We start from the raw sequence: 56027 nt of genomic DNA on the forward strand, positions 1-56027 counted from the left end.
CCCTGCCCTGTTTCCGTCCGCAAGGAATGCCCGAGGATGACGTTCGTTCCACCCGTTGCGGTACGATGGCCCCTTGGAGGCGGACGCAAAGCACTCTATCTGAACGGCGACGCGTTTTTTGAACGAGGATCCCTGTGCGCTCGCTCTACATGCTGGCCGGCCTGCTGATGACGGCGCTCGGCATTATCGGCGCTTTCCTGCCCCTGCTCCCGACGACACCCTTCCTGCTCGTCGCCGTCTGGTGTTTTTCGCGCTCCTCGCCGCGCCTCGAACAATGGCTGCTGAACCACCGCACGCTCGGGCCGCCGCTCCAGAACTGGCGGCGCGAGGGCGCCATCTCCGCGCGCGCCAAAATCGTCTCCGTCTGCCTTATCGTCGCGAGCTACGGCTTCTTCTACTACCGCACGCAGCCCTCGCTGCTTCTCGCCGGAACGGTCGCGCTCATCCTGTCGGGAAGCGTGCTGTTCATCCTGACCCGTCCCCTGCCGAAAAGGAGCTGAAGAGATGGCTGCGAGCGAAAATCCGGTCATCGTCTGGTTCCGCAAGGACCTGCGCGTCGACGACAACGCCGCACTCGCCGCCGCCGTGGAGACGGGACGCCCCATCGTTACGCTCTACATCCGCGAGCCGGAGAAAGCCGGAACAGGCCCGCTCGGGGGGGCGCAGCAGTGGTGGCTGCATCATTCACTGGCGTCGCTCTGCAAGACGCTTCAGAAGCTCGGCTCACCGCTGGTGCTGCGCAGCGGTGCGGCGGATGCGGTGCTTGCCGCTCTGATCGAGGAGACCGGCGCCGACACCGTGCACTGGAACCGCCGGCACGATCCCGCGGGCATCGCGATCGACACGGAGATCAAGGCGGGGCTGAAGGGGCGCGGCATTGCCGCCAAGAGTTTCGCCGGACAGTTGCTGCACGACCCGACGCGCCTGATGACCGGGGAGAAAAGGCCGTACCGCGTCTATACGCCGTTCTGGAAGGCGCTGGAGCGGGAGGGCGAGCCGCATGAGCCGATCGACGCGCCGGAGAAACTGACTTCTCTCCGCAAGAAGCCGGCATCCGAGACGCTCGATGACTGGGACTTGCTGCCAAAGAAGCCGAATTGGGCGGCCGCTTTCCCCGAGGTCTGGACGCCCGGGGAAGAGGCGGCGCGCGAACGGCTGGAAAGCTTCGTCGACGGCGCGATCGGCGGCTACAAGGAGGACCGCGACCACCCCGCGATCGAAGCAACCTCGATGCTGTCGCCGCATCTGGCGCTGGGCGAAATCTCGCCCGCCCGGATCTGGCATGCCACGCGCGGCCTGAAGGCGCCGGCGGAGGACGTCGTGCATTTCCGCAAGGAGCTCGCCTGGCGGGAATTCTGCTACCACCTGCATTTCCATTTCCCGCAGCTTGCGGAAAAAAACTGGAACGACCGTTTCGACGCCTTTCCCTGGGAAGCGGCCGGCAAGAACTTCAAGCTCTGGACCCGTGGCCAGACGGGCTACCCCATCGTCGACGCCGGCATGCGGCAGCTCTGGAAACATGGCTGGATGCACAACCGCGTGCGCATGATCACCGCTTCCTTCCTGATCAAACACCTGATGATCGACTGGCGGCGCGGGGAAGAATGGTTTCGCGACACGCTGGTGGATGCCGATGCGGCCTCGAATGCGGCGAACTGGCAATGGGTGGCGGGCTCGGGCGCGGATGCCTCGCCCTTCTTCCGCATCTTCAACCCGATCCTGCAGGGCGAGAAATTCGATGCGGACGGCACCTATGTCCGCACCTTCGTGCCGGAACTGGAGAAGCTCGATGCGGCCTGGATCCACAAGCCCTTCGACGCGCCGGAAAGCGCCCTGAAGAAGGCCGGCGTCGAGCTTGGGAAAACCTATCCGAAGCCGATCGTCGATCACGGCAAGGCGCGCGAACGCGCGCTTGCCGCCTACAAAGCACTGAAGGGCGACTGAATCAGTCTTCGCGCGCGAGTGCGGAGGCGAGCAGCGAGACGAAGGCCTCGCCCGCCTCTTCCAGTGCGCCGCTATTGTCGATGACGACGGTATCGGCGGCGACGACGATTTCCGGCACGGCACGATCGAGGCGCTTGGCGATGCCCTCCGCACTTTCCCGGCCACGCGCGGCAAGGCGGGCGGCGAGAATGTCGGGCCGCGCGGTGATGACCACCACCTTCAGCTGCGAATACGCATCTGCGAAGGCGGGCAAGGCCGAACGGCTGCCATTGGCGACGAGCGTGACACCGGTCACCAGCGCGTCCAGCGTTTCGCGCGGGATGCCGTAGGACAGGCCGTGCGCCTCCCAGGAGACGGCGAAGCCGCCTTCGGCCGCGCGTGTGCGAAACCCTTCCGCATCGATCGCCTCATGCGCCTCCCCGCCGGCATCGGCCGGGCGGGTGATGACGCGGCGAACGAAGCGCACACGGGCTTCCTGGGCAAAATGCCGCGCGGCATAGGACATCACGCTGTCCTTGCCGGCACCGCTCGGGCCGACGACGACGACCATTGTGCCGGCCGCAACGGCTAACGGCTGGCGGACGGCGGCTTCGGCGTCGAGGCTCATGCCACGCGCCTGCCCTGGCGCCAGACGGAGCGCACGACCGGAACGCCGGAGGGGCGGCGCACGCGCACGAGATCGGCGCGCAGGCCCTTGGCAATGGCGCCGCGATCGTCGAGGCCGACGGTGCGGGCGGGGGTCGTAGAGACCATGTTGATGGCCTTCGGCAGGTCCATGCCCTCATCGGCGAGGATGAAGGGCGCGTGCATCAGGCTGAAGGGCACGTAGTCGGAGGACAGCACGTCGAGCACGCCGATGTTCGCGAGGTCGCGGGCGGCAATGTTGCCGGAATGCGACTTGCCGCGCACGATGTTCGGCGCGCCCATCAGCACGCTCATGCCGGCGCCATGCGAGGCCTTCGCGGCTTCGACGCTGGTCGGGAATTCGGCAAGCCGGATGCCGTAGCCGATCGCTTCCTCGACATGTTCCAGCGTCGCATCGTCGTGGCTCGCGACCGAGATGTTGCGGGCAGCGCAGGACGCGGCGATCGCATCGCGATGCGGCTTGGCATAGCGGGCGGAGAGGTCCTGCTGGCGCTTGCAGAAGGCGTCGAACTCGTCGTCCGTCAGGCCGCGCTTCTTCTTGTAGTAGAGGATATATTGCTCCAGCGTCTGGAACTGGCGCTGGCCGGGCGCATGGTCCATCAGCGAGACGAGGCGGACGAGCGGGTCATCCTCGAATTCCTCGTAGTGCTCCAGCACGTTGTCGGTCGAGACCTCGCAGCGCAGGTGAATGAGGTGTTCCGCCCGCAGGCGGTCCTCGTTCTGCGCCTCGGCGATGGCGTTGGCCATGGCGCGCATCTCGCCCTTCTCGAAGCCGCCGTCCTCGTCCGAGCCCATGCGCAGGCAGTCGAAGACGGTGGTGATACCGGAGGTAACGACCTGGGCGTCGTGCGACTGGATGGCGGCCGTCAGGCCCCAGCGCACGCCGGGGCGCGGCGAATAGTGGGCTTCCAGGTGGTCGGTGTGCAGTTCGACGAGGCCGGGGATGAGGAAGTCGCCTTCCATGTCCTCGCCCTCAGTGGAGGAGCCTTCGGAGATGTCGGCGATCAGGCCATCGCGCAACACCAGCGTGCCGTCGAGGATCTTGTCCTCAAGCACGATACGGGCATTGGAGAGAACGGTTTCGCGGGTCATGTCAGGCGGTCTTTCTGTTGGCTGCGGCTGCGAGCGGGAAGAGCGAATGGACGGTGAAATCGGCGCCGCGCGACGGCTCCCGGAAGAGCGCAAGGCCGGCAATCGTCAGCGGGCGGCCGTGGAAATCGGCGAACTGATCGAGAAGCACGCCTTCGACGGCATCGCGGCGCTCCGCCGGAACACGCCCCGTCAGCGTCATGTGGAAGCGGAACTCGTCGAACACGTAGGGATATCCCCACTGCACGAGGTTCTGGCGTTCGGCGGCCGTGAGTTCGTCGGGCTTGCGGCGCGATATATCCGCCGAGGTCAGCGGCGCGCGAAAACGCTCGAAACGGCGCACGACCTCGCCGGCAAAGCTCTGCAATTCGTCGCATTGGTCGCCCGGCACGAGCGCGAAGAACGAGCCGAGCCGGCCGACGACGAGTTCCGGAATGTCGAACGGTTCCGTCTCGGAGACGAACCGGCCGATTTCTGCCACGAGCTCGGCCTCGCTGCGGCCTTCCGCAAGCGCAAAGGGCGCCTTCATCGTGGCGTGGAAACCATAGCGGCGCGGGTCTGCCGTGAGGCCCGAAAGCGTCGCCGCGTCGAACCCGCCCACGGCCGGCTGCTCCAGGGCTGCACCCGTAAACGCATTGCGCCCCAGCCAGCGCTGGGCGGAAAGGGTCAGCGGATCGCTTGCAGGCGGGGTGAAATAGAGGGCGTAGCGCAAGGGCTCATTCCTATAAAATTCAAGTCATGCCGCCGGATCGGCGGCATCGGATCTTGTAGGGATTCGTGTGGCAGCATCATGCCGCCACGCCGATCAATGCGAGGGCTTGCCCATCAGGCGGGAACGCAGCGCATTCGATATGCCGTCGAAGACAAAAACCACCATGAGGATCAGCAGTACCATGTAGGCGACGTTCTCCCAGTCGGAATTCGTGCGCATCGCCTCCCAGAGCTTCAGGCCGATGCCGCCGGCGCCGACCGCGCCGATGATCGTGGCGGAACGGGTGTTCGATTCCCAGAAGTAGAGCGCCTGCGAGGCGAAGAGCGGCATGACCTGCGGCAGCACGCCGAAGCGCTGCACGGCGACCGGTGCCGCGCCCACAGACTTCACGCCTTCGCGCTGCTTGTCGTCGATGTTCTCCAGCGCCTCGGAATAGAGTTTGCCGAGCGTGCCGGTGTCGGTGAAGAAGATCGCCGACATGCCGGCGAGCGGCCCGGGACCGAAGGCGCGGGTGAAGAACAGCGCCCAGATCAGCATGTCCACGGAGCGCAGGAAGTCGAACAGGCGCTTGGTGATCTGGTTGGAAAACCAGTTGCGCGTGATGTTGCGCGCCGCCAGGAAGGCCAGCGGAAAGGCCAGCAGCATGGCGAACAGCGTGCCGACGAAGGCCATGACGATGGTTTGGAGCAGCTTGGTCCAGACGTCGAGATGCTGCCATTCGGAATTGTAGAGGATGTTGTCCCAAGCAAGCGACAGGTTCGACTGTTTCGGATCGATGCGCTCGTCCGAGGTGATCAGCGACGCCACCTCCGATGTCGATTTTCCGTGGAAGGGCGAGTTGGTGTCGAACAGGAAGTTCGCCCAGCCGAGGAAGCGCTTGCGGATCGAGATATCGTCCGCCTCGATCTCGCCCCAGCCGGCAAAGCCGAAGGCCAATGTGATCTTCTGGCCGGGCGTCTTCTGCGTCGCCCAGGCCGGCAGCGTGCCTTCGGGCTTTACCTCGGAACCGTCCACGTCCACCACCAGTGTCTCGCCGGCATGCTGGACGGTCACGCGCTCCGGCACGACCTCGACGCTCGTCGATGAATTGAGCGTGATCTTGGCGCGCTTGACCACCTCTTCCTCGCGCGTCGTCGCCGTTGCAAGGCCCTCGGCCGCGGCAGCCGAGCCGCCGATGACGGCGCCTTCGCCCATGAAGCCTATGGAGGCTGGCTTCTTTTCCGTCGTGGTCATGGCACCGGCAGCCGGCATCGTGCGGGTCATCGTGCCAAGTTCGATTTCCACCCAGTCGGGCTTGGCATTCGGGCCGAGCGGCGAGAAGCGCGGATAGGTGAGCTTCATCGCGCCATCGGGCTCGATCGCCACTTCCGGGCGCACCTCGTAGGACACCCAGTCGGCGAGATAGGTGCCGGCGATGTTCCAGTTCGCGGTGCCGAGCACATGGCCGATCGCGAAGAACCACCAGCAATAGAGCGCATAGAGCACGAAGCCGCCGGTGATGATGGCAATACGAAAACGCTGCCAGAACGAGCGGTGAAAGACGGCCGGGTGGCGTGCCGCGATCTCATCCATCTGTGAGGAATTGAGGGTCGTCATGGCGCACTCCTATTGAGCCAGCCGGAAGGCATGATCGCCGACCAGCTTGCGGCGCAGCCAGGCGGAAAACTGGTCGACGGCGATGATGGTGATGAGGAGAAGCAGCACGATGGCGAGCGTCTTCGCCTGGTGGTTCTGGCCGATCGACAGGCGCAGCAACTCGCCGATGCCGCCGCCGCCGACGGCGCCGATGATCGTCGAGGCGCGCACATTGATCTCCAAGCGCAGCAGGAAATAGCTCATGAAGTTCGGCAGCACCTGCGGCACGATGCCGAACCAGACGCGCTCCACCCAGCTGGCACCCACGGCGCGAAGCCCCTCCTCGGCCTTCATGTCGGCATTCTCGACGACCTCGAAGAACAGCTTTCCGAGTGCACCCACCGTGTGGATCGACACGGCGATGACGGCGGGCAGCGGCCCGAGCGACAGGATGGCGAGGAAGAAGCCGGCGAGCACGACTTCCGGGAAGGCGCGCAGGATTTCCATGAAGCGGCGCACGAAACCGCGCAGCAGGCGGTTGGCGACGAGATTCTTGGCGGCGAGGAAACAGAGCAGGAAGCCGAAGAACATGCCGATGATGGTGGAGAACAGTGCGATGTTCAGTGTTTCCAGCATCTTGTGGAAATATTCCGGCACGTAGAGGCTCTCGGTGATGTAGAGCCGGCCTTCCGGATAATTGTACTTGAAGCTGCCGTCGTCATAGGGCGACGGCAGGTCGAACAGTGCGCGGAAGACCTCAAAGCCATCGCGTGGAACCATGTCGCCGACGAAGTCGAAGAGATAGGGCAGCCGGTCGAAGAACTTGCCGGCATTCGTCTCGTTGGCGAACCACAGCGAGCCGGAGAGTGCGACCGCGAGGATGGCGAGGCCCAGCCAGGTATAGAGGCGCCGGCGCGCGTTCAGCTCCTGCCAGTGCCGCTCGATCAGAGCGCCCTTCTCGCTGAAGCCGTCGTGGAGCGTGTTCGTGGCCATGGTCTATCCCGGCTTGTTCAAAAAACAGAGGCGCCGGCCGGGGTGCGGCCGGCGCCGATGTCAGTATGGCGATCAGCCGCCGATCGTTGCCTTGCGGGCGTCGATGATCGGCTTGTAGAAGTCGACATTGACTTCCGTGAACGAGGTGAAGTCACCGCCCATGACGGCGGAGAAGCAGGCTGCGTCCTTCTTCGGCAGGTCGAGCATGAACTGCTTGAACTTCGCCTTGGTCTCGTCAGCCATAGAGGTGCGAACGACGATCGGGCCGTTCGGGATCAGCGGCGACTTCCAGAGTTCGACGAGGTCGTTCATGTCGAGAATGCCCTTCTCGACCATCTTGTGCAGGTTGCCGGAGGTGTAGCCGTCCTTGAATTCGCCTACGCCCGAACCGAAGGTCGTGCCGGCATCGAAGGTGCCCTTCAGCACTTCGAGAACGAGGTTTTCGTGACCGCCGCCGAAGCCGGTTTCAGCGAAATATTCCTTGACCGGGCCGCCGATGGCTTCCGGCAGCGTGACGAGCGGAACGAGGTAGCCGGAGGTCGAGTCCGGATCGGCGAAGCCGAGCTTCTTGCCCTTCAGGTCTTCGAGCTTGGTGATGCCGGAATCCTTGCGGGCGACCATGATCGAGTGGTAGCCGGTCGAGCCGTCGGTCTGGACGGTCGTCAGGATCGGCTCGACGGCGTCAGCCTTGGCGAGGTAGATCTTGGCAAAGCCGGAAGCGCCGAGTTCGGCGTAGTCGAGCGTGCCGCCGAGCAGACCCTGGATAACGCCGTCATAGTCGGCAGCCGGGAAGAACGAGACCTTCTCGAAGCCGAGGTCGGCCTTCAGGTGATCGCCGAGGCACTGGTAGTTGCGCAGGCGATCCGCTTCGTTTTCGCCGCCGATGATGCCGACGCGGAATTCCTTGAGGTCTTCAGCCTGTACGTGGCCGGCGAGCGCGATGAGCGCGACGGCGCCGAGAAGAACTTTCTTCAGCATGGTCTCTCTCCTGTTTGACCGGCTTTGCCGGCTGGAAGTTTATGACCCTTCACGCGGGTCCTTCGATCCTGGCGGGGGCGTTTAAAGCCCGGCCAGTGCCAGCGGTGTCGGGCTGGCGGATTCCTTGATATTGTCCTGTTTGGCGGGGTTGCGGATCGCCGTGGAGGTCATGCTCTCGTCGATCTCTGCGCCATCGGCGCCCGTGCCGTAGATCGTGCGCACCGCTTCACTGTCGAGCTCGCGTGCCGAGCCGTCGAAGACGACGCGGCCATGCGCCATGCCGATGATGCGCTCGCAATAGGCGCGCGCCGTATCCAGCGTGTGCAGGTTGGTGATGACCGTGATGCCCTCGCGCTCGTTGATGTCGCGCAGCGCGTCCATGACGATCTTGGCGTTCAGCGGATCGAGCGAGGCGATCGGCTCGTCGGCAAGCAGCATCTTCGGGTTCTGCATCAGCGCACGGGCAATCGCCACGCGTTGCTGCTGGCCGCCGGAAAGCGTGCCGGCCGGCTGAAGCGCGGTCTGCTCGATGCCGAGGCGCTCAAGGGCCGCAATCGCCATGATGCGCTCTTCGCGGGTGAAGAGGTTGAGGATGCTGAGCGTGGTCGAGCGGTGGTTGAGGCGGCCGAGCAGCACATTGGTCAGCACGTCGAGGCGCGGCACCAGGTTGAACTGCTGGAAGATCATCGCGCAGTCGCGCTGCCAGTTGCGCAGGCCGGAGCCGCGCAGCGACGAGACCTCGATATCGTTGAAATGGATCGAACCTTCGCTCGGATCGGCGAGCCGGTTGATCATGCGCAGCATGGTGGACTTGCCGGCGCCCGAGCGGCCGATGACGCCGACCATCTGGCCCTGCGGGATGTCGAAGGTCACATCGTCGACCGCAACGCGCTCGCCAAAACGGCGGGTGACATTCTTCAGTCGGAACATGGCGGATCCCTCTTTTTTCAGGCTGAGCCCAAAGTCGGGCAGTGTCGTTTTCGGGACTGGCTGTAAACGCTGTTGATGAAGCGGCAATGTCAGTTTCATGTCGGAAAGATTACAGTCCACAGGGCTGAAATTCCGGCTTCTCGCGCGCCCTCTTACCCGTCGTGACGGGCAAGAAAGGCTTCTGCGTCAAGTTTGCGAAAATCGTCCAAAGCGGTGCGCAACCGGGCATGATCCCAGTCCCACCAGGCGAGTTTTTCCATGCGCTCGGCGATGTTTCGGGGGAAACGTTCGCGGATGACTTTCGCCGCCACGCCGCCGACGATCGTGTAGGGTTCGACGTCTTTTGTGACAACCGCGCCCGATCCTATGACAGCGCCGTTGCCGATTGTGACACCGGGCAGAACCGTCGATCCGTGGCCGATCCAGACGTCATGGCCGATGGTGACGCGGTGTTCGCGCCGCCAGGCGAAGAAGTCCGGTTCGGGCTCGGCATCGGGCCAGTAGTCGTTGGCCCGATAGGTGAAGTGGTGCAGCGTCGCGCGCCACATCGGATGGTTGGTGGCGTTGATGCGGACCGCCGAAGCGATGTTGGCGAACTTGCCGATCGTCGCGCACCAGACCGAGCCATCCTCCATGATGTAGGAATAGTCGCCGATCTCGGCCTCGCTGATGCGGCAGCGCTCGGCGATCTCGGTATAGCGGCCGAGCGTGCTATCGGCGACAGTCGCCGTCGGATGGATCAGCGGCGTTTCGGACAGTTTTGTCATGCGGCGGCCTTTCGCGGCGAAAAGGCGGACACATCCACGATACGGTCGGCGACCTTTTCGCGCACGTCCTCGTCGTGGAAGATGCCGAGCAGCGCCACGCCGGCCGCCTTCTTCTCCTCGATCATGCTGACGACGACGGCGCGGTTCTTCGCGTCGAGCGAGGCGGTCGGTTCGTCGAGCAGCAGGATGCGGTGATCGGTGATGAAACCGCGCGCGATGTTGACGCGCTGCTGCTCGCCGCCGGAGAAGGTGGCGGGCGGAAGCTGCCAGAGTTCGCGCGGCAGGTTGAGGCGGGCGAGCATCGCTTCCGCGATCTCCCTCGCCTCGGCCGCAGCGGTCCCGCGGCCGAGCAGCGGCTCGGCGACGACATCGACGGCCGCGACGCGCGGCACGGTGCGCAGGAACTGGCTGACATAACCGAGTGTAGCGCGGCGCACCGACAGGATCGTGCGCGGATCGGCGGTCGCGAGATCGAGCAGGCGACCGCCATGTTCGATCAGGATCTGACCGCTATCGACGGCATAGTTGCCATAGACCATTTTCAAGAGCGAGCTCTTGCCGATGCCGGAGGGACCGCCCAGCACGACGCATTCGCCTGCCTTAACCGAGAAGGCGACATTCGACATCACCGGCAGGCGGATGCCGTCACGAAGATGCATGGTAAAGCTCTTCGCCACTTCTGAGACAACAAGGGGTGTGGGCATGTCATTTTTCCTTTTGACGCATGGTCTTGTCCGAAAACCGGGGTCCACTTTTCGGGACCATGCTTTCACACCTGAAGGATCGAGGAGACGAGGAGCTGGGTATAGGCTTCGCGCGGATCGTCGAGCACGCGGTCGGTCAGCCCCTGCTCGATGACGACGCCGTCCTTCATCACCATCATGCGGTGCGAAAGCAGGCGCGCCACGGCGAGGTCGTGCGTGACGATGATCGCCGACAAGCCTAGGTCCTGAACGAGGCCACGCAGCAGGTCGAGCAGGCGTGCCTGCACGGAGACGTCGAGGCCGCCGGTCGGCTCGTCCATGAAGATGAGGCGCGGCGAGGTCACGAGGTTGCGGGCGATCTGCAACCGCTGGCGCATGCCGCCGGAAAAGGCGCGTGGCTGGTCGTCGATGCGGTCGACGCTGATCTCGACGCGGCCAAGCCAGTTGCCCGCCGTCTCGCGGATATTGCCATAGTGCCGTTCGCCGACCGCCATCAGCCGCTCGCCGACATTGGCGCCGGCCGACACGGCCATGCGAAGGCCATCGGCCGGGTTTTGGTGCACGAAGCCCCAGTCGGTGCGCATCAGGAAGCGGCGCTCCGCCTCGCTCATGCGGGAGAGTTCGCGCATTTCCCCATCGCGCATGCGGTATTCGACGGCGCCGGAGCTCGGCATCAGGCGGGTCGCAAGGCAATTGAGCAGCGTCGTCTTGCCGGAGCCGGATTCGCCGACCACCGCCAGCACTTCGCCGGGCCAGAGATCGAAGGAGACATTCTTGCAGCCGATGCGCGCACCGTAGAACTTCGAGATGTCACGGACTTTGAGCAGAGGGGCGTCAGTCATTCGGCGGCCTCCTTGTTATAGGCGAGATGACCGCGGTGGCCATTGGCGCAACGTTCCTCGCAATGGTCGGTGTCGGAGCAGACGAACATCCGCCCGCCCTTGTCGTCGAGCACAACTTCGTCGAGATAGACATTCTCGGCACCGCACAGAGCGCAGGGCTTGTCGAAGGTCTGGATCTCGAAGGGATGGTCCTCGAAATCGAGGCTGACGACTTCGGTATAGGGCGGCACGGCGTAGATGCGTTTTTCACGACCTGCGCCGAAAAGCTGGAGCGCCTCCGAGCGGTGCATCTTCGGATTGTCGAATTTCGGCGTCGGCGACGGGTCCATCACGTAGCGCCCCTCGACCTTCACCGGATAGGCATAGGTCGTGGCGATATGGCCGTTCTTGGCGATGTCCTCATAGAGCTTCACATGCATCAGGCCGTATTCTTCCAGCGCATGCATCTTGCGCGTCTCGGTCTCGCGCGGTTCCAGGAAACGCAAGGGCTCCGGGATCGGCACCTGGTAGACGAGCGTCTGGCCGGCCGTGAGCTTCTCTTCCGGAATGCGGTGGCGCGTCTGGATGATCGTCGCCTCGCGGGTCTTCGTCGTCACCGCGACATTCGCCACCTTCTGGAAGAAGGCACGGATGGAGACGGCGTTGGTCGTGTCGTCGGCGCCCTGGTCGATGACTTTCAGCACATCCTTCGGTCCAAGGATCGCTGCCGTCACTTGCACGCCGCCGGTGCCCCAGCCATAGGGCATCGGCATTTCGCGGCTTGCGAAGGGCACCTGGTAGCCGGGAATGGCGATCGCTTTGAGGATCGCACGACGGATCATGCGTTTCGTCTGTTCGTCGAGATAGGCGAAGTTATAGGTCGCGAGCCCGGCGCTCGTCGGAACATCAGGAGTCATGGGTCGTTTCCTGCTGGGAAAGGAGGAGGACATGGAACTGACCACCTTCATCGTGATCATGATCGCGATACTGGTCGCTATCGGCGTTTTTTCTCGACGGCGAAGGAAGGATTGAGCTCATTCGGCGGCATCCCTCATGACGGCGTCCGCCCTCTCCTCGTATTCCCGCCGCATGCGGCGCACGAGATCGAGTTCGGCCTGGAAATCCACGTAATGCGGCAGCTTCAGGTGCTCGACAAAACCGGTCGCCTGCACGTTGTCAGAATGGGAAATGACGAATTCCTCATCCTGCGCCGGCGCCACGATGTCCTCGCCGAACTCTTCGGCGCGAAGAGCGCGATCGACCAGCGACATGGCCATGGCCTTGCGCTCGCTCTGGCCGAAAACGAGGCCGTAGCCACGGGTGAATTGCGGCGGGTTCTTTGCCGAGCCCTTGAACTGGTTGACCATCTGGCATTCGGTGACCTGGATGCGGCCGAGCGAGACAGAAAAGCCAAGCTCCGGCATGTCCAGCTCCACCTCGACCTCGCCGATGCGCACTTCCCCCACGAAGGGGTGGGTGCGGGCATAACCGCGCTGGGTAGAGTAACCGAGCGCCAGCAGAAAACCCTCGTCGCCACGAGCAAGCGCCTGCAAGCGCAGGTCCCGCGCCATCGGGAATTCCAGCGGCTCGCGCGTGAGATCCCCCGCGACGTGGCCCTCCGGCAGGTTGCCATCGTCCTCGACGAGGCCTTCGCCGGCCAGAATGTCGGAGACGCGCATCACCGGCTCACCAGGCTCGTCGCGTTCAAGGGCCGTGTCGACCGGTTCGTCGCCAAGCAGCGACGGGTCGAGCAGGCGATGCGTATAGTCGAAGGTCGGCCCGAGAAGCTGGCCGCCCGGCAGGTCCTTGTAGGTCGCCGAAACGCGGCGTTCGACGAGCATGACGCCCGTCTCGACCGGCTTGGAATAGCCGAAGCGCGGCAGCGTCGTGCGGTAGGCGCGCAGGATGAAGATCGCCTCGATCATGTCGCCACGGGCCTGCCGGACGGCAAGGGCCGCTAGCGCCCGGTCGTAGAGCGAGGCTTCCGCCATCACGCGGTCGACGGCAAGCCCAAGCTGGGCGACGATCTGCTCGATGCCGATCGCCGGCAGCGAACGGTCACCGCGGCGGCGGTCGGCGAGAAGGCGGTGGGCGTTGGAGATAGCGGCTTCGCCACCCTTGACGGCAACATACATGGCTCAGGCCTCCTTCACGCGAAGAACGGTGGTGCGCGGCAGGCAGAGGATCCGGTCGCCGGCAACGAGGATCAGGTCCACGCCGCGCGGAAAATTCTGCCGGTTCTCCGACCAGAAATGCGGAAACATGTCCGGCAGGCCGAGCGGTGCGATCTCTTCTTCCGTGCGAATGCCCGGACCGGTCAGCACCAGCGGGCGGCCACCTTCGAAAGCTTCGATCTCGACGACGAGCGTCGTGGAACGATCCGGATATTCCTGCGTGCCCTGCGCGAAGAGGCAGAGATTGGGCAGCATCGCGCCCTTTTCCACGAAGGCGAAGCGGGCGTTCTGGCGCTCTTCCGTCAGCGTCGCGCCGGCATTGAAGGCGAGCCAGCCGGGCAGCGCCGAGGCGCCGAGTTTCGGCGTCAGCCAGACGGTGGTGTCGTGGTCGCACAGGGTGAGCGCGACGGCGCCGGCGGCGGCATTGAGCGGGGCCGGCGGCGTGACGGTTGCGGCAATCTGGCCGATCGTTCCTGGGCGGGCCATGCAGTCCATCAGCGTGCGGAAGACGGCCTGTGCCTCGAACACCGGCTGTGCAAAACCGCCGGCAAAGGCGAGCGTATCGAGTGACATCAGTCCTCTCCCCGAACCATGGTGAAGAAATCGACGCGGGTGGCGGCCGTCTGGCGCGCCTTTTCGGCGTCCTCGTCGGCAATGCGCGCCGCGATGGCATCAAGCAGCGTCTCGACGTCCGCCTTGCGGGCCGGCTGCTGGAAGAGCGCATCGAAAGTCGCGGCAAGCCGCGCCTTGACGGGATCCGTGCCGAGCGACTGGCCGTGGCCGACCGTGCCGTCTTCCAGCCGGATGCTGGCGCGGGTCACCGTCGCCTCGCCGAGATTGAACGGCGCGCCGCCGCCGCCGATGCGGCCGCGCACCATGACGAGGCCGGTTTCCGGTCCGCGCACGGGCTGGGCCGCCGGTTTGTCGCCAATCGTGTCCCAGGCCGCCTGCAATTCCGCCCGGCTCGCCTTCGCCAGCAGGCCCATCGCCCTCTGCCGCTCGCCGGCAGCACCTTTAGCAGCGCTCTCGGCAGATTTCTGTGTTGATGTCATTGTCATCTCTCCAAATGTCTATTAATCTAGACAACCGAACATCTAAGTCTTGTCTTATTGGTCGGGAATGACAAGGGTGTGACAGAGGGTATTCGCGGGGGCGAAAATGGTGGAACGACAATCAGGCGTGGCGCTTTGGCGCCAGATCGCGGACCGCATGCGGCTGGCGATCAACAATGGCGATTTTGACGAGACCGGCATGATGCCGCCGGAAGTGGTGCTGGCCGGCCGCTTCGGCGTGAACCGGCATACGGTGCGCAGTGCCATGGCGGCGCTTACGGAAGAAGGCATCGTGCGGCCGATCCAAGGCATCGGCACCCGCATCGAGCGGCGGGATCGCTTGCGCTTCCCGATTTCCCGGCGCACGCGCTTTTCGCAAGGCCTCGGCAACCAGGCGCGTGATCTCGAAGGCAAGTTGCTGGACGCCGCGACGGAAGCGGCACCGGCCATCGTTACGGAAGCTTTGGGGCTCGCGGCGGGTTCACGCTGCGTGCGGCTGGAAATCGTCAGCAGCGCGGACAAGCGACCGATCTCGCGCTCCACGAGCTATTTCCCGGCCGATCGCTTTGCCGGGATGGCGGAGGCATACGAGAAGACCCGGTCGATCACCGCGTCCTTCCGCGAACTCGGCCTTCCCGACTATGTGCGCCGCTCCACCGAAATATCGGCTATCCATGCCGAGGGCGACGACATGCGGCAGCTAAAACTGTCGCCCGGCGCCATCATCCTCGTGGCGGTGGCCACCAATACGGACCTCGACGGCACGCCGATCCAGTTTTCCCGCACGCGTTTTGCCGCCGACCGCGTCAAGCTGACGGTGGAGCCGGAGCCCGAGGTTATTTCCGGCAGCAGAGGATGAAGCGGCGGTAAAGCAGCGTGCGCAGCTTGTTGCGCAGATCCGCGGTGCGGCGTTGCGCGGCCGCGATCGGGGCATGCGAGCCGATCGTCATGTCACGAAAACCCGCCGCTTCCAGCAGCGGCAGCACGCGCTCGACGCTGAGGCCGTCTCCAAACGGAAGCCGTTCCATGATGCTGGCATGCCGCTCACTCATCGCGCCGTCATAGTGGGGATCGGCGCCGGCAAACCTGTCGATGACCGCGATGGCGCGGCTTGCCAGCCGGCCGAGCCGGGTGGGCGCCGCCCAGTCGCCATCGAAGAACAGCAGCGTGCCGCCGGGCTTCAGCATGCGGTGCCATTCGGCAAAGGCCTGTTGCGGCGTCGTCAGCGTCCAGACCAAGTGCCGACAGACGATCGCGTCATAGCTCTCGTCCGGCTCCATCGGGTTTTCCGCATCGGCGAGCAGGAAACGCAGCCCCTTCGCGCCAGCATGTTTTCGCTGCGCGACCTCCAGCATCGCTTCGGAAAAATCGAGCGCCGTCACTTCGTGGCCGAGCGACAGCAGCAGGCGCGTCACCTCCCCCGTGCCGCAGGCAAGCTCCAGCACGCGGCGCGGCTCCGGCCCGAGCCGTTCGCGGATCGCCGCCGCCCAAGCGTCGAATTCCGGGCCTTCAGGAATGCGATGGCCAAAGGCGAGGTCGAAGGTTTCCGAGCGTCGCGACCAGTAGTCGCGAATGTCTTCCTTGAGGTGGTTGTTGGGGAGGGCTCGGTGCATCAATTCCCCTCGCCTGCCACGAGTTTCAGGCGCGGCGGCCGCGGATCGGGCCGGCGATAGCGGATGAAGCAGCCGCCGGCGCCGTCGCGTTCGACATCGACGGTCACGCCGAAGACGTCATGTAGCCGCTGCGGCTCCAGCACCTTGGCGGGCGTGCCGAGGGCGACGATCCGGCCGCCTTGCATGACGGCGATGCGGTCGCAGAACATGGCGGCGTGGTTGAGGTCGTGCAGGGCCGCGACCACGGTGAGGTCCTGTTCGCGTACGAGCTGGAGCAGGCCGATCTGGTGGCCGATGTCGAGATGGTTGGTCGGCTCGTCGAGCAGCAGGATCGGCGATTGCTGGGCGAGTGCGCGGGCGATGTGCAGCCGCTGCCGCTCGCCGCCGGAAAGCGTGTGCCAGAGCCGATCGGCGAAATGCGCCATGTCGACCTCCTCCAGCGCCCGGTCGACGATCGCATCGTCCGCCTTCGACCACGGCGTCAGCGCCCCGAGATGCGGCGTGCGCCCGAGCTCGACGGCTTGGCGCGCGGTGATGCGCTCGGTCGTCTCCGCCTGCTGCTCGACGAAGGCGATGCGCTGGGCGATCTCGCGCCGGCCATGCGCCTGCAAGGGCTTGCCGCCGAGCAGGACGTCGCCGCGCTGCGGCCTGCGGATGCCGGCGATCAGCGCCATCAGGCTGGTCTTGCCGGAGCCGTTCGGGCCGATAATGCCTAGAAATTCGCCGGGGCGGACATCCAGCGACACATCCGACAGGATGGTCGTGCCGCCGGCCGACCAGAAGAGACCATTTGCCGAGAGCGTCATAGCGCCGATCTCCGCTGGCTGAGGATGAGGGCGAAGGCCGGTGCGCCGAACAGCGCCGTGATGACGCCGATGGGCAGCACCTGGCCCGGAATGATGACGCGCGACAGCACGTCTGCCGCGATCATGAAGATGGCGCCGATCAGCGCCGAGGCCGGCAGCAGCAGGCCGTGGCGCACGCCGACGACCATGCGCGCGGCATGCGGAATGACGAGGCCGACGAAGCCGATCGAGCCGACGATCGACACCATGGTCGCCGTCATCAGCGCGGAGATGGCGATCAGCACGATATAGACACGGCGCACCGGAATGCCGAGCGAGGCGGCCGATTCCGTGCCGAAGGTGAAGGCGTCGAGCGCTCGGGCATGCCACAGGCAGACGAGGAGGCCGAGGATCGCCACCGGCAGTGCCAGCCAGACATCCGGCCAGCGCACACCGGAGAGGTTGCCGAGCAGCCAGAACATGATGCCGCGCGCCTGTTCGGCGCTCGCGGCCTTGGTGACGATGAAGGAGGTGAGCGCATTGAACAGCTGCGAGCCGGCGATGCCGGCAAGGATGATCGCGCCGGTGCCTCGCCCTGCCCGCACGGCAAGCGCGCTGACAAGGCCGAAGGCGACGAGTGCGCCGAGGAATGCGCCGGCCGGCAGCGTCAAGGCGCCGGCCCCGATGCCGAGGATAGCGACGGAGACCGCGCCGGTGGACGCCCCGGCCGAAATGCCGAGGATATAGGGATCGGCGAGCGCATTGCGCAGCAGCGATTGCAGGATGACGCCGCAGAGCGCCAGCGCCGAGCCGCAGCAGGCGGCGACGACCGCCCGGCTCAGCCGGTAGTTCCAGATGATGCCCTCGTCGATCGGCTCGATCGCATGCCCCGCCTGCCAGAGGCGGTTCGCCACCGTCTTGGCGACGATATCGAGCGGTATCGCCGTCTCGCCGACGGCGGCGCCGACGCCGAGCGCGACGACCAGCAGAACGAGCGCCGCGAATGCGGCGCCCGTGCGGAACAAGAGGGGGCGTTCCGCTATCACTTCGCCAGACCAGCCTTTTCAATGGCATCGGCAAGCTGCTCGATGCCCTCGATCGTGCGGATCGTGGGGTTCATCGCCTGTGCGTCCATATCGAAGACATGGTTGTTCTTCACTGCCGGCATCAGGCTTGCCACCGGGTCCGTCTTCAGGAAGTCGAGCTTTGCCTCGAGGCTGTCGAGCGGATAGCGGCGGCGTTCCATCGAGCCGGCCACGATGATCGTCGGACCCGACTTGGCGATCGTTTCCCAGCCCACCATCGGCCATTCGTCATCGGTCTTGATGATGTTGTCGATGCCCAATGCCGACATGATGTAGCCGGGCGCACCGTTCTTGCCCGCGACATAGGGATCGGAATCAGCCGCGCTGGAGAACCAGAACACGGCCGACAACTTGCCATCCGCAGCCGCGACTTTTGCGCGGGCGGCCGCCTCGCGCGCCTTCAGTTCGGCAACGACCTCTTCGCCCTTGTCCTGCACGTTGTAGATCTGCGCCAGTTCGCGCACTTCCTGATAGACGAGGTCCATCGTGAAGACCTGATGGCGCACGCCGTCGCTTGCTGCGCTGTTCTCCTTGCCGACGCAGTCGGAAGGGGACGTGTAGACCGGAATGCCGAGCTCCTCGAACTGTTCCGGCTTGGCGACCACGCCTTCCGGGCCGATCTGCCATTGGAACTGGACCGTGACGATATCCGGCTTCTTGCCGAGCACGCTCTCGAAGCTCGGGTCATTGTCCGCAAGGCGGTCGATCTTGGCGTTGACCTCTTCATAGCCCTTCAGAACGGGGCCGACCCAGAGCGCAGTGCCGACCACGCGGTCGGCAAGACCCAGCATGTAGAGGATTTCGGTCGAGCTCTGGCCGACCGAGACGGTTTGCGTCGGCGCTTTCTGGAACGTGACCGGACGGCCGCAATTCTGCAGCGTCAGCGGATACTGCGTCTCGGCAGCCGCAGCGGTGTAGGCTGAAAGCAGAAGCGCCGTAGAGCCGGCGACGAGCGAGAGCAGCGATGCGGACCGCGCGGCCGCAGAAAACAGGGTCATGTATTTCTCCCGGATGAATGAAAGCGTGCGGCCTCAGCCGACGCGCCGAAGGGGGCGGATCGATCGCGGGCGGGAGAAAACGAGGGAAGGTCTGCCGGGTGCGGCAGTCAGATTCGTCATAACGTCTCCGTTCCGGGCATCCCCGCCCGTGACTTGGATTGTTGCTATGACGGCAGGTCTCCTGGCTCACGGATATCTGCTGCCCGTCTGCCTTCCCGCGGAAAACCGCAGTGGCATGACGCGAAAACGCGTCCCAAGGACAGGCGGCAATCCGCCTACAGTTGCGGGGGCAGCCACGGAATGGGTCCCTGTTGGGTCGTCCGTACCGTGTTCCCTATTAATCCCCTGGGAGTCATCCTTCAGGGAACCGTCATCCCATCCTTAGTCCCCGGCAGTCGGCAGCGTCAAGGCGCTCAGCTCTCGAAATCCCCGAAGACGTCCTGAAGGCGGGTCAGCGTATCGACGCGCTCGCTCACCGCCTCGCCCATCACGACGATGATGTTGGAGAGCATCAGGTCCATGACGGCGGTCATGGTGGCCGCGCCATCCCACAGCGGCCCGTGCGAGCCCGGAACGATGAGGCAGATGTCGGAAACCTCCGGCCCCCAGGGGCAGAACTCGTCTGTCAGGAGCACGACCTTAACGCCCGCGCGACGTGCCTCCAGCGCCAGAGGTCGCGCCTTGGCGGCAAAGCGGCGCACGTCATGCAGGAACAACAGCCGTCCTTCGACGGAGCCGTCCAGCAGTTCGGAATAGGTGCCGTTCAGCCCGTCGACGAACTGCACGCGCGGCCGCGTATAGGACAACTGGCTTGCAAAATACTGCGCGATGCCGCGCACGTTCTGGTAGGCGGCGACATAGATTTCTGTCGCGCCGACCAGCGCGTCGATCGTCTGCTGCCATTCCGGCGCATTGGTGATCTCGTAGATCTGGCCGAGATTGTCGATCTGCTGCTGGATGAGGCCGGCGAGAAGTTTGCCTTCCTTGCGGTCCTGCTCCAGCCGGTCGACCTGGCCTTTGACCTGCCAGGCGGGGTTTGAACTGCCGCGGCGCAACTCCCCCTTCAGCTCGTCGAGACCGTCGAAACCCATGCGGCGCAGATACCGTCCGACGGTCATCGGCGAAAGCTCCAGCCGCTGCGCGATGGAGCGCGCCGTCTCGAAGGGTAGATCGGCGATATTGCGCTCGATATAGTTGGCGATCAGCTTGTCGGATTTGGACCGCCTGAGGTCATCGGACTGAACGAGCTTCAGAATGCGTTTCGACACGTCGCCCTCCCCCAAAGAGACCGCCCGTCCGGAGACGGGCGGGATAGTCACGCCTTTACTGCGCCGTCTTCACCCGCGTCCAGACACGGTCTAGCTGGCGAAGCGCCGGGCCGAGATCCTCGAAGATCTGGAGACGCGCCATGGTCTCGGCCGGCGGATTGATCTCCTTGCTATTCTTGATCTTTTCCGGGGTCAATTCCCGCGCCGGCACGTTGGCCGTGCCGTTGGTCTGCTGCGAGACGTTGAGCGCCGCGATCTCCGGCCGCGTGTAGAACTGGAGGAATTTGACGGCGTTCTCCTTGTTCGGCGCGCTCTTCAGCACGCAGACATCCTCCTGGTACATGGTGCCGCCTTCTTCCGGGATCACGTAGCCGAGGTCCTTCTCGTCGGCGAAGACGTCGACCATGGCGCCGACGAAGAAATGGCCGGCCGCGACGTCGCCGGATTGCACCATCGGCCGCGTGTCATAGGTGAAGGCCGCGACATAGGGTTTCATCGCAATGATCGTCTCCGCCGCCTGCTGCAATTCGGCCGGATCGGTGGAGTTGATCTTGTGGCCGTTCAGCATGAGGCCGACGGCGAGCACCTCACGCATGTCGTCGAGCAGGGTGAATTTCAGCCCCTTGGCCTTCACCGTCTCGATCAGGTCCTTCCAGCCGGTGATATCCTTGCCGAGGATCGTGCGGTCATAGAAGATGCCGACCGAGCCCCAGGCATAAGGCAGGCAATATTCGCCCTTCGGGTCGCTTTTCGCGCGCAGGAAGGCAGGGTCGATGTTCTTGAAACCCTCATAGGTGTTGATGTCGGTCTTTTCGAGCAGGTCCAGCTTGGCCATGATGTCGTGCATGTGCACGGACGGGAAGACGATGTCGTAACCCGTCGCACCACCCTGGATTTTTGCCAGCATCTCCTCGTTGGAGGAGTAGGTCGAGAGGTTGACCTTGATCTGGGTCTCCTCCTCGAACTTCTTCAAAACCTCCGGATTGATGTATTCGCCCCAGTTGTAGATGTTGAGCTCGGCGGCACTTGCTACGCCCGCCATGGCCACGAGGGCGGCAAGCGAGAGAGCGGTCTGGCGCGTCCATGCGCGAAGGCCGGATGCGCCGGCGTTGGAAATTTTGATCATCGATAGTCTCCTCTGGTGGTTGGCCCGTCGTGGCCGCGGCGCTTTCCTTTGCGCCGCCTGTTCCTGTCCCGGCTTCTTTCGGCCGTTGACTTGGATGAACAAATGGTATCCAGATATCTAAATCGCACAAGCGTTATTTTTATAACATAATGGGGAACGACGATGCGAGATTCCATAGTCCGCCTGGAAAAGGCGGCGAAGGCCTTTGCCACGCCCGAAGGCCAGACCGTGACGGCGCTCGATGCGATCGACCTCGATGTCAGCCGCAACGAATTCCTGACGCTGCTCGGCCCTTCCGGCTGCGGCAAGACCACGCTGCTCCAGGCGATCAGCGGTTTCGTCGAGCTCGATGCCGGGCGCATCCTGATCGACGACGAGGACATCACCGACCGGCCGCCCTATCGCCGCCCGGTCAATACGGTCTTCCAGAACTACGCGCTCTTCCCGCACATGACGGTCGGCGAAAACACCGCCTACGCGCTGGAGGTGGCCGGTGTCGCCAGGCCCGAGCGGGCAAACCGGGTCGCCGACGCATTGCGAATGGTCGGCCTCGAAGGCATGGAGGGCCGCAAGCCGCGCCAGCTTTCCGGCGGCCAGCAGCAGCGCGTGGCGCTCGCCCGCGCGATTATCGCCCGCCCGAAGCTGCTGCTGCTCGACGAACCGCTCTCTGCGCTGGACAAGAACCTGCGCCAGGCCATGCAGATCGAGCTGAAGACGCTCCAGCACGAACTCGGCATCTCCTTCATCTTCGTGACGCACGACCAGCAGGAGGCGCTGACCATGTCGGACCGGGTGGCTGTGCTGTCCGGCGGCCGCATCCAGCAGCTCGATACGCCGCGCGCCATCTACGACCAGCCGAAGAACAGTTTTGTTGCCACCTTCGTCGGTGCCAGCAATCTCTTCGAGGGCGAGGCGGTCGGCGGACAGTTGCTGACGACGGACGGCCTCTCCATTTCGCATGCCAAGGCGCAAACCACAGGCACGGCGACCGCCCTCATCCGCCCCGAACAGTTCTTCCTCGCTGAGCAAGGCGACAGCGCGCCGAGCCTCGACGTCGATCTCGAACAGATCGTCTTCGTCGGCTCCACCTTCGAATTGTTCGGCCGCACCGCGACCGGCCGGCGGGTGATCGCCGAAATCCCGGCGACACGCCGCAACCTCGTCGGCGAAATCGAGCAGTCACGCCGCGCGCGCCTCTCCTATGATCCGGCCGCCGTCCACCTCATCCCGGCGGAGGCCGCCTGACATGTCGTCGATCGCCTTTCGCCGCCGCGCCCAACTCGGCCTGCTTCTCGGGCCGGTCTCGCTGTTCCTTGCCGTCTTCTTCCTCGGTCCGCTCGCCATCATGATCGTGACGAGCTTTCTGGCGCCCGGCCTCTACGGCGGGGTGGAATGGACCTGGTATCGGCACAATTACGGCCGCATCCTCGGTTTCGCCGACCCGATGTTCGAGGATTTCGATCCGGTCTATATCGCGATCTTCCTGCGCTCGCTGAAGATCTCGGCACTCACCGTCGTCGCCACGCTTATCGTCTGCTACCCGGCCGCCTTCTGCATCAGCCGGCTTTCCGAGCGCTGGAAGAATTTCTGCCTGTTCCTCATCACCCTGCCCTTCTTCACCAGCCTGATCGTGCGGCTGTTCATCTGGGTGCTGATCCTGCGCCAGACCGGCCTCGTCAACGCGGTGCTGCTCAACACCGGCGTCATCGCCCGGCCGCTGGAGCTGATCTATACGGACGGCGCGATCATTCTCGGCATGGTCTATATCTTCATCCCGTTCATGTTCATGCCGGTCTATGCCAGTGTCGAAAAGCTCGACTGGACGCTGGTGCGCGCCTCGCTCGATCTCGGCGCCGGGCCGATCCGCACGTTCCTGCGTATCATCCTACCGCTGACGGCGCCCGGCATTGCCGGCGGTGCGGTGATCGTCTTCATTCCCGCGCTCGGCAATTTCGTCGTGCCGGCCATCCTTGGCGGCGCCAAGGTCATGATGCTCGGCAACCTCATCGAGCAGCAGTTCCTCGCGGCGCGCAACTGGCCCTTCGGCTCGGCGCTTGCCATGATGGTGATGTGCGTGATGCTGGTGCTGCTTTTCGCCTATGTCATCGTGTCCGGCCGCCGCGGCATTGATGCCGCGACCGGGCGGTGAGGGAGACCGGCCATGAAGATCATCGCCTCCCTCGCCCGCGGCAGCCTCATCGGCTACACCGCGCTCTTCTTCGCCTTCATCTACATCCCGCTGGTGCTGATCGCGGTCTATTCGTTCAATTCCAATCCGGTCAACATGATGACCTGGACCGGCTTCACCACCGAATGGTACGCTCAGGTCCTCGGCTTCAAGACGGCGGTTTCGGAAAGCGCGCTCTATATCGAATCGACCGACCAGCTCGTTCAGGCCGTCTGGAACAGCCTGATGATCGCCGCCTCCACCACCACCATCGCCACCGTGCTCGGCACGGCGATCGCCATCGCGCTTTACCGCTTCGATTTCTTCGGACGGCGTTTCTACCGCGTCGTCATGTTCATGCCGATGCTGATGCCCGATATCGTGCTCGGCATCGCGCTGCTGATCTTCTTCGTCAATGCCGGCGTCAACCTGGGCCTGAAGACGATCATCATCGGCCAGTGCACCTTCCTGATCTCCTACGTCTTCATCGTCGTCTCCGCCCGGCTTGCCGGGATGGACCGCACGCTTGAACACGCCTCCGCCGATCTCGGCGCGAACGAATGGACGACGTTTCGCAGGGTGGTGTTCCCGCAGCTCCTGCCCGGCATCGTCGGCGGCGCGCTGCTCGCCTTCATCATCTCGATGGACGACCTGGTCATCACCTACTTCATCGCCGGCGTCGATGTGACGACGCTGCCGATGTTCATCTTCGCCATGCTTCGGCGCGGCATCAAGCCGGAGATCAACGCCATCGCTGTGATGATGCTGACCTTCTCCTTCGTCGTCGCCTCGCTCGGCCTCTACCTTCGCTCCCGGCAGAAATGACCATGACCCAGACAAAACCTCGCGCCCGCGAACTCGGCCTGCCCTTCACCGCCCGCACAGGCCCCTTCAACGCCATCACGGATGTCGAGGGCGTCGCCGTCGGCTTCCGCACCATTGTCGAAGAGACCCCGCGCCCCGGCCGCAAGCTGCCGGTGCGCACCGGCGTTACCGCCATCCTGTCCCATGCCGACAGCGAAACGCCCGTGCCCGTCTATGCCGGCGTGCACCGCTTCAACGGCAATGGCGAGATGACCGGCACCCACTGGATCGAGGACGGCGGCACGTTCCTGGGGCCGGTGATGATCACCAACACCCACGGCGTCGGCATCACCCATCACGCGACGACCCGCTGGATGCTGGAACGTTACACGTCGACCTACGAGGTCAGTGATTTCCTCTGGCTGATGCCCGTCATCGCCGAAACCTATGACGGCGTGCTGAACGACATCAACGGCATGCCGGTAACGGAAGCGGACGTGCGCGCGGCGCTGGAAAACCTGTCCCGCGGCCCCGTCTCGGAAGGCAATTGCGGCGGCGGCACCGGCATGATCACTTATGGCTTCAAGGGTGGCACCGGCACTGCCTCCCGCGTCGTCACCGTCGGCGACCGGGACTACACGATCGGCACGCTGGTGCAAGCCAACCACGGCCAGCGCGACTGGCTGACGATCTGCGGCGTCCCCGTCGGCAAACACCTGCAGGACAACACACCGCAAAGCCAGCTCAAGGAGCGCGGCTCGATCATCGTCGTCATCGCCACTGACCTGCCGATGGCGCCCCACCAGTTGAAACGCCTCGCGCGGCGCGCCGCCATCGGCATCGGCCGCAACGGCACGCCGGGCGGCAACAATTCCGGCGACATCTTCCTCGCCTTTTCCACCGCCAACCCACAGCCGATGGCGCATCGCGCGCCCGCCCTGCTCGACCTGGCGATGGTCAACGACGAGCATCTCGACCCGGTCTATCTGGCGGCGGTGGAGAGTGTGGAGGAAGCTGTGGTCAACGCCATGCTGGCGGCGGAAGACAGCGGCGGCACACCGCATGACCGTTTCCGCATCGACGCAATCAAGCACGACCAGCTCATCGCCGTCATGCAGCAATACGACCGGTACCTTTAGGCACCGGCCTGGTCGATATCAGTTGGCCGTCCCGTCCGGCGTGATGCTCTGGCTGTCGCCACCGCTGCCGGATTGCGAAGTCGGATCGCGTTCCGTCGGAACCGTCTCGCTGCCGCCGGGAACGGTATTGTCGATCGTATCCTGCGTCGACGTGCCGTTCGAGGTGGAGGACGTCTGCTCGGTGTCGACCGTCGGATCGACCCGCTCACCCCAAATCTCGACACCGCCCCATACCAGGACGGCAAGCGCAAGGCTGATGCCGAGCACCTTCAGCATCGGTTTGCCGAGGCGGCCCTGGCGGGTTTCCTGCGCCGCATAATTCTTGCGGGCGGGATCGTGGGTGCGGGTCAGCGGATCGCCGCGTTCGTCTTGCTGATGGGTCATGGCAGCACTCCCTGCTTTTCGCGTCAGGGAAGGAACTTGCGGTGAAGACGAAAGTTCCCGCCGTCTCTATGCCTCCGCAGGGCCATCCAGTCCCAACGCTTCTAGAAGAAGGCGTTGGCGCAGCAGCAGATGGGTCAGCGCGATCACGTCGCCCTTTGCCGGCTGGTGCGTCATGCCCTCGTCGACGGCCTCGACGATCGCCTCCAGCGTATCGGCGATTTCGCGGGAGACGCCGTGAAGCTCGGCAAAGCGCCGGTCGGCGACCGCCGCCGCCAGCGTCAGGGTGTTCACGCGCCCGATGCCGCGTGGCACCTTTGCGCCGGCATCGACATAACCATCCGGCAGGCCGCCCTTGAGATTGGCGATCCGGCGGTAACGGATGGCATCGATGATCTGGTCGACCGCCTGGCAGGCTCCGGCGACACGGGAGGGATGGTCCGTATCGGCCGCTGCATGCGGCAGCAGTTCGAGTTTGCCGGGGTGGCGGCCGGCAAGCGTGAGATAGGGCAACATCGGCCCGCTGAGCGCCCCGCTTTCCGCATCCTTGAAAAGATCGGCGTCGATTGCCGCGTGGCGTACCTGTCCGGCCGCCAGCGCACGGTCGAGCGCCCCCGCATCCACGACCTCGCCGCGATCGTAGTTGACGACCACCGCCCCGCGGTTCATCGCCGACAGCACGGCCTCGCCGACGATGCCGGCATTGGCATAGGCCCGTGTCACCGCATCGAGCCGGCCAAGGCCGACATGGACGGTGAGCACATCCGCCCCCTGCGCCGCCGCGGCCGGTGTTTCCGCGTGCTCGAACCCTTCCGCCTCGATCCATTGCCGGTGTTTCGCCCGCGCATGTACCACGACATGCATGCCGAAGGCGCGCGCGAGTTTGGCGACCTCGCGGCCGATATTGCCATAGCCGAGCACCGCCATCCGGCGGCCTTCCAGCTTGCCGGTCGGGTAGGATTTGAGGTCGCGGCCGGTATCGAAATCGCCGGCGACGACCCGTTGGTGAAGCAGGTCGACCGGCAGGTCCGGCGTGACCTTGAGCACCGCCTTCATCACCATCTGCGCCGTTGCGCGGCTGTTGATGCCGGGCGTGTTCATCAGCGGTGCGACGCCGCCTTCGCCATCGCCGCCGCCCCAGGAGGCAGAGCCCATATTACCCGTACCAGCACCGATGCGCACGCCGCCGAGCGGGAACAGGGCCTGCATCGGAATGAAGGTCGCCGCGGCGATCAGCGCGTCATATTGGCCATGGGCGGTCTGCGCGAGGATGTCGTCCTTGGTGCTCAGGTCCGGCTGGTAGAAGAAATGGATGCCGGGCGGCAAGGCCCCGCCCGCATAGGGGCCATCATGGAACGTGCCACCCTGCGCCTCGATATGCGCTTGCACCTCGCCGTGATCGGGCCGGCCGTTCGCATCGAAGCGAAGGCCGATCAGGTCGGCGATCAGGATTCGATAGGCGCGCTCGGGGTCGTCCAGCCGCGTCCGGTCTTCAAAAGCCGCGTGTCGATCCTGCATGGCGCCCCTCCCTGCTTGTCCCCCATTTTTCGTAGGCGAGTTTTCCCGGGTCGGCAAGCACCAAGACAAAAGCGACATGCAAGGTCAAAACAACCATATTGCCCGCCCCGCGCGCCCCCGCCATAAAGAGGCGCACGAGAGGATTTCCAATGACAGACCGCGCCTTCACCGTCATCGAAAACCAATGGATCACGCTTGCCGACGGCACGAGGCTCGCCGCCCGCATCTGGATGCCGGAGGGTGCGGAACAAGATCCCGTGCCCGCCGTCTTCGAATTCCTGCCTTACAGGAAGCGCGATGGAACGAGCCCGCGCGATGAATCGACCTATCCGGTCTTCGCCGCCGCCGGCATTGCGGGCGTGCGGGTCGATATCCGCGGCTCGGGCGAATCCGACGGCGTCATCGATGGTGAATACACGCCGCTGGAATTGGCCAATGCCTGCGAACTCATCGCCTGGATCGCCGCGCAGCCCTGGTCGAACGGTGCGGTCGGCATGATGGGCATCTCCTGGGGCGGCTTCAACTGCCTGCAAGTCGCGGCACTCAAGCCCCCGGCACTGAAGGCCGTCATCTCCATTGCCTCCACCGTCGACCGCTATAACGACGACATCCATTACAAAAACGGCACGCACCTTTCCGCCCAGCTCTCCTGGGCCGCCACCATGCTCGCCTACCAGTCGCGCTCGCCCGATCCCGAGATCGTCGGCGATCGCTGGAAGGCCATGTGGCTGGAGCGGCTCGAAAACGAGCCCTTCTTCCTGGAGGAATGGCTGCAACACCAGCGCCGCGATGCTTTCTGGAAACACGGTTCGATCGCAGAGGATTTTGCCGGCTTCCCCGTGCCTGCCCTCGTCATCGCCGGCTGGGCGGATGGCTATCGCAGCACGCCGCTGAAGGCCGTCGAAGGTCTTGGGGACAAGGCGAAAGCGCTCATCGGCCCGTGGGTGCACAAATATCCGCATTTCGCCTGGCCGAAGCCCCGCATGGATTTCCACGCCGAGGCGATCGCTTGGTGGAACCGCTGGCTGCGCGGCGAGGAGAACGGCGCGGAAAACACACCGCAGGTGCGCGCCTATATCCAGGACGCCGCCCGCCCTTCGCTGCGCCGAGAAATCGACCCCGGTTTCTGGATCGCCAAGGATCGTTGGCAGACGCCGGACATGGCGACCTTCTACGTGGAGCAATACGGCACGCTCGCGCCCGGTATGCCGATTGCCGGCGCCGTCGGCCATGACCGTTTTCTGAAATCGCCGCTCGACACCGGCATCATGGCCGGCGAGTGGTTCACGCTGAAGCCGGATGCGGAAATGGCGCTCGACCAGCGGCTCGACGATGCCGGTTCGCTCGTCATCGAGACGCCGCCGCTTGGAGAGCCCCAGGATTTCCTCGGCCAACCGGTGCTGGAACTCGACATCGCGACAGAGGCCGACATCGTCAATCTCTGCGCCCGCCTCGTCGATGTGCATCCAGACGGTACGGCGACGCGCGTCACCTTCGGCGTCGTGAACCTCGCGCATCGCGGCGGCAATGCCGCACCGGAGGCCATGCCGCGTAGCGAAAAAACCCGCATCCGCCTCGTGCTTGACGCGATGGGCTATCGTTTTCGCGCCGGCCATCGCATCCGCCTGTCGCTTTCGACAGCCTACTGGCCGATGGTACTGCCGCCGCCGACGGATGCCGGTGTGACGATCGACCTCGCCTCGCTCGGCCTTGCCCTGCCGAAGCTTGGCGCGCATCGTGTCATCGAGCTTCCCGAGCCGGAAAACCCCGATCCGCTGCCGAAATATACCGAGCTTGCGCCCGGCGAGACGGCGCGCGGCGTGGAGCGCGACCTGACGAACGGCCTCACCGAATATTCGATCTACGAGGACACCGGCCTCTATGAGCATCCCGGCACCGGGCTCGCCACGCGGCAGGTGCGCGACGAACTCTGGTCGATCGCCGAAAACGATCCGCTCTCGATGACCGGCACGGCGGTCTGGACCTGCGACATGCAGCGCCCCGGCTGGTTCGTGCGCACGGTCTCGATCGCGACCATCGCCTGCACCGCGACGGACTGGCTGATCTCGGCAAGCGTGCGCGCCTTCGAGGGCGAGGCACAGGTTTTCGAGAAGACCTTCGAAAAGGCGATCCCGCGCGACTTCATGTGAGCCGGTCAGTGGAAGTCGCGGGATTTGACGCGGATTTCATCGATATGGCCGTAGCCGTCGACGAGATTTCGCGGTTTTGCAAGTTTTGGCGCGCCACGCGGATCGTGTGGCGGGCTGCCGTGATGGAATTCGTCGCCGCGCCCATGCGGTAGGGGAAACGGCCCGTCCCGATGGCCGACGCTGGCGAGCATGCCGGAAAGGTCCGTAAGGTGCTGGGCCACCACATGCACCACCTCCCCCTCTCGCTGGATGTAGCCCTTCACGCCGAGCATGGAGGCGCCCATCACGACCTTGCGATAGGCGATAAAAACCTTTCTCCAGACGACGAGGTTGGCAATGCCCGTCTCGTCTTCGAGCGTCACGAAGATGACGCCCTTGGCTGAACCCGGCCGCTGGCGCACGAGGATCACGCCGGCCGTCTCGACCCGGGTGCGGTCGCGCAGGTTCGTCGCGACATGGCAGGAGAGGATTTTCTGCCGTTGCAGATCCTCCCGCAGGAAGCTGACGGGATGGGCCCGCAGCGTCAGCCCGACATGGCCATAGTCCTCGACGACCTCGTTGCCAGCCGTCATGGGGCGAAGCGCAACGGCCGGCTCGTCCAGTTCCGCGATCACCGCCGCCTCCCTTTCAGCTGCCGCGACGAAGAGTGGAAGCGGTTCGTCGCGCAAAGCACGGATAGCCCAGAGCGCCTCGCGCCGGGCTAGCCCCAGCGACGGCCGAAAGGCATCCGCCTCGGCCAGTTCGACAAGGGGTGACACCGGCAGTTCGGCGCGACGCCAGAGATCGTCCACGGAAACGAAAGGTTCGTCGGCCCGCTTCGAGATGAGTTTTCCGGCCTCCGCATTGCTGAGACCCTTGATCATTTTGAGGCCAAGCCGCACCGCAAAGCGCTTCTTGTCCTCCGTCGGCTCCAGCGTGCAATCCCACCGGCTCGCATTGACGCAGACCGGCCGAACCTCCACCCCATGCTCCTGCGCATCGCGCACGATCTGCGCCGGCGCGTAGAAGCCCATGGGTTGCGAGTTGAGCAGCGCTGCGCAGAAAATATCCGGGTGATGGCACTTCATCCACGCGGAGGCGTAGGCGATGATGGCGAAACTATAGGCGTGGCTTTCCGGAAAACCATAGGAGCCGAAGCCTTCGAGTTGGCGGCACATACGTTCGGCGAATTCGATTGGATAATTGTTCTTGGTCATGCCAGAGATGAGTTCTTGCCGAAATTTATCGACGCCACCCGTGTGTTTGAAGGTCGCCATAGCCCGCCGCAACTGATCGGCCCTGCCGGCTGAAAAGCCGGCCCCAACAATAGCCACTTGCATGGCCTGCTCCTGAAACAAGGGCACACCCAGTGTCTTTTTGAGGACATTCTTTAAGTTTTCGTCATCAGGATAATCTGGTTTTTCCAACTTCTGACGACGGCGCAAATAGGGATGCACCATGTCCCCCTGGATCGGGCCGGGCCGGACAATCGCCACTTGGATGACGATGTCGTAGAATTCTTTCGGCCTAAGTCTTGGCAACATGGACATTTGCGCCCGACTCTCGATCTGGAAGGTGCCGAGCGTATCTGCCTTGGAAATCATCTCGTAAGTTGGCTCATCATCCAGGCTAATGTTCCAGAGGCCTTTTTGAATGCCCTTGAGGTCTTCCAGATATTCGAAAGCCCGGCGCATGCAGGACAGCATGCCGAGCGCCAGCACATCCACCTTCATGAATTCCAGGAACTCGACATCGTCCTTGTCCCATTCGATGACCTGGCGATCATCCATGGCGGCAGGCTCGATCGGCACGAGATCGTCGAGCCGATCACGGGTCAGCACGAAGCCGCCGGGATGCTGGGAAAGATGGCGCGGCACACCGGTCAATTGCCGGGAGAGCTCTACCAACAGCCGGATGCGTCGATCGTCGACATTAAAGCCGATATCTTCGATCTGTGCCTTCGGAATATCGTTGGACCAACCCCAGACCTGCGACGACAAGGCTTTGAGCACGTCCTCGGGCATGCCGAGTGCACGCCCGACATCCCGCATGGCGCCGCGGGAGCGATAGCGGGTGACCGTGGCGCAAAGCGCAGCGCGATCATGGCCATAGGTATCGTAGACCCACTGGATGACCTCTTCGCGCCGTTCATGCTCGAAATCGACGTCGATGTCGGGTGGCTCACCGCGCTGCTCCGAAACGAACCGCTCGAAAAGCAAACCATTGTTGGTTGCATTAATTGAGGTAATACCGAGAGCGTAGCACACCGCGCTGTTTGCCGCCGATCCCCTGCCCTGGCAAAGAATGCCGATCGATCGGGCATGGCGGACAATCGAGTTCACTGTCAGGAAGTAAGGGGCATACTTCATCTTCTCGATGAGACGCAGTTCATAGTTCAGCTTCTTGCAGACGATATCCGGCACGCCGTCCGGGTATCGGTTCGCGGCTCCCTCCCAGGTGTATTTCTCCAGTGCCTCCTGTGGCGTAAGGTGGGCATACTCCTTCTCGTCGGGATATTGGTATTGCAATTCATCCAGTGAGAACTGGCAACGCTCCATAACCTCAAGCGTGCGTCGAAGCGCTTCCGGAAAGCGCGTGAAGAGGCGGTGCATTTCTTCCGGGGGTTTCAGGTAGCGGTCGGCATGACGCTCGCGCAAGAAGCCGGCATTGTCGATGGTGACGTTGTGGCGGATGCAGGTCACGATGTCCTGCAACATCCGCCGGCCTGGTTCGTGGTAGAGCACGTCATTGGTAACGACGGTCGGCACGCGATATTGCGTGGCTAGGTTGGAGAGGTCAAAGAGGCGGAGCTGATCGTTCGGCCGACGGCGAAGCGTCAGGGCGAGGTAGCAGCGGTCCTTGAATGTTTCACGCATGCGGCGGAGCTGGAAGGCCGCGGTCTCGTCCGCTTCGTCGGGGACCAGAACGGCGATGAGGCCTTCGTTCCAATCCACGACGTCTGACCAGTCGAGATGGCATTTGCCCTTGCCCGCTTTCTTCTTGCCGATAGTGAGCATGCGGCAGAGGCGCCCGTACGCGTCGCGGTCGGTGGGATAGACGAGCAGCGACATGCCGTCGACAAGGTCGAGCCGGCAACCGACGATGAGGCGCACGATGTTGGCGTCCGCAGGCAGCTCCTTCGCCGCCCTATGGGCCTGAACGACGCCGGCAAGGCTGTTGCGGTCGACAACGGCCAGGGCCTCGATGCCGAGAGCACTCGCCTGGGCGAACAATTCCGCGCTGCTGCTGGCGCCCCTCAGGAACGAGAAGTGGGACGTGACCTGGAGCTCTGCGTAGCGCGGCTTCATGCGAAAATTCCGTGCAGGAACCAGCGGCCGAGGCCGGCTGTCACCTGCTGTTCGTCGCCCGAGCGGAAGAGCCAGAAGCGTTCCCCGGCGGCATCCTCCACCTGGAAATAGTCGCGTACGGCGGCAAGTTCGGCGTCGCGCTTCCACCATTCGCCGAAGATGCGTTCAGGACCGTCTGCCCGTTTCACCAGCCGGCGCTTTCCGCGCCAGGTGAAGGAGGCGGGCGGGTGGTCGGGCAGGAGCGCCATGACCTCGATCGGCTCGGGCCGGGCCAGCAGGCGCGCCGGACGTGGCCAGCGGTTCTGCCAGGTCGTGCCGACATCGGGTGAGAGCGGCGAAATGCGGCGGAAGGAGCGTTCCGGCACGTCGCTTTCGACGGGGGCGATGCGGTAGAGGCGGGCGGCCCCGATGCGGTTGGCGATCACGTCGACGAGACCGGCAATGTCGGCCTGCTCCTCCTCGATCAGCGAGGAGACCGCCTGTTGCAGGACGAGCGGTTCGGCAAGCTTGGCGGTCAGGTCCATGATCTCGATGCCGAAACCCGGATCGATCGTCTCGATGCGGTCCGAGAGGAGCCGGGTGAGGCGGTCCTCGTCGCGAACGGCGCGTGCAGTGCCGACGCGGATCGCCTGGAGCGAACTGTCGACGCGGTGGAAGAGGAGATCGAGCCGGCGGGCGCCGAGGCCGCGTTTTTCCAGCGCCTGGCAGAGATCGTGCACGAGGCCCTTCGTGTAGCGCGCGATGGTTTCGGGCGCGCCGATCGGCTCGCCGAACACTTTGCGGGCCGTCACGACATCGGGATCGCGCAGCGGATCGACGGGCTCCGAGATCGTGCCCTGGATCTGGTCGAGCCGGCGGCCGAGGAGCGGGCCGAAGCGCAGCACCAGCGGCGCGCGGGGCACGGCCAGCACGTCGCCGATAGTGGCGAAGCCGAGCACGCGTAGTCCCGTGACGGTTTCCGGCGGTATCCGCAGCCCGAGGATCGGCAGCGGCGCGACGGTTTCGCCCACCGTGCCCGGCGCAATGACGCGCACGGGATCGGCAAGGAAACGGGCGGCGGCATGCGCGGCACCCCAGCTATCCGCCACCGCCGCGCGCGCAAAAATGCCGGAGGCCGCGAGGCGGTTGACGAGGCCGGTCAGCATGCGTTCCTCGCCGCCATGCAGATGGTCGGCGCCGGTCGTGTCGATGACCAGGCCATCCGGCGGATCGGGCGCGACGATGGGCGCATAATGCTGCAAGGCCCAGAGCGACAGGCGCTCCAGCGCCGCCGCATCCGCCGCGGGATCGGCCGGCATGGTCACGATCTCGGGCACCAGCGCATGGGCCTTGGTGAGCGGCATTCCGACGCGCAGGCCCGCCTGTTCGGCCGGCTTGCTCACGGCGGTCAGGATGCGGCGCGAGCCCTCCCGGCCGACGAGCACGAGCCGCTTGTCAGGCGGAGGCGCCGAGGCGCCAAGCGCCCGCCTCAGACGATCGATCGGCCAGCCGGGAAGAAAAAGCGATACGACCCTCGGCATCGGGTGCCTCCACGTCAAAGTCTGCCGCCTCGCCGGCCCGGCAGCGCACGAGTTGCAAAAGCCACTGCGCCCGGCCGATGCCGGGCACGGGAAGGGCGACGGACGGCCGGACGGCAACCCGCCAGCGCGTCACGGCGGAAGAGGGTTGCCCAAAGGCACTCTCCTCCGACCGGTGCTTGAAACGGCGCAGCGCAATGCCGAGCGTGCCACCGGCCTCGGCCGCCAGTTGCAGGCGGCGCGAGGCGGTCAGCGACAATCGCGCCACCTCCGCCACCACCGCGCCGAGCCCGCCATGGCGCAGGCCCTCCTCGAAACAGAGGAGCAGGCTTTTTTCATCGCCCGCCTCCACATAGATGACGCGGCCGGGGGCGAGCCCCGCCTGCGCGAGTGCAGGCGCGAAAAGATCGGGCCGGGTCAGGATCCAGAGCACCTGTCCCTTGGTGCGCGCCGCGATGCCGGCGGCAAAGAGCATGGCGGCCGCCCCCTCGACCGCATCGTTGCCTCCGCCGCAGACCTCGTGCAGGCTCGCAAGCGCCAGCCCGCCGCCCGGCAGCCTGTCGTCTATGTCCGGCACGCCGAAGGGCAGCACCGCCCGGTCACGCGCGGCACGGCCATCGAACTGCCGGATGCGGTCGCGCAGATCGGCGACAACGGCATGGGCGGCGGAGGCAGACATCGGCGTTGCGGCTCCCGGGTTTGAGAAGGTTTGTTCTTTATTTGTTCTCAAAGTGCGCGAGAGTCAATCACTGAGTCGCAGGGGAAAGATCACAGTTTGAATCATCGGCTGGAACCAACGGGCGCGGCGGTCGTTCTTGCTCATGCCATTCCATCAAATCCAGGAGACATGTCCATGGCTGACGAAAAGAGCACCGGCAAGCGCACGCTTGGTGTCGTTGAAAGTGGCGATAGCATTTCGGAGGATGCCCGTGCGGCGGCTGCGGAAGCGACGGTCAGCGAACAGATCGAAGTGCTGAAGGCGGAAATCAGCCGGCTGAAGGAAACCGCGGGGCTGATCGCCGAAGGCACCGGCCAGCTTGCCGTCGCCAAGGCGGAATCGCTGCGCGAGGATATCCGCCAGACGATCCAGGCCAATCCGCTCGCCACGCTCGCAGGCGCCGCGTTTATCGGCTACCTCTTCGGCCTGCGGCACCGGTAAGAATAAGCGGAGGCAATGGTTTGCCTTCGTTTGTTGAAGCACATGAAAAAGCCCGGCAGTGCCGGGCTTTTCCAGTTCAGAACCAGCGCTGCTGGCGCCGCGGCGGCTCGCTTTCGAGGGAACCGAGCAGATAGCCGATGACGACACCGGCAAGGCCGGCCGTCAACACCACGGTGGACAGTGCGGCCGGATGCTCGCGTGCGGCCTGGGCCACGGCAGCACCTTCGTTGCGCACATATTTCGTTGCCGAACGGACAGCGGGCCGGGCAGCCTCGACGGCATTGCCGGCGCGATCGCGGATCGTGTCATAGGCTTCGCTGCCCCGTTCGCCGAGGTCCTTCTGAAGCGCGGCGATTTCTGCGCGAAGAGCGGAAATCTGGGATTGAACGTCGTTGCTTGCCATTACGGTCTCCTTATCAGCAATGGAGACCGAACGGCTGGCGGGCGGCTTGGTTCCAAGCGGCCGGAAAAGTTGCCCGTCAGCTTGCCCTCCTCAGCCTGCTTGGCGGCGGCCGTCGCGGCGGATCTGCGAGGGCGTGTCGCCGAAGGCGGCGCGGAAACGGCGGGTGAAGTGCGACAGGCTCTCGAAGCCGGTTTCGAGCGCGATCTCGATCAGCGGCTTGTTGGTGCGCACCACCATGTTGAGCGCCGCCGCCATGCGGATCTTCATGTAGATCGCGCTCGGCGAAGCGCCCATGTCGCTTTCGAACAGGCGTTCGAGCTGGCGGCGGGAGACGTTCGTCATGGTGGCGATGCTGTCGATCGACAGCAGGTCTTCGGTGTGCTGCTCCATCATCATGATGGCAAGGTGCACGCGGCGGTCGCGCGCTTCGAGGCCGAGCGGGTTGCGCGGCTGGAGGTCGGTGGCGTCGCGGCGGTGGCGGATTTGCAGGATTTCCAGCGCATTGCGCTCCGCCGCCTCGCCGACATGGTGGCGCACGAGGGTGGCTGCGAGATCGGCGACGCTGCTGCCGCCGGCACAGGTGGCGACCTTGCCGTCGAAGCGGAAGATCTGCTCCGACGTCGCCTCGATATCGGGAAAACGGCCGCGGAATTCGCGGTGGTGCAGCCAACTCACGCAGGCCGTGTGCCCCTTCAGCAGGCCGGCTTCGGCGAGGATGAAGCTGCCGGTACACAGGCCGATCAGCCCGACGCCGGCATTCGCCGCCTTGCGCAGATAGGCGAGCGCATAGCTGTCGATCGGCTCGTCGACCTTCAAGAGGCCGCCGACGACGGCGATATAGTCGAAACAGGAGGGATCGGCGAAGGGCGCGGTGGGGGCAACCTGGATGCCGCTCGACGAGGAGATGAAATTGCGCGTGCTGCTGAGTACGTCCCAGTCGCAATGGACGCGCCGGGAGCGGTCCTCGCTGTCGCTGGCCAGCCGCAGCGTATCCACAAACAGCGCGAAGGCGGAAAGCGTAAAGCTCTTCGACAGGATGAAGCCGACGCGCAACGCCTTGGGACTTGCGGCCCCGCTCACATCCTTCGACGTCCGAACATCCACCGCCATCCAGATCTCCCAGAGCGTTTTGCCGGACACGATCGTCGCAGGCAAGGACGGCTCACGACACAGCCATAGCAGATTCCCCCCGCTGGCTCCATTCCTTGCACCGACCTTTGTGCGTTCCGAAGCGGCTGCATTTGCACCGCGGCGCGTCTGATGCAGGGTGGACCGATCGACTTCGACCCGGGAGGAACCGTGAGCACCGAACTCTTCGACCTGACGGGCAAACGCGCCCTCGTCACCGGCTCCTCGCAGGGCATCGGTCTTGCGCTCGCGCGCGGCCTTGCGGCGGCGGGCGCCGAGGTCATCCTCAATGGGCGCGATGCGGCCAGGCTAACGGCGGCTGCGGAAAGTCTCGAGGCGAAACACACGCTCGCTTTCGACGCCACGGACCACGAGGTCGTGCGCGCGGCCATCGATGGCTTCGAGGCGCAGGTCGGCGCCATCGATATCCTGGTCAACAATGCCGGCATGCAGCATCGTACGGCGCTCGAAGACTTTCCGGCGGATGCCTTCGAGCGGCTGTTGAAGACCAATATCTCGACCGTCTTCAATGTCGGCCAGGCCGTTGCCCGGCACATGATCAGGCGCGGTGCGGGCAAGATCATCAACATCGCGAGCGTCCAGACGGCGCTCGCCCGCCCCGGCATCGCGCCCTACACGGCCACCAAGGGCGCCGTCGGCAACCTCACCAAGGGCATGGCAGCCGACTGGGCGAAATACGGCCTGCAATGCAACGCCATTGCGCCCGGCTATTTCGACACGCCGCTGAATGCCGCCCTCGTCGCCGACCCCGCCTTCTCCGACTGGCTGGAAAAACGCACGCCGGCCGGCCGCTGGGGCAAGATCGAGGAACTCGTCGGCGCCTGCATCTTCTTGTCCTCGAATGCCTCCTCCTTCGTGAACGGGCACATCCTCTATGTCGACGGCGGTATCACGGCCTCGCTTTGACCCTCTAGCGTGCGAATTTCCGCGCGCCCGCAACGCAGAGCACGATGGCAAGCGTGGTGACGACCATCAGCGGGCTGACCTTTTCGTGCAGCAGGAAGGCGGCGAGCAGCAGGCCGAAGAAGGGTTGCAGCAACTGTAGCTGGCCGACCGCGGCGATGCCGCCGAGTGCCAGGCCGCGATACCAGAAGACGAAGCCGATCAGCATGCTGAAGACCGAGACATAGGCGAGCCCCGCCCATGCCCCGCCATCGATGCCGACCCAGGTCTGCGGCAGCGAGATGAGCGCGATGATCGCCATTAGCGGCAGCGAGAGGATCAGCGCCCAGGAGATGACCTGCCAGCCGCCCAGCGTGCGCGAGAGCTTCGCGCCCTCCGCATAACCCAGCCCGCAGACCACGACCGCGGCGACCATCAAGAGATCGCCGACCAGCGAGACCTCTGCGCCGGAATTGAGCGCGAAGCCGACCACCGTCGCGCTGCCGATGCCGGAAAACAGCCAGAACAGCGGTTTCGGCCGCTCCCCGCCCCGCAGCACGCCGAAGATCGCGGTGGCCAGCGGCAGAAGCCCGATGAAGACGATGGAATGGGCGGACGTGATGTATTGCAGCGCCACCGCGGTCAGCATCGGGAAGCCGACGACGACGCCCAGCGCCACGATCGTCAGCGAGAACAGCGCATCGCGCGAGGGTTTCGGCTGGCGCAGCGCGAAGAGAAGCGCTGCGCCCAGCAACCCGGCAATGACGGCGCGCGCCGATGTCAGGAACAATGGCGAAAAATCCGACACGGCCACGCGGGTCGCCGGCAGCGAACCGCTGAAAATGATGACGCCGACGAGCCCGCTGCCCCAGCCTTCCATAGATGATTTCATGACACCTCGCATTCGCACTCTTCGTACATTCATGGGGCTGGCGAAAACAGGAACGGAGCAGTACAATTCGAAAGAACTGTATGTGTTCAAGGACCAGTACAATGAAAGCAGGCTTCGTAAGCGACGTGGCGGCGGGAACCCGGATTTCCGAGGTCGTGGCGGCGATCGGCGGCCGGATCGCCAGCCGTGCCCTTGCACCCGGCGATCGGCTTCCCTCGATCCGGCGGTTTGCGGCTTCCATGGGGGTTTCGCCCTCCACCGTGGTCGAGGCCTATGATCGCCTCGCGGCGGAAGGGCTGATCCGGGCGCAGCGCGGGTCCGGGTTCTATGTCTCGAATGCCGGCCTGCATCCGCTGAAACTGGCGGAAGCGGAGACGCCGAAGGCGCGCGCGGTCGATCCCTTCTGGGTGTCGCGGCAATCGCTCGATGCGGATGCCGCGGTGCTGAAACCCGGCTGCGGCTGGCTGCCGGCGGACTGGATGCCGGATGAGGCGCTGCGCCGCGCGATCCGCAGCCTTGCGCGCAGCGACGGCGATTTGCTTTCCTATTATGGCAGCACGCGCGGGTCCCAGGCGTTGCGCCGGCTGCTGCTCGGGCGGCTGGCGGAGGAAGGCATTGAGGCCGGGCCGGACCACCTGATGCTGACGAGCTCGGGCACGCAGGCGCTCGATCTGATCTGCCGCTTCCTGCTTCGCCCCGGCGATACGGTGCTCATCGACGACCCCTGCTACTTCAATTTCCAGGCCTTGCTGAAGGCGCATCAGGTGACGGTCGTCGGCGTGCCCTATACGCCATCGGGGCCGGATGTCGCGACCTTCGAGACCGTGCTGAATGCCGTGCGGCCGCGGCTTTACATCACCAATTCGGCAATCCACAACCCGACCGGCGCCACCCTGTCGCCGCAGGTCGCCCATCGCCTGTTGAATGCCGCGGCGGGTGGCGAGACGATCCTCGTGGAGGACGACATCTTTGCCGATTTCGAGCCGGAGCCGTCGACGCGGCTTGCAGCCCTCGACGGGCTCGACCGTGTCATCCGCATCGGCAGTTTTTCCAAGACGCTCTCGGCTTCGGCACGCTGCGGTTACATCGCGGCGCGGCCGGACTGGATCGAGGGGCTGGTGGACTTGCAGATCGCCACGAATTTCGGCGGCCCGAGCCCGATGTCCAGCGAGATCATCGCGCATATGCTGGCCGGCGGCGGCTATCGCAAACATATGGAGGAGTTGCGGCGCAAGCTCGTGCGTGTCCGGCGCGAGACGGCTGACCGGCTGTCGCGGCTCGGCATCGAACCCTGGCTTTCGCCGCGCGGCGGCTTCTATCTCTGGTGCCGGCTGCCGGAGGGGGTGGATTCCGGCGAGGTGGCGCAGGCCGCCGTTGCCGAGGGCGTCGTGCTTGCCCCCGGCAACGTGTTCAGCGTCTCGCAGAACGCCACCGGCTTCATGCGCTTCAACGTCGCGCATATGCTGGAGCCGCGCGTCTATGACGTCCTCGCCGCCGTGCTGAGACGCTAGCGCCGCTTGGCCAGCATGGAGCGCGACAGCACCACGACGAGGCCGATGAGGACTGTCGCGGCGATGAAGAGGAAGGCGGCGGCGGCGATCGCCGGGCTGATATTCTCGCGGATGCTGGAGAACATCTGCCGGGCCAGCGTGCGCTGGTTGGGGCCGGCGACGAACAGCGTCAGCACCACCTCGTCGAGCGAGGTCGCGAAGGCGAGCACGGCGCCGGAGAGCACGCCGGGCATGGCGAGCGGCAGGGTCACGCGGCGGAAGACCGTGATGGGCGCGGCGCCCAGGCTTTGGGCGGCGAGTTCCACGCGCTCGTCGATGCCGGCCAGCGCGCCGGTGACACTGACGATGACGAAGGGTACGGCGACGACCGTATGGGCGATGATCACGCCCGCATAACTGTTCGTAAGGCCGAAGCCGGCGAGCAGCACCTGCATGCCGACGCCGAGCACGACGGCGGGCACCACCATCGGCAACAGGAAGAGCGTGCGCATCGAGCCGCGGAAGAAGATCAGGCGGTTGCGCAGGCCGAGCGAGGCCGCGGTGCCGAGCACGGTGGCGAGCAGCGTCGTGCCCGTGCCGATGATCAGGCTGTTGATGATCGCGCGGCGCCAGGCATCCGCCGTGAACAGTTCCTCGAACCAGCGCAGCGACCAGGACGGGATTGGGTAGGTGAGGATGACGCTCGACGTGAAGGCGAGCGGCAGGATGGCGATGAGCGGGGCGACGAGAAACAGGATCGTCAGCGTTGCGAAGGTGACTTTGGCGAGTTTCATCGGCATGGCCTAGCGCCTCCCCGGTTCGTCGCTGGAGAGCCGCGCATAGACGCTGTAGAGCAGGAGCGTGGCGACGAGCAGCACGACGCCGAGCGCGCCGGCCATGCCCCAGTTTGCAGAGCCCGTCGCATAGAAGGCGATGATCGAGGAGATCATCTGGTCGCCCGGCCCGCCGATCAGCGCCGGCGTGATGTAGTAGCCGATCGCCGAGATGAAGACGAGCAGGCTGCCGGAGGCGACGCCCCGCAGGCTCAAGGGAAGCAGCACGCGCAGGAAGGCCCGCCAGGGCGGCGCTCCGAGGGACGCGGCCGCCGGCATCAGGTTCTTCGGGATGGTAATCAGCACCGAATAGATCGGCAGCACCATGAAGGGCAGCAGCACATGGGTCATGGCGATGATGACGCCGGTGCGGTTGAAGATCAGCGGCAGCGGCGCGTTTATGAGGCCGATCGCGCGCAGCAGATCGTTAATGAGGCCCTGTTCCTGCAACAGGATGAACCAGGCGGCGGTGCGCACCAGAAGCGAGGTCCAGAGCGGCAGCAGCACGGCGCCAAGCATCAGATCACGCTTCCAGCCGTCGAGCGAGGCCGCGATAATGGCATAGGGGAACCCGATGCAGGCGCAGAAAAAGGTGACGAGGGCCGCGATCCAGAAGGTGCGCACGAGAATGACGCGGTTGACGGACTGGTCGGCCGGCAGGTGCTCGATATCGCCGGCGGCATTGCGGCCGAGATCGACGGCGGCGAGCAGGTTGCGGTCGGTCAGCGGCGACAGCGCATCGGCGATCGCCAGCCAGAATTCCGGTCTCTCCCAGCGCTTGTCTATGGAAACGAGGTCGGCGGGCGGGTTTTCGACGTCGTTAAGCGCACTCGTCGTCTTCGACATCAGCGTGCGGAAGCCGGAGCGGGCGCTGTTGAGGCGGCGCACCATGTCGCCGAGCGCCTGGTCGTCGTCGACGGCCTTCAGGTCCTCCATCAGCGCCGCCTGCATGGGCATGGTCGGCGGCGACTTGCGGTCCCAGTCCGGCAGCACCTGCGCGCTGCGGGGGAGCAGGCGCAGCACGGCCGGATCCGACACCGCCTGTGACATCATGCTGAACAGCGGCCAGACGAAGAAGCCGATGAGGAAGATCAGCAATGGCGCCAGCAGGATCAGCGAGCGCCCGGTGCGTGACGAGCCCGCGCTCATTGCGCGATGACCCGGCAGTCGCCGGCCGAAAAGGCCGCATAGACCCGCGTCCCCGGCGCGAATTCGCGCGAGCGGCGGCCGAGTTTGGCGATCAGCGGATGGGCGGCATTCTGCAATTGCACACGAAGATGATCGCCCTGGTAGACGGAATCGGTGACCTCCGTTTCCAGGCAGTTGCGCTGGTCGCCGCGCGTCTCGCTGAGATCGACCCGCTCTGGCCGAATGGAGAGCAGCACCGGCTGGCCGGAGGCGACGCTGCCGGACACGGCCGAGACGATCTGCGCGCCCGAGGACAGCCGCACGGTCGCCTCCTGCCCCTGCACGCCCTCGACGACACCCTCGACCAGGTTCGTCTCGCCGATGAATTCGGCAACGAAACGCGTCGCCGGTTCGTCATAGACCTGCCGCGGCGTGCCGATCTGCTCGATCTTGCCCTTGTTGAAGACCGCCACCCGATCAGACATTGTGAGCGCTTCCGACTGGTCATGCGTGACGAAGACGATCGTCAGGCCGAGCCTGCGGTGCAGGTCGCGGATATCGAGCTGCATCTGTTCGCGCAACTGCTTGTCGAGCGCGCCGAGCGGCTCGTCCATCAGCACGACGCGCGGTTCGAAGACCAGCGCGCGCGACAGCGCCACGCGCTGCTGCTGGCCACCCGAAAGCTGCGACGGCCGGCGATCGACGAAGGCCGACAGTTGCACCATGTCCAGCGCGCGGGTTACGCGCTCGGCGATTTCCGCCTTGCCAAGCCCGCGCATCTGCAAGGGGAAGGCGACGTTTTCGCCGACCGACATATGCGGGAACAGGGCATAACTCTGGAAGACGACGCCCATGTCCCGCTTGTGCGTCGGCACGTCGTTGATCGCCGTGCCGTCCAGCACGATGTTACCCGAGGTCGGCTGCTCGAAGCCCGCCAACATCATCAGGAGCGTCGTCTTGCCGGAGCCGGAGGGGCCGAGCAGGCTGACGAACTCACCCTTGCCGATGCCGAGATCGAGGTTTTCGACCACGCAGAGCGGGCCGTAGAATTTGGTGATGCGGTCGAAGCGGATGAATTCGGCCACGAAAGACTCCATCGCTAGAGGCGAAGGACACGTCCCTCGGGACCCCCGCGGGAACGCATCCGGCCAGACAGGAAGGGCGCCGGCGGCGCCCTTCGTCATGGATGTTCTTACTGGGCCAGCCAGGCGTTGAAGCGCTGGGTCAGCGTTTCGGCGTTGTCGATCCAGAAATCGACGTTGAGCGCGATCGAGTCCTTCATGTTGGCGGGATCAGTCGGCAGGTCCTTGGCGAATTCCGCCGGGACTTTGGCAGCCGCATCCTTGTTCGGCAGGCCGTAGGCGACGAATTCCGGCAGTTTTGCCTGATGCTCGGGCAGGCTCGCAAAGGCGATGAAGTCCTGCGCGGCGTCCTTGTTCTCAGCGTCCTTCAGCACGACCCAGCTATCGACGGCGTAGATGCTGCCGGGGAAGACGACCTTGAAGTTCTTGCCTTCCGTGCGGTTGATGCCGGTGATGCAGCCATTATAGGCCGAGGTCATCGCCACTTCGCCGGAGGCGAGGAACTGCAGCGGCTGCGCGCCCGATTCCCACCAGACGATGTTCGCCTTCAGCTCGTCGAGCTTCTTGAAGGCACGCTCGACGCCCTCATCGGTGCCGAGCACGTCGTAGAGTTCGTCCTTCGACACGCCATCGGCGAGCAGCGCGAATTCCAGCGTGTATTTCGGGCCCTTGCGCAGTGCGCGCTTGCCGGGGAACTTTTCGACGTTCCAGAAATCCGCCCAGGAGGCCGGGCCTTCCTTCAGCTTGTCGCCGTCATAGGCGATCGCCGTGGACCAGACGATGGCGCCGACGCCACAGTCGTTGACGGCGCTGTCGAGGAACTTGTCCTTGCCGCCCATCTTGTCCCAGTCGATTTTTTCATAGAGGCCGTCGGCACAGCCGAGCGCCAGCTCTTCGGCCTCCACCTGCACGGCATCCCAGTTCGGCGCGCCGGCCTTGACCTTCGACTGGATGACGCCGATGCCGCCATCCCAGGCTTCGTCGAGCACCGGTTTGCCGGACTTTTCCGCGAAGGGCTTGAAGTAGATGTCGCGCTGCGCATCCTGATAATTGCCGCCCCAGGAGACGACGGTCAGGTCGCGGGCGAAAGCCGGCGAGGCAAGGCTTGCCGACAGCAGGATTGCCGCGGCGGCCAGAACACCCGATTGAATCTTCGTTTTCATGACATTCCCCTTTTCTTCGTTTGTGAAGGAACCGGTGTGATGCCGGCCCCGATGACGAACTCCTGCGGACTGCTGGCACCACCCTCGCCTTTGGCGTATCGGCGGTTTTGCAGCCTCTCCGGCCGTCGCGCCCTTTCCCCGGGGCGTTTCCCGCCGATTGATGCATTCCGGTCCCTGCCGGTCAACGGGATTTTCCTGCGATTGACAGGCGTCAGACGTGTTGCCCTCCGTTGATGTGGATTTCCGCGCCGTTGATGTAGGAGGACGGCTCGGTGCACAGGAAATAGATGGTCTCCGCGACTTCGCGCGGTTCGCCCAACCTGCCCATCGGCACTTCCGCCGCCACCAGCGCGTCCGTTCCGGGCGACAGGATCGAGGTTTCGATTTCACCCGGCGCGATGGCATTGGCCCGCACGCCGCGTTTGCCGAATTCATGCGCCATCTCGCGCGTCAGCGAGCCGAGGGCCGCCTTCGATGCCGCATAGGCGACACCCGCGAAGGGATGCACGCGCGTTCCGGCGATGGAGGTGACGTTGACGATCGAGCCCTTCGCCGCTTCGAGTTCCGGCATCAGCGCGCGGGCGATCAGCGCCGTCGAGACGACATTGACATTCAGCACATGCGTCCAGACATCCGCGTCCGTGCCCATCACGCCGAGGCGGCTCTTTTCCGGGCCTTTCGGCGAAATGCCGGCATTGTTGACGAGCGCATGCAGCCGGCCGTTCGGCAGGCGCTCGCGCACGGTGGCGGCCAGCCGGTCGATCTGGCTGAGATCGGCGAGGTCGGCCTGGATATGGCTTTCGCGGGCAGAGGGCCAGGCGCAGTCTTCGGAGAACGGCTGGCGGGAGACGGTGAGGATGCGCCAGCCCTTCGACTGGAACAGCTTGACCGTCGCGTGGCCGATACCGCGGCTCGCCCCGGTCAGCAGCATGGTGCGGCGTTCTTCGGTCATGCGCCCAGTCTCCTTTGATGCTTGATGCATCGTAATTGGCGGTTTTCGAAATGCAAGCCTTCTTTTTAAAGCGTCTTCAAGCCCGGCGAACCTTGCGCTCCGTGCCGCGCTCGATGCGCTCGAGGATCGGCTTGCCGCCAAGCAGGATATCGTCGACGATCGCCATCGAAGCGGCGGCCGAATCATGCCGTTTCAGCGCCTCGACGACCGGATAGTGATGGTCGATCATCGCACGTCCGCCTTCTATATAGGCATCGGAAATGTTCGGTCCCATCTGTAACCAGAGCCGCCGCAGGATGGTGTTCAGCACCGGAAGCCCGGCGATCTGCGGCAGCATGAAGTGAAAAGCCTGGTTGAGCTGCGTGCCTCTCAGCCGGTCGCCGGCCGCGATAGCCTGCTCGTTTTCAAGCAAAATGCCTTCCAAGGCCCTGATATCCGCGCTGGTCGCCACTTGCGCGGCCGTCTCTGCCGCAAGCCCCTCCAGCCGCACGCGAATCGCCCGGATTTCCCGGTAGCGGCTTTCGCTCATTTCGGGAATGCGGATGTCGCGCGGCGAGCGGAAGGTGATCGCCTCGTCATTGGCAAGGCGGAGGATGGCGTCGCGGATCGGGGTCACGCTGGTGCCGAACTGTTCCGCCAGGTCGCGGATCTTCAGCCGGTCGCCAGGCTGGAACCGTCCCTGCATGAGCGCATCGCACAGCGCGCCATAAACGACGCTGTTGAGGTTCTCATGGTCCAGTGTGGTGAATTCAGGCATGGAACTGGTCCGCAAAATCGACTAATAAGATACTTGATGCATCTTTTCCGGCGTGTTTCAAGGTGAACGTCGAGAAAATGCGGAAAACCGCGCCAACGGAGCCACTATGACGAAACCAGCGCCCGCCGCCAAGAAGGCCGATTCCATGTCGGCGACGTGGAGCCCGACGTCGCTTGCAGATGCCGAAGCCGCGGTGCTGCGGGTCTATGGCCAGAGCGGTGCAATCAGGCGGCTTTCCAGCGAGCGGGACGAGACCTTCCTCTTCACCCGCGCGGACGGAACGGAGTTCATCCTGAAGATCGCCAATCCCGCCGAGGACCCGGCGGCGCTGGAATTCCAGGATGGCGCGCTGCTGCATCTCGCCCGTGCCGCACCCTCCGTGCCGGTGCCGCGGCTGGTGCTGACGACGGACGGCGCACCGAGCCACACGCTTTCCACCGCCGACGGCCCGCGTATCATGCGCCTGCTCACCTTCCTCGGCGGCGAATTGCAGTACCGCACGCCGGCCACCGAGGCGCAGAGCCGCAATGTCGGCCGCGCGCTCGCCGAGCTGGGGCGGGGCCTTGAGGACTATGACGGGCGCCCGCCGGCGGGCAAGCTGATGTGGGACATCTCCCACACGCTCGATCTCGCCGCCGTCGTCGATCACGTCGCGCCGGAACGCCGGGCGCAGGCGGAGGCAGTGCTTGCCGAATTCGAGCGCGCGCTTCCCATCATTTCCGGGCTGCGGCGCCGCCAGATCATCCACAACGATTTCAACCCGCACAATATCCTGCTCGATCCGGCGGCCCCCACCACGGTCGTCGGCATCATCGATTTCGGCGACATGGTGCACGCGCCGCTCATCAACGATCTCGCGGTCGCGCTCTCATATCATCTCGCGACGGAAAACTGGGCAGCGCGGGTCGGGGCGTTCCTGGAAGGCTTCCTGTCCGCCCGCGCGCTGGAGCCGGCAGAGGTCGAGCTTCTGCCACTCCTCACCCGGTCGCGGCTGGCGATGTCGATCATCATCGCAGAATGGCGGTCCGCACGGTTTCCGGAAAACCGCGACTACATCATGCGCAACCACGCCACCGCCTGGTGCGGCCTGCAAAACATATCCGATCTGACGCCAGCCGGGCTGAAGCAGCTCGTGCCCAACCTTTCCGAGGGCTGAATCATGTCGATGGTAAATGCGTTTTCGCGAGCCGATTTCGAACGGCTGGACGAGACCGAGCGGGCGCTCATCGCGCGCCGTGAAAAGGTGCTCGGCCCCGCCTACCGCCTGTTTTACGAGAAGCCGCTGCATCTGGTGCGCGGCGAAGGCGTCTTCCTCTATGATGCGGCCGGCGAAAAATATCTCGACGCCTATAACAATGTCGCCTCGCTCGGCCATTGCCATCCGCGCGTGGTGGAGGCGATCACCAGGCAGACCGCCGTGCTCAACACGCACACGCGCTACCTGCACGAAGGCATCATCGACTATGCCGAGACGCTGACCGCCACGTTTCCGGAAGCCCTCAGCCAGGCCATGTTCACCTGCACCGGCAGCGAGGCGAACGACCTTGCCGTGCGCATCGCCCGCCACGTCACCGGCGGCACCGGCATCATCGCGACAGAGCTCGCCTATCATGGCCTGACGAGCGCGGTCGCCGAATTCTCGCCCTCGCTCGGCGAATCCGTGACGCTCGGCCCGCATGTGCGCACCGTGCCAGCGCCGGACAGCTATCGCCATTCGCCGGACGAGATGATGGAAAAGTTCGGCCGCGATGTTGCGGCGGCTATCGCCGACCTGAAGCGCCACGGCATCAAGCCGGCCATGCTGATCACCGACACGATCTTTTCGAGCGACGGCATCTTCGCCGGCCCGAAAGGTTTTTTGAAGCCGGCGGTGGACGCGATCCATGCGGCCGGCGGCCTCTTCGTGGCGGATGAGGTGCAGCCCGGCTTCGGCCGCACCGGGGAAGCCAAGTGGGGCTTCGAGCGCCACGACGTCGCGCCAGACATGGTGACGATCGGCAAGCCGATGGGCAACGGCTACCCGATGGCCGGCATCGTGCTGCGCCCGGAGGTCATTGCCGATTTCGGCCCGCGCGCCCGCTACTTCAACACATTCGGCGGCAACCCGATCGCCGCCGCGGCCGGCAAGGCGGTGCTCGATACGATCCGCATCGAAGGCCTGCAACAAAATGCGCTGGACGTCGGCCAGTATCTGATGGATGGCCTCAGAAGCCTCTCCCATGCGTCGATCGGCGATGTGCGCGGCTCCGGCCTGTTCATCGGCGTCGAGATCGTCGCCGACCCGGCGGCGAAGAGCCCCGATGCGGCGCTGACCACCCGCATCGTCAACGGCCTGCGCGAGCGCCGCATCCTGATCAGCGCCTCCGGCCCCAACGCCAATGTCCTGAAAATCCGCCCGCCGCTGGTCTTCTCCCGCGAGAATGCCGACACGCTGGTGGATGCGCTGGGCGATGTGCTGAAGGGGCTCTGAACGAAAAAAGCCGAGGCCGCGTTAACAGCCTCGGCTCTCGATCGATTTCAAAAGGCTCAGACGAGCGCGGTGACCTGGATCTCGACCAGCAGCTCCGGGGCCGCGAGGCGGGCTTCCACCGTGGCACGGACCGGTAGGTTGTCCTTGTCGATCCACTGGTCCCAGACTTCGTTCATCTGGCTGAAATGGGCGATGTCGCGCAGCCAGATGTTGGCGCTGATCAGCTTGGCCTTGGATGAGCCGGCCTCGGCCAGCAGGCCGTCGATCGTGGCCAGGATGTCGCGCGTCTGGGCGACGGTGTCCGCACCGCTACCAGTGACACCGGCCGTGGTGACGACGCCGTTGACGACGACGGCTTGGCAGAAGCGCGCGCCGGGCTTGATACGCTTGATCATGAAAGGTCTCCCATTGTTGTGATCAGAGAATGGTCTTGCCGAAAGCCGACAGGATGAAATTGGCGCATTCCGCACCGATCGGCGATGGCAGCGCGGCATCAATGCCGGAAATGCTGAGCGAGCGCAACTTGCCGCTGAGCGCTACCATCTCCATTGTCGAATGGGTCTCGCGCACCGTGATGCCGCCAATGCCGCCGCTCCAGCCGGACATGTCGGTGGCCGTCGGCGAATAGCAGAGATGGAAGCCGCGCGTGCCGGCGCACACCAAAGCGATCGCCTCGCGCATCGCCTGGCGCAGCCCCACCGCATCGATTTCTGCCATGGTGAAGACGCGCATGCGGGATGCCTTCAGCGCCGCGACCTCTTCCGGTGCGGCATTGCGCAGGCCGATCAGCACGATGTTTTCCGGTGCGACATGCGGCGGCAGGCGGCTGAGCATGCGGCGGAGCACGGCGTTTTCAGCCGGCGCGTTGGCGCCTTCGTCCGGCATCATCGCGGCATCGGAATCGATCCAGATCATGCCCAGCGCGTCGTGCCGGCGGCCCGCCGCCTCCACGAAACGAATGACATCGCGCCGGCGGGCGCAGACGGAGAGCGCCAGCGCATTTTCACCGGTGCCCTTTTCGAAGCCCAACTGTTCGATGCGCTCGGCAATGTTCTGCACGACGACCAGCGCGCCGCCGATCGCATCCGTCTCGATCGCGAAGGTCCTCGCCTCGCCCGCCTCCTGCACATCCCGCATCGGAACCTTCTCCACATATTCGGACGTCATCACCGTCAGCAGCGCGCCGTAATTCATGCGAAAACTGACATTCTCGCCGACAGCCAAGGGCGGTTCCGCCTCGGTGAGGTCGAGCACCAGATGGTCGCTGGAGGCGCCGAGCACGCGCACGCCCGGCCGCGTCGGGATCAGCCCTTCGGCGATCACATCCTCGCGGCCGATATTGGCGATGCCGCGCAGCCGGTCGCCTTCGTCGATGAAGACCGGCACATTGCCGAAAGCGTCGATGCCGGAGAGGCCGATCGGCATGGAGGGTTTCGTCTTGACCTCCAGAAGCTCGCCGGTGAGTTCGAAGGCATCGCGGTCGAGCGCGTCCCACGGGTCGGTCAGGAACGTATCGCGCCCGCCTTGCAGGATGGCCTCGCCAATGCGCAGGTTGTTTACGCCGGCCGGCATGCCGCCGGCCAGCAGCAGCGGCAGCGACGAGGAATTGCCGCCGGACACCCAGTCGAGCGGGCGGCCGGTGATGCTCTCCACCTTGTAGGCATGGGCGACGAGCTGGGTGAGGTTCTCCCGCGTCGGGATGATGGCGCCGAAACAGGTGAGGTTCGTGCCCACACCGGCGATGCGCACGCCGGGCAGCTCCAGCACCGCTTCGACTGTGGGGATGAGGTCGCTCGGCCAGATGCCCTCGCGCAGATCCCCGAGGTCGATTATCAGGATGACATCGTGCACGCGGCCGAGCCGTTCGGCGACGCGCGAGATTTCGCGCATCAATTGCAGCTCGGATTGAAGGCTGATGTCGACCGTGCGCACCAGCTCCTCGACGCGCGTCAGTGGCGGGCTGCGCAGCAGCATGATCGGGCAGTCGATGCCGGCATCGCGCAGCCGGCGGATGTTCTCGAAGCGGGATTCGGCGATGCCGGCCACCCCGCCGCGCAGCATGGCGCGCGCCACCTGCGGCATGCCGCAGGTGCCCTTGGTGACGCCGAAGGGCGTGATGCCGGACTGGCGGCACAGGTCCACGACGGTCCGGGCATTCTTTTCGATGCGGGCGAGGTCGATCGAGATTTGCGGGTCGGACATCGCATTCCTTTGTTTGTCGCATTTCCGAACGGAAAACCGGTTCCCACTTTTCCTGGAAACGCTCAGTTCCTGTAGAGCAGGCCCGCCGTATCGATCTCTGGCTTGCGGCCAGATACCAGATCGGCGACCAGTCTTCCCGAACCGCAGGCCATGGTCCAGCCGACATGGCCGTGGCCCGTATCGAGGAAGAGGTTTTCGTAGCGCGCGCCATGCACCGGCACGGAACCCGAGATCATCGGCCGGAGGCCCGACCAGAACACGGCCTTTTTCTCATCGATCGCGCCGGGGAAGAGATCGTGCGCCGTGCGGAGGTGGTGAGGGCCGCGGGCGAGGCCCAGGCGGTGGAATCGCCTGGCGAGACTAGGCCGGCATTGCTCTGGCTCGTGCCGCGCGCCACATCCTCGTGCCGTTCCAGCACGGTCACGTCATGGCCGTCCTTCGACAAATACCAGGCCGCAGCGGTGCCGACGACACCGCCCCCCAGAACCACTACTTTCACGTCTTCCCCCTAGCGTTAACGGCTGACTGCGCCCTGCTTGAACGTCGGCGCGAAGCCGCCCGAATCCCGTCGTTGAAGCGGATGATGCGCACCACCTCCTCGAATTTTTCACAGGACTGCCGCCACACCGAACCGGGCCAAACCAGTTACGCCGAGGCATCGAGCGGCCGGTAGAGCGCCGTATAGAGCGTGCCGTAGCCGCGCCCGTAAGAGGTCTGGTAGACCGGCGGGTGGCGGAACCCCGCAAGCACGCGCTGCGTATCGGCGCCACCGGCGAACGACTTCTCCACCGCCGCTTCGCTCTCAACCGGCGAGCGCTATCGCCGTCCGTTTCCTGTCCATGGGCGCCGGGCGGCCAAGGTGATATCCCTGCGCCTCCACACAACCCTCGATGCGCAGGAATGCCAGCTGCTCTCCGGTCTCGACGCCCTCTGCCAGAACGGGAATGCCGAGGCTCCGGCCCAACGCAAGCACGGAGCGGACGATCGCCCGCGCTTCCGAGCTGTGCTCCGCATCCCGCGTGAAGCAGCCGTCGATCTTGATCTTGTCGAAGGGAAAGCTGCGCAGCGTATCGAAGGAGGAATAGCCGACACCGAAATCGTCGATCGACAGGCTGACGCCGAGCGCTTTGATCTGGCGCAGGACATGCAGCGCCTTCGCCTTGTCGGCGATGAAGGTCGACTCGGTGATTTCGAGATCCAGCCGCTCTGGCGGAAGCCCTGTTTCCATGAGGACGTTCTGCAGCAGGCCCGGTATATCCGCATTGATGAATTGAACCGGCGAAAGATTTACGGCTATCCTGTGCGGCAGCTCCCACGTTGTTGCCTCCGCGCAAGCCGTGCGCAGCACCCATTCGCCGATCGCGATGATATGGCCGGTTTCCTCGGCGATCGGAATGAAGACCGCGGGCGAAATGTAGCCCTCCCGCGGATGTCGCCAGCGCAACAACGCCTCGTAGCCGACGGTCTCGCCGGTAGCGACGCATTTCTGCACCTGATAGTGCAGCGCGAACTGCCCGAGGTCCAACGCCCGGCCGAGATCCTGCACGAGGGCATAGCGTTCCAGGATTGCACGCTCCATCTCTGCTTCGTAAAAGGAGATGCGATGTGTAAGGTCGGTCTTGGACTGGTACATCGCCACATCCGCATGACAGATCAGCCCTTCGCGATCGGCCGCGTCGTCTGGATAGATCGCGACCCCGATGCTTGCGGCACTCGCCAGATCCGTGCTGCCTATGCGCAGCGGAGCGGTTAGTGCCGCGTCGAGACGGGCGAGGAAAACCTCGAGCTGAGATCGCTCTTCGAAACGCTTCACAGCCATGAATTCATCACCACCGATCCTTGCGATGAATTCCCCCTCCTCCAGCAACGCGGCCAGCCGCCGGCCGATCGTGGCGAGAACGTCATCCCCCGCCTTGTGGCCATGCACGTCGTTGATCTCCTTGAAGCGGTCGAGATCGATGCCGATGACTGCGACTTTCAGGCCCGTCCGGGTTGCCGCCGCCAGCTCGCTGTCGAGATGGTCGAGGGCGCTGGGGCGGTTCGGCAGGCCAGTCAGCGTATCGTGTAGGGCGAGTTGCCTGAGGCGCTTCAGCGTCTCTTGCGAAGTCTGCTCGTCGATGAGGTAGCTGATGGCGCCGGAACCCGCCACAAGCATGCCGACACCCACGACGGCGAAAGCCGCAAGCGCCGAGGATGCCGCCGAACTTTCGGCGGCTGCGGCGGGCGTCACCGTGATTGCTGCCATTCCGGTAAAATGTAGGCTGACGACGGTGAGCACAAAAAGCCCGACCGGCAGCAGGCCGGCATTCTTCACGAGGGGTTTTACCGCCTGTCGAAACGTCAACGCCCCGAGCAAAACTGCGAAAATCAGCGAGAGCAGGATGTAACCGGCTTCCCATTCGATCGTGCCCTCGATGCGGAAGGCGAACATGCCGCTGTAGTGCATTGCGGAGATTGCAAGGCCGACGATGGCGCCGCCCAGTTCCGGTGCTGCGCGCAGCGATGGGGAGAGTGCCAGCCACAGGCCGTAGGTCGAGCCGGCCACCGCGACGAAGAGTGAGACCATCGTCCACGCCGGATCGAAGGTTATGGGCGTGCCTGCGTCATAGGCGACAACGGCGATGAAATGCATGCACCAGATCGAAGAGCCCGCCGCCTGCGAGGCCAACAGCACCCAGCCCGCGCGCTGCCTCCCCTCTCGCGCCTGTGCCTGTCGAAACAGGCGGAACGTCACCCAGCTTCCGGCGATACCGACGAGGAGGGCAAGCAGGACGAGCCATAAATTGTGCTCGACCACCAGGCACGAAATGACACGCATTCAAATACCCCGGAGACGGGCGGCGCGAACGCATAACGCGTGTATTCGCATTAAATTCCGCACGCCTAGCGAGAACCAAGAATGTGCAAAACTCTCTAAAATTCGGCTAGCGGTTATGGTTAATACGAAGATGCACTTTTTGAGTGCAATCCCGAATTGGGTCAGGTCCAAGCGTAGCGCACGATATGGAAGAACACGGGGGCTGCGAAGACGAGGCTGTCGGCGCGATCGAGCACGCCGCCATGGCCCTCGATCATGTGGCCCCAGTCCTTCACGCCGCGGTCGCGCTTGATGGCGGAGGCGACGAGGCCGCCGAAGAAGCCCATGATGCAGGCGAGCCCCGCAAGGGCACCCGCTTCGAGCGGCGAAAAGGGTGTCAGCCAGTAGAGGCCGGCGCCCAGCACTGAGGCGCTCAAAATGCCGCCGATCAGGCCCTCCCAGGTTTTTGATGGCGAGACGTTGGGTGCGATCTTGTGGCGGCCGAAGAGCTTTCCAAAAATGTATTGCAGCACGTCGCTGCCCTGGACGGTGGCGATCAGGAAGGCGATCAGGAGCAGGCCGCGGCCCTCGTTGCCGGGAATGGGCAGCGTCACCAGCGCCGGCACATGGCTGATGCAATAGACCGACAGCATGATGCCCCATTGCTGCTCGCTGACCCGTTCGAGGAAGCGGGACGTGTCGCCGCGAATGGCGGTGAGCGCCGGCATGGCGAGGAAGCAGTAGACTGGCACGAAGATCGAATAGAGCCCATACCAGTCGATCCAGATCAGGTAATATTGCACCGGGATGACGACCAGGAACATGCCGAGCAGCGTCCAGCGGTCGGCATGGCGCGTGTTGGTGAGGGTGACGTACTCGCGAAGGGCCGCGAAGGAGACGAAGGCAAAGAGCAGGATGACGCCGCCGGTGCCGAACAGGAAGGCGACGCTGATGCCCGCGACCATGATCCACCATGCCTTGATGCGGGCATTGAGATTGTCGAGCGTCGCCGGCAGCGGCTTTTCGCTGCGGTAGGACAGTACGCCCGCGACGAGGCTCGCCGTCACGAGCACGGCGACGAGGCCCAGGAAGAGGCGGGTGGTGTCTTCGCTCATCGGTGAACATCCTTTTGCGGCGCGAGCAGGAGAAGAGACTGGCGGGCGCGATCGAGAAAGACCTTGCGGTCCTCTCCCTCTTCCAAAGTCAGCGGCGCGCCAAAAACGACACGGCAGAGCAGCGGGACCGGCAGCACCGCGCCCTTGGGCAGAACGCGCGACATGTTCTCGATCCAGCAGGGCACGAGCTCGACATCCGGCCGGGCGAGCGCGAGATTGTAGAGGCCGGAGCGGAAGCGCAGCAGCGGCTCCTCCGTCATGTTGCGCGTGCCCTCGGGAAAGAAGATCAGGGATTCGCCGGCCGCAAGCGCGTCGAGCATCACCTGCATCGGATCGGCGGTGCGCTCCACCCAGTTGCGCTCGACGAGGACGGTGCGTAGCAGTTTTTTCGCGATGACGCGGCGGATGGCGCCGGCATTCCAATAGTCCGCGCCGGCGACGGCGGCGGTGCGGGCACGCTCGCCGGGCGGCAGGCAGGTCGAGACCAGGATGAAATCGCCATGGCTTGCATGATTGGCGAAATAGATGCGCTGCCGGCCGGTCGGTGCCGATCCGGCCCAGATCGGCCGCACGCCGGTGACGACGCGCGCAAGGCCGGCAAGGGCCGCACCGGACACGACTTGCAACACGGAGGCCCCGCCGCCGCTCAGCATAGGCAGGCTCCATCCGTCGCGTCGATGAGCAGGATGGCATAGAGCGCCACGGCGATGAGCAGCGATGTGCGTTGCAGCCAGAGGAGCCGGCGGCAGCCTGCAAGGCGCGTGGCCAACGGTGCCGGTGCGCCGTCGCGGGCGCGAAGCCCCATGCGGGCTAGCACGTCGTCGACGGCGGAGAGGCCAACGGCCTCCTCGTCATGCGACCCGGCGAGCCGGAACAGGGCGGCATCGAACAGCAGGTGGACCGACAGGGCGAGCGGCATTAGGCAGAAGGCGAGCAGCAGCCACCAGGCGAGCGGCGCGGCAAAACCATGGGCACCAGCCGTCGGCGGGGCGATGGCGAGGATCAGCAGGGCCACCGCCCCGCCAATGAAACCATTGCGCCGCAGGCGGCGGGTCGCATCGGCCGTCAGCACGCTCCATTCCGTCATCGCGCCGCCTCTTCGATGACGACATAGGTCTCCAGCGCGATATGCACGGGGCGCCCCGTGGCCTTGATCTGGGCGACGGCTGCGGCGCCGCCGGTCGCAAGGCCCGACCGGATCAGCCAGCAGGCCGCAACGACGACGCTGCGCTGGAAGCCGAGCGCGCAGCAGATGAGGACGGGGCCGTGCCGCCGGGCTTCCTCCACCGCAACAGCCGCTTCGCGGATGCGCGCGGCGGGGACGGGAAGCA

56 protein-coding genes, 2 pseudogenes and 1 riboswitch (1 of these 59 cut by a window edge) are annotated in these 56027 nt (G+C 64.8%); of the genes and pseudogenes, 14 read left to right on the plus strand and 44 right to left on the minus strand.

Going from position 1 to position 56027, the window contains the following annotated elements; translation table 11 throughout:
- Positions 1-134: 134 nt before the first annotated feature.
- Both GB927_RS10985 and GB927_RS10990 read left to right on the plus strand, forming a co-directional pair.
- On the plus strand, positions 135-500 hold the full coding sequence (locus GB927_RS10985; RefSeq protein ID WP_256116850.1) for a YbaN family protein: 366 nt from the start codon (positions 135-137) through the stop codon (positions 498-500).
- 4 nt (positions 501-504) lie between these two features.
- Positions 505-1944: a cryptochrome/photolyase family protein gene (locus tag GB927_RS10990; protein ID WP_256116851.1), complete on the plus strand. Its 1440-nt coding sequence runs from the start codon at positions 505-507 to the stop codon at positions 1942-1944.
- A gap of 1 nt (position 1945) precedes the next feature.
- Here the strand turns inward: GB927_RS10990 and phnN are convergent, their stop codons facing one another.
- From phnN to GB927_RS11045, 11 genes are all read right to left on the minus strand, one after another.
- A complete protein-coding gene (phnN, locus tag GB927_RS10995; protein WP_256116852.1) occupies positions 1946-2551 on the minus strand; it encodes a phosphonate metabolism protein/1,5-bisphosphokinase (PRPP-forming) PhnN in 606 nt (201 codons plus the stop codon).
- Positions 2548-3681, minus strand: coding sequence for an alpha-D-ribose 1-methylphosphonate 5-triphosphate diphosphatase (locus GB927_RS11000; RefSeq protein ID WP_256116853.1), 1134 nt, complete (start codon positions 3679-3681; stop codon positions 2548-2550). Before GB927_RS11000 ends, phnN begins: the two co-directional genes overlap by 4 nt.
- A gap of 1 nt (position 3682) precedes the next feature.
- Positions 3683-4390, minus strand: coding sequence for a DUF1045 domain-containing protein (locus tag GB927_RS11005; RefSeq protein WP_256116854.1), 708 nt, complete (start codon positions 4388-4390; stop codon positions 3683-3685).
- Positions 4391-4483: 93 nt separating this feature from the next.
- Positions 4484-5986 (minus strand): phosphonate ABC transporter, permease protein PhnE, encoded by a 1503-nt coding sequence (gene phnE / locus GB927_RS11010; protein ID WP_256116855.1) that lies wholly within the window; start codon positions 5984-5986, stop codon positions 4484-4486.
- Positions 5987-5995: 9 nt separating this feature from the next.
- The gene (gene phnE, locus GB927_RS11015; RefSeq protein ID WP_256116857.1) at positions 5996-6958 is read right to left on the minus strand and encodes a phosphonate ABC transporter, permease protein PhnE; all 963 of its coding nucleotides are present in this window, start codon (positions 6956-6958) and stop codon (positions 5996-5998) included.
- Between the two features lie 72 nt (positions 6959-7030).
- Positions 7031-7936 carry a phosphonate ABC transporter substrate-binding protein gene (phnD, locus tag GB927_RS11020; protein ID WP_256116858.1) on the minus strand — a complete coding sequence of 302 codons (906 nt, stop codon included), beginning with the start codon at positions 7934-7936 and terminating at the stop codon, positions 7031-7033.
- Positions 7937-8017: 81 nt separating this feature from the next.
- Positions 8018-8866, minus strand: a complete 849-nt coding sequence (gene phnC, locus GB927_RS11025) for a phosphonate ABC transporter ATP-binding protein (protein ID WP_256116859.1) — start codon at positions 8864-8866, stop codon at positions 8018-8020.
- 152 nt (positions 8867-9018) lie between these two features.
- Positions 9019-9633, minus strand: coding sequence for a DapH/DapD/GlmU-related protein (locus GB927_RS11030; RefSeq protein ID WP_256116860.1), 615 nt, complete (start codon positions 9631-9633; stop codon positions 9019-9021).
- Positions 9630-10337 carry a phosphonate C-P lyase system protein PhnL gene (phnL, locus tag GB927_RS11035; RefSeq protein ID WP_256116863.1) on the minus strand — a complete coding sequence of 236 codons (708 nt, stop codon included), beginning with the start codon at positions 10335-10337 and terminating at the stop codon, positions 9630-9632. Before phnL ends, GB927_RS11030 begins: the two co-directional genes overlap by 4 nt.
- 65 nt (positions 10338-10402) lie before the next feature.
- Positions 10403-11179, minus strand: coding sequence for a phosphonate C-P lyase system protein PhnK (phnK, locus tag GB927_RS11040; protein WP_256116864.1), 777 nt, complete (start codon positions 11177-11179; stop codon positions 10403-10405).
- Positions 11176-12075 carry an alpha-D-ribose 1-methylphosphonate 5-phosphate C-P-lyase PhnJ gene (locus GB927_RS11045; protein ID WP_256116865.1) on the minus strand — a complete coding sequence of 300 codons (900 nt, stop codon included), beginning with the start codon at positions 12073-12075 and terminating at the stop codon, positions 11176-11178. Before GB927_RS11045 ends, phnK begins: the two co-directional genes overlap by 4 nt.
- A 31-nt stretch (positions 12076-12106) precedes the next feature.
- Between GB927_RS11045 and GB927_RS34385 the strand changes: the two genes are divergently transcribed.
- Positions 12107-12190 carry an LPXTG cell wall anchor domain-containing protein gene (locus tag GB927_RS34385; protein ID WP_369431636.1) on the plus strand — a complete coding sequence of 28 codons (84 nt, stop codon included), beginning with the start codon at positions 12107-12109 and terminating at the stop codon, positions 12188-12190.
- A 2-nt stretch (positions 12191-12192) separates the two neighbouring features.
- Here the strand turns inward: GB927_RS34385 and GB927_RS11050 are convergent, their stop codons facing one another.
- The 3 genes from GB927_RS11050 to phnG are packed head-to-tail and all read right to left on the minus strand — an operon-like array spanning position 12193 to position 14390.
- Positions 12193-13293, minus strand: coding sequence for a carbon-phosphorus lyase complex subunit (locus tag GB927_RS11050; RefSeq protein ID WP_256116866.1), 1101 nt, complete (start codon positions 13291-13293; stop codon positions 12193-12195).
- Positions 13294-13296: 3 nt separating this feature from the next.
- Complete coding sequence (gene phnH / locus GB927_RS11055; RefSeq protein WP_256116871.1) at positions 13297-13905, minus strand: phosphonate C-P lyase system protein PhnH; 609 nt, start codon at positions 13903-13905, stop codon at positions 13297-13299.
- A complete protein-coding gene (gene phnG, locus GB927_RS11060) occupies positions 13905-14390 on the minus strand; it encodes a phosphonate C-P lyase system protein PhnG (RefSeq protein ID WP_439655481.1) in 486 nt (161 codons plus the stop codon). The genes phnH and phnG overlap by 1 nt, the downstream gene beginning before the upstream one ends.
- A 100-nt stretch (positions 14391-14490) precedes the next feature.
- On the opposite strand from phnG, the gene phnF reads away from it, so the two are divergent.
- A complete protein-coding gene (gene phnF / locus GB927_RS11065; protein ID WP_256116875.1) occupies positions 14491-15243 on the plus strand; it encodes a phosphonate metabolism transcriptional regulator PhnF in 753 nt (250 codons plus the stop codon).
- Here phnF and GB927_RS11070 read toward each other — a convergent pair.
- The 6 genes from GB927_RS11070 to GB927_RS11095 all read right to left on the minus strand — a co-directional run bounded on the left by GB927_RS11070 (position 15221) and on the right by GB927_RS11095 (position 21259).
- Positions 15221-15997 carry a class I SAM-dependent methyltransferase gene (locus GB927_RS11070; protein ID WP_256116877.1) on the minus strand — a complete coding sequence of 259 codons (777 nt, stop codon included), beginning with the start codon at positions 15995-15997 and terminating at the stop codon, positions 15221-15223. The genes phnF and GB927_RS11070 overlap by 23 nt on opposite strands.
- A complete protein-coding gene (locus GB927_RS11075) occupies positions 15997-16803 on the minus strand; it encodes an ABC transporter ATP-binding protein (RefSeq protein ID WP_256116878.1) in 807 nt (268 codons plus the stop codon). The genes GB927_RS11070 and GB927_RS11075 overlap by 1 nt, the downstream gene beginning before the upstream one ends.
- On the minus strand, positions 16800-17807 hold the full coding sequence (locus GB927_RS11080; protein WP_305111152.1) for a FecCD family ABC transporter permease: 1008 nt from the start codon (positions 17805-17807) through the stop codon (positions 16800-16802). The genes GB927_RS11075 and GB927_RS11080 overlap by 4 nt, the downstream gene beginning before the upstream one ends.
- A gap of 17 nt (positions 17808-17824) precedes the next feature.
- Positions 17825-18865, minus strand: coding sequence for an ABC transporter substrate-binding protein (locus GB927_RS11085; protein ID WP_256116881.1), 1041 nt, complete (start codon positions 18863-18865; stop codon positions 17825-17827).
- Positions 18866-19019: 154 nt separating this feature from the next.
- A riboswitch (cobalamin riboswitch) is annotated at positions 19020-19252 on the minus strand.
- Positions 19253-19278: 26 nt separating this feature from the next.
- Positions 19279-20133 carry a MurR/RpiR family transcriptional regulator gene (locus GB927_RS11090; RefSeq protein ID WP_256116882.1) on the minus strand — a complete coding sequence of 285 codons (855 nt, stop codon included), beginning with the start codon at positions 20131-20133 and terminating at the stop codon, positions 19279-19281.
- A 55-nt stretch (positions 20134-20188) separates the two neighbouring features.
- Positions 20189-21259 carry a polyamine ABC transporter substrate-binding protein gene (locus GB927_RS11095; RefSeq protein WP_439655482.1) on the minus strand — a complete coding sequence of 357 codons (1071 nt, stop codon included), beginning with the start codon at positions 21257-21259 and terminating at the stop codon, positions 20189-20191.
- A 162-nt stretch (positions 21260-21421) separates the two neighbouring features.
- Here GB927_RS11095 and GB927_RS11100 point away from each other — a divergent pair, with 162 nt between their 5' ends.
- The 4 genes from GB927_RS11100 to GB927_RS11115 are packed head-to-tail and all read left to right on the plus strand — an operon-like array spanning position 21422 to position 25369.
- The gene (locus GB927_RS11100; RefSeq protein ID WP_256116883.1) at positions 21422-22504 is read left to right on the plus strand and encodes an ABC transporter ATP-binding protein; all 1083 of its coding nucleotides are present in this window, start codon (positions 21422-21424) and stop codon (positions 22502-22504) included.
- A gap of 1 nt (position 22505) precedes the next feature.
- The gene (locus tag GB927_RS11105) at positions 22506-23408 is read left to right on the plus strand and encodes an ABC transporter permease (RefSeq protein WP_256116884.1); all 903 of its coding nucleotides are present in this window, start codon (positions 22506-22508) and stop codon (positions 23406-23408) included.
- Between the two features lie 12 nt (positions 23409-23420).
- Positions 23421-24251, plus strand: coding sequence for an ABC transporter permease (locus GB927_RS11110; protein WP_256116885.1), 831 nt, complete (start codon positions 23421-23423; stop codon positions 24249-24251).
- Positions 24252-24253: 2 nt separating this feature from the next.
- Complete coding sequence (locus GB927_RS11115) at positions 24254-25369, plus strand: DmpA family aminopeptidase (RefSeq protein ID WP_439655483.1); 1116 nt, start codon at positions 24254-24256, stop codon at positions 25367-25369.
- 18 nt (positions 25370-25387) lie between these two features.
- Here the strand turns inward: GB927_RS11115 and GB927_RS11120 are convergent, their stop codons facing one another.
- Together GB927_RS11120 and GB927_RS11125 are read right to left on the minus strand one after the other, a co-directional pair.
- A complete protein-coding gene (locus GB927_RS11120; RefSeq protein WP_256116887.1) occupies positions 25388-25753 on the minus strand; it encodes a hypothetical protein in 366 nt (121 codons plus the stop codon).
- A gap of 66 nt (positions 25754-25819) precedes the next feature.
- Positions 25820-27232 (minus strand): annotated as a pseudogene (locus GB927_RS11125) (NAD(P)-dependent oxidoreductase); the annotation flags it as partial.
- Positions 27233-27417: 185 nt separating this feature from the next.
- Between GB927_RS11125 and GB927_RS11130 the strand changes: the two are divergent.
- Positions 27418-29418, plus strand: coding sequence for a CocE/NonD family hydrolase (locus GB927_RS11130; protein ID WP_256116888.1), 2001 nt, complete (start codon positions 27418-27420; stop codon positions 29416-29418).
- 5 nt (positions 29419-29423) lie between these two features.
- On the opposite strand, the gene GB927_RS11135 is transcribed toward GB927_RS11130, so the two are convergent.
- From GB927_RS11135 to GB927_RS11145, 3 genes are read right to left on the minus strand one after another with little or no spacing between them, the layout of a single operon-like run.
- Positions 29424-32705, minus strand: a complete 3282-nt coding sequence (locus tag GB927_RS11135; protein WP_256116889.1) for an error-prone DNA polymerase — start codon at positions 32703-32705, stop codon at positions 29424-29426.
- Positions 32702-34225, minus strand: coding sequence for a DUF6504 family protein (locus GB927_RS11140; RefSeq protein ID WP_256116890.1), 1524 nt, complete (start codon positions 34223-34225; stop codon positions 32702-32704). The genes GB927_RS11135 and GB927_RS11140 overlap by 4 nt, the downstream gene beginning before the upstream one ends.
- Complete coding sequence (locus GB927_RS11145; protein WP_256116891.1) at positions 34140-34901, minus strand: ImuA family protein; 762 nt, start codon at positions 34899-34901, stop codon at positions 34140-34142. The genes GB927_RS11140 and GB927_RS11145 overlap by 86 nt, the downstream gene beginning before the upstream one ends.
- A 174-nt stretch (positions 34902-35075) precedes the next feature.
- Here GB927_RS11145 and GB927_RS11150 point away from each other — a divergent pair, with 174 nt between their 5' ends.
- On the plus strand, positions 35076-35381 hold the full coding sequence (locus GB927_RS11150; RefSeq protein ID WP_256116892.1) for a hypothetical protein: 306 nt from the start codon (positions 35076-35078) through the stop codon (positions 35379-35381).
- 76 nt (positions 35382-35457) lie between these two features.
- Here the strand turns inward: GB927_RS11150 and GB927_RS11155 are convergent, their stop codons facing one another.
- Both GB927_RS11155 and GB927_RS11160 read right to left on the minus strand, forming a co-directional pair.
- A complete protein-coding gene (locus GB927_RS11155; protein ID WP_256116893.1) occupies positions 35458-35784 on the minus strand; it encodes a hypothetical protein in 327 nt (108 codons plus the stop codon).
- A gap of 90 nt (positions 35785-35874) precedes the next feature.
- Complete coding sequence (locus GB927_RS11160) at positions 35875-36939, minus strand: GlxA family transcriptional regulator (RefSeq protein ID WP_369431632.1); 1065 nt, start codon at positions 36937-36939, stop codon at positions 35875-35877.
- A gap of 144 nt (positions 36940-37083) precedes the next feature.
- Here GB927_RS11160 and GB927_RS11165 point away from each other — a divergent pair, with 144 nt between their 5' ends.
- A complete protein-coding gene (locus GB927_RS11165; protein WP_256116895.1) occupies positions 37084-37839 on the plus strand; it encodes an SDR family oxidoreductase in 756 nt (251 codons plus the stop codon).
- Positions 37840-37843: 4 nt separating this feature from the next.
- On the opposite strand, the gene GB927_RS11170 is transcribed toward GB927_RS11165, so the two are convergent.
- The gene (locus tag GB927_RS11170) at positions 37844-38707 is read right to left on the minus strand and encodes a DMT family transporter (RefSeq protein ID WP_256116896.1); all 864 of its coding nucleotides are present in this window, start codon (positions 38705-38707) and stop codon (positions 37844-37846) included.
- 101 nt (positions 38708-38808) lie between these two features.
- On the opposite strand from GB927_RS11170, the gene GB927_RS11175 reads away from it, so the two are divergent.
- Positions 38809-40218, plus strand: coding sequence for an aminotransferase-like domain-containing protein (locus GB927_RS11175; protein WP_256116897.1), 1410 nt, complete (start codon positions 38809-38811; stop codon positions 40216-40218).
- Here GB927_RS11175 and GB927_RS11180 read toward each other — a convergent pair.
- The 6 genes from GB927_RS11180 to GB927_RS11205 all read right to left on the minus strand — a co-directional run bounded on the left by GB927_RS11180 (position 40215) and on the right by GB927_RS11205 (position 46112).
- Entirely contained in the window at positions 40215-40997 is a 783-nt protein-coding gene (locus tag GB927_RS11180) for an ABC transporter permease (RefSeq protein ID WP_256116898.1), read from the minus strand. The genes GB927_RS11175 and GB927_RS11180 overlap by 4 nt on opposite strands.
- Positions 40998-41000: 3 nt before the next feature.
- Complete coding sequence (locus GB927_RS11185) at positions 41001-42179, minus strand: ABC transporter permease (RefSeq protein ID WP_256116900.1); 1179 nt, start codon at positions 42177-42179, stop codon at positions 41001-41003.
- Complete coding sequence (locus tag GB927_RS11190; protein ID WP_305111160.1) at positions 42176-43255, minus strand: ABC transporter ATP-binding protein; 1080 nt, start codon at positions 43253-43255, stop codon at positions 42176-42178. The genes GB927_RS11185 and GB927_RS11190 overlap by 4 nt, the downstream gene beginning before the upstream one ends.
- A 95-nt stretch (positions 43256-43350) precedes the next feature.
- Positions 43351-44403 carry an ABC transporter substrate-binding protein gene (locus GB927_RS11195; RefSeq protein WP_256116903.1) on the minus strand — a complete coding sequence of 351 codons (1053 nt, stop codon included), beginning with the start codon at positions 44401-44403 and terminating at the stop codon, positions 43351-43353.
- A 211-nt stretch (positions 44404-44614) separates the two neighbouring features.
- Entirely contained in the window at positions 44615-45355 is a 741-nt protein-coding gene (locus GB927_RS11200) for an SDR family NAD(P)-dependent oxidoreductase (protein ID WP_256116904.1), read from the minus strand.
- A gap of 76 nt (positions 45356-45431) precedes the next feature.
- Complete coding sequence (locus tag GB927_RS11205) at positions 45432-46112, minus strand: GntR family transcriptional regulator (RefSeq protein WP_256116906.1); 681 nt, start codon at positions 46110-46112, stop codon at positions 45432-45434.
- Between the two features lie 106 nt (positions 46113-46218).
- Here GB927_RS11205 and GB927_RS11210 point away from each other — a divergent pair, with 106 nt between their 5' ends.
- On the plus strand, positions 46219-47268 hold the full coding sequence (locus GB927_RS11210; protein WP_256116907.1) for a phosphotransferase: 1050 nt from the start codon (positions 46219-46221) through the stop codon (positions 47266-47268).
- A 3-nt stretch (positions 47269-47271) separates the two neighbouring features.
- Positions 47272-48582: an aspartate aminotransferase family protein gene (locus GB927_RS11215; protein ID WP_256116908.1), complete on the plus strand. Its 1311-nt coding sequence runs from the start codon at positions 47272-47274 to the stop codon at positions 48580-48582.
- 56 nt (positions 48583-48638) lie between these two features.
- Here GB927_RS11215 and GB927_RS11220 read toward each other — a convergent pair whose 3' ends face one another.
- The 10 genes and pseudogenes from GB927_RS11220 to GB927_RS11265 all read right to left on the minus strand — a co-directional run.
- On the minus strand, positions 48639-48977 hold the full coding sequence (locus GB927_RS11220) for a RidA family protein (protein WP_256116909.1): 339 nt from the start codon (positions 48975-48977) through the stop codon (positions 48639-48641).
- 22 nt (positions 48978-48999) lie between these two features.
- A complete protein-coding gene (locus tag GB927_RS11225; RefSeq protein ID WP_256116910.1) occupies positions 49000-50784 on the minus strand; it encodes an alanine racemase in 1785 nt (594 codons plus the stop codon).
- 62 nt (positions 50785-50846) lie between these two features.
- A pseudogene (locus GB927_RS11230) lies at positions 50847-51080 on the minus strand (FAD-dependent oxidoreductase); the annotation flags it as partial.
- Entirely contained in the window at positions 51017-51283 is a 267-nt protein-coding gene (locus tag GB927_RS11235; RefSeq protein ID WP_369431633.1) for an FAD-dependent oxidoreductase, read from the minus strand. The gene GB927_RS11235 and the pseudogene GB927_RS11230, both read right to left, overlap by 64 nt.
- Positions 51284-51429: 146 nt before the next feature.
- Entirely contained in the window at positions 51430-51573 is a 144-nt protein-coding gene (locus tag GB927_RS11240) for a hypothetical protein (RefSeq protein WP_256116911.1), read from the minus strand.
- A 13-nt stretch (positions 51574-51586) separates the two neighbouring features.
- Entirely contained in the window at positions 51587-53602 is a 2016-nt protein-coding gene (locus tag GB927_RS11245) for a putative bifunctional diguanylate cyclase/phosphodiesterase (protein WP_256116914.1), read from the minus strand.
- Positions 53603-53763: 161 nt separating this feature from the next.
- Positions 53764-54696: a phosphatidate cytidylyltransferase gene (locus GB927_RS11250; RefSeq protein ID WP_256116915.1), complete on the minus strand. Its 933-nt coding sequence runs from the start codon at positions 54694-54696 to the stop codon at positions 53764-53766.
- Entirely contained in the window at positions 54693-55349 is a 657-nt protein-coding gene (locus GB927_RS11255) for a lysophospholipid acyltransferase family protein (protein WP_256116916.1), read from the minus strand. Before GB927_RS11255 ends, GB927_RS11250 begins: the two co-directional genes overlap by 4 nt.
- Complete coding sequence (locus GB927_RS11260; RefSeq protein ID WP_256116917.1) at positions 55343-55783, minus strand: hypothetical protein; 441 nt, start codon at positions 55781-55783, stop codon at positions 55343-55345. The genes GB927_RS11255 and GB927_RS11260 overlap by 7 nt, the downstream gene beginning before the upstream one ends.
- Positions 55780-56027 carry the end of a phosphatase PAP2/dual specificity phosphatase family protein gene (locus GB927_RS11265; RefSeq protein WP_256116918.1) on the minus strand. The gene runs 1087 nt beyond the window's last position, so only the last 248 of its 1335 coding nucleotides appear in the window; its start codon lies beyond the right edge, outside the window; its stop codon occupies positions 55780-55782. Before GB927_RS11265 ends, GB927_RS11260 begins: the two co-directional genes overlap by 4 nt.

Source organism: Shinella lacus (assembly GCF_010994755.1).
Taxonomy (GTDB): Bacteria; Pseudomonadota; Alphaproteobacteria; order Rhizobiales; family Rhizobiaceae; genus Shinella; species Shinella lacus.

Coding starts and splice junctions, on each gene's coding strand:
- GB927_RS11220 (WP_256116909.1), bottom strand. CDS start 48,977: ATGATCAAGCGTATCAAGCCCGGCGCGCGCTTCTGCCAAGCCGTCGTC.
- GB927_RS11085 (WP_256116881.1), bottom strand. CDS start 18,865: ATGACCCTGTTTTCTGCGGCCGCGCGGTCCGCATCGCTGCTCTCGCTC.
- GB927_RS11255 (WP_256116916.1), bottom strand. CDS start 55,349: ATGCTGAGCGGCGGCGGGGCCTCCGTGTTGCAAGTCGTGTCCGGTGCG.
- GB927_RS11260 (WP_256116917.1), bottom strand. CDS start 55,783: ATGACGGAATGGAGCGTGCTGACGGCCGATGCGACCCGCCGCCTGCGG.
- phnG (WP_439655481.1), bottom strand. CDS start 14,390: ATGACAATGACATCAACACAGAAATCTGCCGAGAGCGCTGCTAAAGGT.
- GB927_RS11110 (WP_256116885.1), top strand. CDS start 23,421: ATGAAGATCATCGCCTCCCTCGCCCGCGGCAGCCTCATCGGCTACACC.
- GB927_RS11135 (WP_256116889.1), bottom strand. CDS start 32,705: ATGAAGCCGCGCTACGCAGAGCTCCAGGTCACGTCCCACTTCTCGTTC.
- GB927_RS11200 (WP_256116904.1), bottom strand. CDS start 45,355: ATGACCGAAGAACGCCGCACCATGCTGCTGACCGGGGCGAGCCGCGGT.
- phnD (WP_256116858.1), bottom strand. CDS start 7,936: ATGCTGAAGAAAGTTCTTCTCGGCGCCGTCGCGCTCATCGCGCTCGCC.
- phnE (WP_256116855.1), bottom strand. CDS start 5,986: ATGACGACCCTCAATTCCTCACAGATGGATGAGATCGCGGCACGCCAC.
- phnL (WP_256116863.1), bottom strand. CDS start 10,337: ATGCCCACACCCCTTGTTGTCTCAGAAGTGGCGAAGAGCTTTACCATG.
- GB927_RS34385 (WP_369431636.1), top strand. CDS start 12,107: ATGGAACTGACCACCTTCATCGTGATCATGATCGCGATACTGGTCGCT.
- GB927_RS11070 (WP_256116877.1), bottom strand. CDS start 15,997: ATGCACCGAGCCCTCCCCAACAACCACCTCAAGGAAGACATTCGCGAC.
- GB927_RS11205 (WP_256116906.1), bottom strand. CDS start 46,112: ATGCCTGAATTCACCACACTGGACCATGAGAACCTCAACAGCGTCGTT.
- GB927_RS11215 (WP_256116908.1), top strand. CDS start 47,272: ATGTCGATGGTAAATGCGTTTTCGCGAGCCGATTTCGAACGGCTGGAC.
- GB927_RS11075 (WP_256116878.1), bottom strand. CDS start 16,803: ATGACGCTCTCGGCAAATGGTCTCTTCTGGTCGGCCGGCGGCACGACC.
- GB927_RS11145 (WP_256116891.1), bottom strand. CDS start 34,901: ATGTCTGCCTCCGCCGCCCATGCCGTTGTCGCCGATCTGCGCGACCGC.
- GB927_RS11150 (WP_256116892.1), top strand. CDS start 35,076: ATGGCTGACGAAAAGAGCACCGGCAAGCGCACGCTTGGTGTCGTTGAA.
- GB927_RS11120 (WP_256116887.1), bottom strand. CDS start 25,753: ATGACCCATCAGCAAGACGAACGCGGCGATCCGCTGACCCGCACCCAC.
- GB927_RS11195 (WP_256116903.1), bottom strand. CDS start 44,403: ATGAAAACGAAGATTCAATCGGGTGTTCTGGCCGCCGCGGCAATCCTG.
- GB927_RS11155 (WP_256116893.1), bottom strand. CDS start 35,784: ATGGCAAGCAACGACGTTCAATCCCAGATTTCCGCTCTTCGCGCAGAA.
- GB927_RS11250 (WP_256116915.1), bottom strand. CDS start 54,696: ATGAGCGAAGACACCACCCGCCTCTTCCTGGGCCTCGTCGCCGTGCTC.
- GB927_RS11030 (WP_256116860.1), bottom strand. CDS start 9,633: ATGACAAAACTGTCCGAAACGCCGCTGATCCATCCGACGGCGACTGTC.
- GB927_RS11100 (WP_256116883.1), top strand. CDS start 21,422: ATGCGAGATTCCATAGTCCGCCTGGAAAAGGCGGCGAAGGCCTTTGCC.
- GB927_RS11050 (WP_256116866.1), bottom strand. CDS start 13,293: ATGTATGTTGCCGTCAAGGGTGGCGAAGCCGCTATCTCCAACGCCCAC.
- GB927_RS11245 (WP_256116914.1), bottom strand. CDS start 53,602: ATGCGTGTCATTTCGTGCCTGGTGGTCGAGCACAATTTATGGCTCGTC.
- phnH (WP_256116871.1), bottom strand. CDS start 13,905: ATGTCACTCGATACGCTCGCCTTTGCCGGCGGTTTTGCACAGCCGGTG.
- GB927_RS11225 (WP_256116910.1), bottom strand. CDS start 50,784: ATGTCCGACCCGCAAATCTCGATCGACCTCGCCCGCATCGAAAAGAAT.
- phnN (WP_256116852.1), bottom strand. CDS start 2,551: ATGAGCCTCGACGCCGAAGCCGCCGTCCGCCAGCCGTTAGCCGTTGCG.
- GB927_RS11000 (WP_256116853.1), bottom strand. CDS start 3,681: ATGACCCGCGAAACCGTTCTCTCCAATGCCCGTATCGTGCTTGAGGAC.
- GB927_RS11175 (WP_256116897.1), top strand. CDS start 38,809: ATGAAAGCAGGCTTCGTAAGCGACGTGGCGGCGGGAACCCGGATTTCC.
- GB927_RS11095 (WP_439655482.1), bottom strand. CDS start 21,259: ATGATCAAAATTTCCAACGCCGGCGCATCCGGCCTTCGCGCATGGACG.
- phnK (WP_256116864.1), bottom strand. CDS start 11,179: ATGACTGACGCCCCTCTGCTCAAAGTCCGTGACATCTCGAAGTTCTAC.
- GB927_RS11185 (WP_256116900.1), bottom strand. CDS start 42,179: ATGAGCGCGGGCTCGTCACGCACCGGGCGCTCGCTGATCCTGCTGGCG.
- phnF (WP_256116875.1), top strand. CDS start 14,491: ATGGTGGAACGACAATCAGGCGTGGCGCTTTGGCGCCAGATCGCGGAC.
- GB927_RS11170 (WP_256116896.1), bottom strand. CDS start 38,707: ATGAAATCATCTATGGAAGGCTGGGGCAGCGGGCTCGTCGGCGTCATC.
- GB927_RS11140 (WP_256116890.1), bottom strand. CDS start 34,225: ATGCCGAGGGTCGTATCGCTTTTTCTTCCCGGCTGGCCGATCGATCGT.
- GB927_RS11045 (WP_256116865.1), bottom strand. CDS start 12,075: ATGACTCCTGATGTTCCGACGAGCGCCGGGCTCGCGACCTATAACTTC.
- GB927_RS11105 (WP_256116884.1), top strand. CDS start 22,506: ATGTCGTCGATCGCCTTTCGCCGCCGCGCCCAACTCGGCCTGCTTCTC.
- phnE (WP_256116857.1), bottom strand. CDS start 6,958: ATGGCCACGAACACGCTCCACGACGGCTTCAGCGAGAAGGGCGCTCTG.
- GB927_RS11130 (WP_256116888.1), top strand. CDS start 27,418: ATGACAGACCGCGCCTTCACCGTCATCGAAAACCAATGGATCACGCTT.
- GB927_RS11180 (WP_256116898.1), bottom strand. CDS start 40,997: ATGCCGATGAAACTCGCCAAAGTCACCTTCGCAACGCTGACGATCCTG.
- phnC (WP_256116859.1), bottom strand. CDS start 8,866: ATGTTCCGACTGAAGAATGTCACCCGCCGTTTTGGCGAGCGCGTTGCG.
- GB927_RS10990 (WP_256116851.1), top strand. CDS start 505: ATGGCTGCGAGCGAAAATCCGGTCATCGTCTGGTTCCGCAAGGACCTG.
- GB927_RS11115 (WP_439655483.1), top strand. CDS start 24,254: ATGACCCAGACAAAACCTCGCGCCCGCGAACTCGGCCTGCCCTTCACC.
- GB927_RS11210 (WP_256116907.1), top strand. CDS start 46,219: ATGACGAAACCAGCGCCCGCCGCCAAGAAGGCCGATTCCATGTCGGCG.
- GB927_RS11190 (WP_305111160.1), bottom strand. CDS start 43,255: ATGGAGTCTTTCGTGGCCGAATTCATCCGCTTCGACCGCATCACCAAA.